We start from the raw sequence: 57,671 nt of genomic DNA, 5'->3' as shown, positions 1-57,671 counted from the left end.
CGGCCGCCGACGACGCTGCCGGCGACGCGCGGCTGCAGCAGTGGCTGGCGCTGGCGCAGAAGCACGGCTTGAAGCTGCTGGTCGACCTGCGCATCGACGAGATCGGCGGCGGCAGCCGCCTGCTGCAGGAGCATCCGCACTGGTTCCGCGCGCGCACCTCGGCGCTGCCCGATCCGCGCGCCCAGCGCGGCACGCCGGAGATCGCCCAGGGCCGCTTCGCCTATGCCGAAGAAGGCGCGGGCCTGGCGCAGTGGTGGAGCGTGCGCCTGCGCGATTGGCTGCGCGGCGGCCTGGCCGGGTTCCGGGTGCTGCAGCCGCAGCGCGTGCCGGCCACGCTGTGGCGCAGCCTGATCGAGGACGTGCACGCGCAGCTGCCGGCGACGACGTTCCTGGCCTGGACCCCGGGCCTGGGCCTGGAGGCCCTGCGTGGGTTGCACGGCGCAGGCTTCGATGCGGCGTTCTCGTCGCTGGCCTGGTGGGACGGACGCGGCAGCTGGTTCTTCGACGAGGACGTGGCACTGCGCAGCCTGGCGCGCCGGGTCGTCGCTACCATCGATCCCGATGCGCCGTCCGACGCGCCGCCGCCGCTGCAGCGCGCGCAACGCGCCAAGCTGGCCGCCGCGTTTGGCGATGCCTGGGCGATCGCCGCGCCGACTGAACTCCCGGTGCCGGCCGACGCCGACGATGCCGCCGATGCCACCCCGGTGGCGCCGACCGAGGCCATGGCCGATCTGCATCTGCGCCCGCTGCTGCGCGATGGCGCGCTGACCGCCGTGGCGGTGGAACCGCGCGGCGCCGCGCCGTGGCTGGTGCTGCTCAACAGCGACCGCGACCACCTGCTGCCGGTGCCCGGCTCGGCGCTGCTGCGCCTGCTCGGCGACAGCGAGGCGCTGCTCAGCGACCAGGGCGAGCCGATCCAGGGCGACCAGGGGGGCACCCTGGAAGCGGGCGAAGTGCGGGTCTACCGCAGCGTGCCGGCGCGCCCGGTGCTGGCCGCCGCGCGCGCCCGCACGCCAGCCGATGTCGCCGCCGGCGCGGCGCGTGTGTGTATCGAGGCGGTGACGCCCTCGGTGGACGACGGCCGCTTTCCGATCAAGCGCACCGTCGGCGACCGCATCTGCGTGGAGGCCGACGCGTTCTGCGACGGCCACGACCGCATCGCGGTGGCGCTGCTGTGGCGCGCCGCCGATGCGCGCACCTGGTCCAGCGCGCCGATGCGCGCGCTGGGCAACGACCGCTGGCGCGGCGAGTTTCCGCTGGAGCGGCTGGGCCGCTACGAGTTCCGCATCGAGGCCTGGCGCGACGTGTTCGCCACCACCCACGCCGACCTGGAAAAGAAGCGCGCCGCCGGCACGCTGCTGCCGGTGGACGTGCAGGAAGCGCTGGCCCAGGTCGAGGCGGCGCGCGCGCGCAGCCGTGGCGCGCTGGCGGCACGGCTGAAGGCAATCGTTGCGCGCATCACCCGCAGCGACGATCCGGCCGCACGCGCGGAGATCCTGCTGGAGCCCGGCACCGCCGAGGCGATGGCGCGCGCCGACGACAAGCCGTTCCGCACCGAATACCCGATGACCTTCCGCGTCGAGGCCGAGCGCCGCGGCGCGCACTTCTCCAGCTGGTACGAACTGTTCCCGCGTTCGCAGAGCGGCGACCTGGCGCGCCACGGAACTTTCGACGACGTGATCGCGCGCCTGCCGCATATCCGCGCGATGGGCTTCGACGTGCTGTACATGCCGCCGATCCACCCGATCGGCGAGAAGAACCGCAAGGGCCGCAACAACGCGGTCACCGCGCAACCTGGCGAGCCCGGCAGTCCGTACGCGATCGGCTCGGCCGAAGGCGGGCACACCGCGGTCCACGCCGAACTGGGCGGGCTGGAAGGCTTCCGCCGGCTGCGCGCTGCCGCCGCCTCGCAAGGCCTGGAACTGGCGCTGGATTTCGCGATCCAGTGCGCGCCGGACCACCCGTGGCTGCGCGAGCATCCGGACTGGTTCACCTGGCGCGCCGACGGCTCGATCCCGTACGCGGAGAATCCGCCGAAGAAGTACCAGGACATCGTCAACGTCGATTTCTACGCCAGCGGCGCGGTGCCGGAGCTGTGGAACGCGCTGCGCGACGCGGTGCTGTTCTGGGTCAACGAAGGCGTCAACCTGTTCCGCGTCGACAACCCGCACACCAAGCCGTTCCCATTCTGGGAATGGCTGATCGCCGAAGTGCGCGGCCGCCACCCGCAGGTGGTGTTCCTGTCCGAAGCCTTCACCCGGCCCAAGCCGATGTATCGGCTGGCCAAGGTCGGTTTCTCGCAGTCGTACACCTACTTCACCTGGCGCCAGCACAAGGCCGAGCTGCAGGCCTACATCGAAGAGCTCAACGCCGGCATTCCGCGCGAATGCTTCCGCCCGCATTTCTTCGTCAACACGCCGGACATCAACCCGGTGTTCCTGCAGCGAAGCGGCCGCGGCGGCCACCTGATCCGCGCCGCGCTGGCGACCACGCTGTCGGGCCTGTGGGGCATGTACCAGGGCTTCGAACTTTGCGAGGCCACGCCGCTGGCGCCGGGCAAGGAGGAATACCTGGATTCGGAGAAGTACCAACTGCGCGTGTGGCCCGAGCGTGCGCCCGGCGACATCGTCGACGAGATCACCCGCCTGAACCTGCTGCGGCGCCAGCACCCGGAACTGCAGTCGCACCTGGGCACGCGTTTCTACGTGGCGCACAACGACCAGGTGCTGTACTTCGGCAAGTTCCTCGACGAAGCGCATCTGGCGCGCAGCCGCAGCCTGGTGCTGGTGGCGATCAGCCTGGACCCGCACGCGGCGCAGGAGGCGCAGATCGAAGTGCCGCTGTGGGAACTGGGCCTGCCCGACCACGCCAGCGTCGCCATGCAGGACCTGTGGGACGGCCACGCCTTCGCCTGGCACGGCAAGCAGCAAACCATTCGCCTCGATCCGTCGCGGCCGTTTTCCCTATGGCGTATCCGCGCCGGAGCCACTTCATGAATGCTGCAGTTCCCTTGTCCGCCGATAGCGAGGCGAGCCCGCTCGCGCACGATGCACTCTGGTACAAGGACGCGATCATCTACCAGGTGCACGTGAAGTCGTTCTTCGATTCCAACGACGACGGCATCGGCGATTTCCCCGGCCTGATCTCCAAGCTCGACTACATCGCCGATCTCGGCGTGGACACCATCTGGCTGCTGCCGTTCTATCCCAGCCCGCGCCGCGACGACGGCTACGACATCGCCGAATACATGGCCGTGCACCCGGACTACGGCAGCATCGCCGACTTCGAACGGCTGGTGGCGCAGGCGCATGCGCGCGGCATCCGCATCGTCACCGAGCTGGTGATCAACCACACCTCCGATCAGCATCCGTGGTTCCAGCGCGCGCGCAACGCGCCGGCCGGCTCGCCGGAGCGCGACTTCTACGTGTGGTCCGACAGCGACCAGGACTATGCCGGCACCCGCATCATCTTCTGCGACACCGAAAACTCCAACTGGACCTGGGATCCGGTCGCCGGGCAATACTTCTGGCACCGCTTCTACTCGCACCAACCGGACCTGAACTTCGACAACCCGGCGGTGCTGGAAGCGGTGCTGGAAGTGATGCGCTTCTGGCTCGACCTGGGCGTGGACGGGCTGCGCCTGGACGCGGTGCCGTACCTGATCGAGCGCGACGGCACCTCCAACGAGAACCTGCCCGAGACCCACGCCATCCTGCGCCGCATCCGCGCCACGCTGGATGCCGAATACCCCGACCGCATGCTGCTGGCCGAGGCCAACATGTGGCCGGAAGACACCCAGCAATACTTCGGCGAGAACGCCGACGAATGCCACATGGCGTTCCACTTCCCGCTGATGCCGCGCATGTACATGGCCATCGCGCGCGAGGACCGCTTCCCGATCACCGACATCATGCGCCAGACCCCGGAAATCCCGGAGACCTGCCAGTGGGCGATCTTCCTGCGCAACCACGACGAGCTGACCCTGGAAATGGTCACCGATTCGGAGCGCGACTACCTGTGGCAGACCTACGCCGCCGACCGTCGCGCGCGCATCAACCTGGGGATTCGCCGGCGCCTGGCGCCACTGCTGGAGCGCGACCGCCGCCGCATCGAACTGATGACCTCGCTGCTGCTGACCATGCCCGGCACCCCGGTGCTGTACTACGGCGACGAGATCGGCATGGGCGACAACATCCACCTCGGCGACCGCGACGGCGTGCGCACGCCGATGCAGTGGTCGATCGACCGCAACGGCGGCTTCTCGCGCGCCGACCCGGCCGCGTTGGTGCTGCCGCCGATCATGGATCCGTTGTACGGCTTCCAGGCGGTCAACGTCGAAGCGCAGCAGCGCGACCAGCATTCGCTGCTGACCTGGACCCGGCGCATCCTGTCGGTGCGCAAGCGCTACCGCGCTTTCGGCCGCGGCCAGCTGCGCTTCCTGTACCCGGGCAACCGCCGCCTGCTCGCCTACCTGCGCTGCCACGAGGACGAGACCGTGCTGTGCGTGGCCAACCTGTCGCACACGCTGCAGGCGGTGGAACTGGACCTGTCCGAATTCGAAGGCCGCGTGCCGGTGGACATCATCGGCGGCGGCAGCTTCCCGCCGATCGGACGGCTGACCTACCTGCTCACCGTGCCGGCGTTCGGCTTCTATGCGTTCCAGTTGGTCGGCAACGCCACGCTGCCGGACTGGCACGTGCCCGCGCCGATGCCACTGCCCGACTACCAGACCCTGGTGCTGCGCGGCGCGGTCGACGCCAATGCGCTGCTGCCGCACCTGGGCACGCTCGAACGCGACGTCCTGCCGACCTGGCTGTCCACGCGGCGCTGGTTCGCGGCCAAGGACCGCGCGCTGCGCGGCGTGCGCATCGCGCGGCGCACGCCGCTGCCCGGTCCCGACGGGCTGACCCTGCTGGAGATCGAGGCGGAGCTGGAGCACGGCGAACACGAGCGCTACATCCTGCCGCTGGGCATCGTCTGGGACCGCGAACAGCCAAGCGTGCTGGCCGAGCAATTGGCGCTGGCGCGGGTGCGCCACGGTCGCGAAGTCGGTTATCTCACCGACGGCTTCGCGCTGAAGTCGCTGACCCGCACCATGCTCGGCGCCTTGCGCGAGCGCACCGTGCTGTCGATCGACGGCGAGAGCCATGCCGGCGCCGATGCCGCGCCCGAGCAGATCCGCTTCTGCGCCACGCAGGCGCTGGCCGCCGTCGCGATTGCGGACGATGCCGAGATCCGCTGGCTGTCGGCCGAGCAGAGCAACAGCTCGCTGATCGTCGGCGACAAGGCGGTGTTCAAGCTGCTGCGCCGCGTCTCCGCCGGCATCAATCCGGAGATCGAGATTGGCGAGCGCCTGACCAGCATCGGTTATGCCAACGCCGCCCCGCTGCTCGGCCACGTCACCCGCGTTGACGTGCAGGGCGGGGAGACCACGCTGGCGCTGCTGCAGGGCTTCGTGCGCAACCAGGGCGATGCCTGGCGCTGGACCCTGGATCACCTGGCGCGCGGCGCCGAAGAGTACGCCGCCGCGCAGGACGATGCCGCGCGGCACGAAAGCGTGGCCGGCTACGACGCCTTCGCCGAGGTGGTCGGCCGGCGCCTGGCGGAATTGCACGACGTGCTGGCCCAGCCCACCGACGCCGCTGCGTTCGCGCCGCAGGCGGTGGACGTCGCCGCGGCGCAGCGGGTGGTTGCGGGCGTGGCGCACGAGGTGCAGGCGATGTGGGACACGCTGGTCGCGCATCGCGACGTCAGCGACGACGGCGAGCGCGCCGCCGTGGACGCGCTGCTGGCGGAACGGCCGCGCCTGGACGCGTGGCTGCAACAGGCCCCGGCCTTGCTCGACGGTGCGTTGCTGACCCGCGTGCACGGCGATTTCCACCTCGGCCAGATCCTGGTCGCGTTCGACGACGTGGTGCTGATCGACTTCGAAGGCGAGCCAGCCAAGTCGCTGGACGAACGCCGCGCCAAGGCCAGCCCGCTGCACGACGTGGCCGGCTTCCTGCGCTCGCTGGATTACGCCAGCGAAGTCTCCGCCCGCGGCGAAGAAGGCACCGCCGCGCGCGCCGGCGTCGGCCTGGACAGCGCGCTGGATGCGTTCCTGTCGGCATTCCGCAGCCGCGCCAGCGCCACCTTCCTGTCCGCCTACCGCAAGGTGCTCGACGCCAGCCCGCACCCGTGGGTGGCACCGGCCGCCTTCGAGGCCACCACCTTGTTGTTCCTGATCGAGAAAGCCAGCTATGAAATTCGCTACGAGGCTGCTAACCGCCCGGCCTGGATCATGGTGCCGATACAGGGACTGTTGCGCATACTCGAACGCTTTCCTGCGCCTGAGGAGGCGATTCGATGAGTGATGTCGGCCACACCTGGGACGAAGCAACGCTGCGTGCGTTCGCCAACGCCCGCCACGGCGATCCGTTCGCCGTGCTCGGTGCGCACCGCATCGGCGACGCGCGCGTGCTGCGCAGCCACCTGCCCGGCGCCGAAGCGGTGACCGCGGTGCTCGAAGACGGCCGCGAGGTGCCGCTGCAGGAAGGCCCCAGCCCCGGCTTCTTCGCCGCCACGCTGCCCGACGACGGCCGCTATCGGCTGCGCATCCGCTGGCCCGGCGGCGAACAGGAGACCGAGGACGCCTACGCGTTCGGCCCGCAGCTGAGCGATTTCGACCTGCACCTGATTTCCGAAGGCCATCACCTGCACCTGGCCGACGCGCTGGGCGCCAACGTGGTCGAGGTCGACGGCGTGCGCGGCACCCGCTTCGCGGTGTGGGCGCCCAACGCCACCCGCGTGGCGGTGATCGGCGATTTCAACAGCTGGGACGCGCGCCGCCACCCGATGCGCCTGCGTCACCAGGCCGGCGTATGGGAGCTGTTCGTGCCTGGCGTCGAGGCCGGCGCGCACTACAAGTACGCCTTGCGCGGCCCGCGCGGCGAAGACCTGCCGGCCAAGGCCGACCCGGTCGCGCGCCGCGCCGAACTGGCGCCGGGCACCGCCTCGATCGTGCCCGATCCCACCCCGTTCCAGTGGCGCGACGACGCCTGGATGGCCTCGCGCGCGCGCCGCCACGGCCCGAACGCACCGCTGAGCGTGTACGAGATCCACGCCGGCTCGTGGATGCACGCCGATGACGGCAGCATGCTCGACTGGGACGCGCTGGCCGAGCGCCTGATTCCCTACGTCGCCGACATGGGCTTCACCCACATCGAACTGATGCCGGTCACCGAGCATCCGTTCGGCGGCTCCTGGGGTTACCAGCCGCTGGGCCTGTTCGCGCCCACCGCGCGTTTCGGCTCGCCCGACGGCTTCGCCCGCTTCGTCGACCGTTGCCACCGCGAGGACATCGGCGTCATCGTCGACTGGGTGCCGGCACATTTCCCCACCGACGCCCACGGCCTGGCCCATTTCGACGGCACCTCGCTGTACGAACACGCCGACCCGCGCGAAGGCTTCCACCGCGACTGGAACACGCTGATCTACAACCACGGGCGCCGCGAAGTCTCCGGCTTCCTGATCGCCAGCGCACTGGAATTCCTGCAGCGCTACCACGTCGACGGCCTGCGCGTGGACGCGGTCGCCTCGATGCTGTATCGCGACTACAGCCGCAATGCCGGCGAATGGGTGCCCAACATCCACGGCGGCCGCGAGAACTACGAGACCATCGCCTTCCTGCGCCGGCTCAACCAGGTCGTCGCCGAACACGCGCCGGGCGCCATCACCATCGCCGAGGAATCCACCGCCTGGCCCGGCGTCACCGCCGACCTGGCGCATGGCGGGCTGGGTTTCAACTACAAGTGGAACATGGGCTGGATGCACGACAGCCTGCACTACATCGAACTGGACCCGATCTACCGCCGCTACCACCACGGCGAACTGACCTTCAGCATGGTCTACGCGTATTCCGAGCGCTTCATGCTGCCGATCTCGCACGACGAAGTGGTGCACGGCAAGCGCTCGCTGCTCGGGCGCATGCCCGGCGACGACTGGCAGCGCTTCGCCAACCTGCGCGCTTACTTGGGCTACATGTACACCCACCCAGGGCGCAAACTGCTGTTCATGGGCTGCGAAATCGCCCAGCCCACCGAGTGGAACCACGACGCCGCGCTGCCCTGGCACCTGCTCGACGATCCGCGCCACCGCGGCATCCAGCGCCTGGTCCGCGACCTCAACCGCCTGTACGCCGAACACCCCGCGCTGCACGCGCGCGACGACACCCCAGACGGCTTCGCCTGGGTCATCGGCGACGACGCCGGCAACAGCCTGTTCGCCTACCTGCGCACCGCCCAGGGCAGCGACACCCCGCTGCTGGTGCTGGCCAACCTCACCCCGCTGGTGCACCACGGCTACCGCATCGGGGTTCCCCGAGGCGGCCGCTGGCGCGAACTGCTGAACTCCGACGCCGAGATCTACGGCGGCAGCAACACCGGCAACGGCGGCAGCGTGCGCACCGAAAACATCGGCGCCCATGGGCATCCGGCCTCGCTGTCGCTGACCATCCCGCCGTTGGGGGTGTTGGTGTTGGGGTTGGAAGACTGAGGATGGATTGAGGGCGGGGAAGGGGAGCCAGGTCCGGACGACAAGTGACGGCGCGGCGCCGTCCGACCCTTCGTCGCCGTCCCATCAGCAAAGGCGTCGCCCGCCGCGTCTACCGCGGCGGGCAGACAGCGCGCCACCGCGGACGTTAAACTCACGCCCGCCTCGGCGCCTTCCTCTGCATGCACGCCAGAGGCGCCAAGCCGGCGGCCGACGCATCGCCCGCCCGCTCCGGACGCTTCCGGGCCTATAGCTCAACGGTTAGAGCAGAGGACTCATAATCCTTTGGTTCCAGGTTCGAATCCTGGTGGGCCCACCAATAAGCCGTGGCGCGCGCAACGCCATCCAGGGTGCTCGCGTCATGCGGAGGGGCCACTGGCGCAATGCGCTTGCTGTGCAGCGGCAGCCGGCAGCGTGATCGCATGAACGGCTACGCGTCGCTGCCGGCATGCGTTGCCCGTGCCGCGCCGCCGCTGCCGGGCGAACGGCGGCTCAAGCGGCTCGGGCTTGATCTAGATCAACGCATCGCCTGAGCCGGCAGCCTATAAAGATTCTCAGCAAGAGTCCGGCAGCGTCGGGCATGCGGATCCCCGCAACATGGCGAGGATCCGCCATCCGGACGCCGGCTCTTCCGAACTCCATTCCCAAGGAATCGCTCATGGGCATCGCGCTCGCTCCAGAACAATTGCTGTCTTCCCTCGAGAAGGTGATGGTGATCTCCACCACCGACCTGCAGGGCACCATCACCTATGCCAACGACCTGTTTTGCCAGCTGACCGGCTTCGCGCGCGAAGAGTTGATCGGGCAGCCGCACAGCATCGTGCGTCACCCGGACGTGCCCAAGGCGGTCTACAAGGACATGTGGGACACGATCAAGGCCGGCAAGGTCTGGACCGGCATCGTGCCGAATCTGGGCAAGGGCGGCGTGCTCTACGTGGTCGATACCACCGTGCAGCCGTTGTACGACGAGCAGGGAAATATCAACGCTTACATCAGCATCCGCCGCGTGGTCAACGATCTGATGACGAACTTCGAGGCGGTGGAAGCGGCGAAGGAATACTTCGACGACTACTACGCCGGCAAGTGATCGCTGCGCCCCCCATCGCGCGCGTGCTGGTCGGCTACGGCTCCGAATCGGGCAATGCGCGCGCACTCGCGCAACGCCTGGGCACGCAAGCGTTCCTGCAGCCGCACGGTCCCGTGGTGTTGGCGCTGGACGAGATCGATCTCGCCAGCCTGGGGCCGCACGATGCCCTGCTGATCGTCTGCAGTTCGTTCGGCGACGGTGAGCCGCCGGGCAACGCCGAACGCTTCCTGGACGCGCTCAGGCAGACACGGACGTTGCCGGACCTGCGCTATGCGGTCTTCGGCCTGGGCGACACCGCCTATCCGCGCTTTTGCGGCTTCAGCAAGACGCTCGACGCGCTGCTCGCCGAGCGGCTGGCGACCGCCCTGGTCAACAGGGTCGATGCCGATGCCAACTACGCTGCCTTCTTCGAGCGCTGGCTGCCCGTGCTCGAGCGGGTGTTGCATGGCGACCTGCAGGCAGGCCGCGACCTGCACCTTCAGGTCAAGGCCTATGGCGAGGCCAACGCGTTCGCGGCCACGGTGATGGAGCGACGCAGGCTCAGCGCCAGCGATCCGGCGGCCTGGCATGTGCGCCTGGATATCGCCGGCAGCGGCATCGTCTACCGGGCCGGTGACACGTTGCATGTGGTGCCGGAGAACGACGAGGACCTGCTCGGACGTCTGGCGTCCTGGTACGGGCAACCCGAGGCAGTACCGACTCTGCGCGGCAAGGAGTTGCGCCAGATCGGCAAGCCGCTGTTGCGCGAGCTGGCGCGGCTGGGCGGGAGCGAGATCCTCAAGGGCCTGACCAAGATCAGCCAGCGCGCCGCGCTGGAAGCGTATCTGTACGGGGCGGACCTGCTCGACGTGCTCGAGGATCACTGCACGCCCGACACGGTTCCGCTGGCGAGCCTGGCCGACCTGTTGCCTGGATGCCTGCCGCGCGCCTATTCGATCGCGTCGCGGGCAGATCCGGACAGCCTGGACCTGTGCGTGCGCGAAGTGCGCTATACGCGCGGCGGCCGTGTTCGCAGTGGCGTCTGCACCGGCTGGCTGTTGAGCGATCGCGCCGAACGGGTACGTATCTTCAGCCGGGCCAATCCGGGCTTCCACCTGCCGCCCGATCCGGGTTGCCCGCTGATCCTGATCGGCACCGGGACCGGCGTCGCGCCGCTGATGGGTTTGATGCGCGAAGCCGCCGCCAGCGACGGGCGCCGCGAGATCTGCCTGATCTTCGGCGAGAAGCGCCGCGAGCAGGATTTCCTCTATCGCGACGAACTCGAGGCGCTGCGCGACGGCAAGGTGCTGGACCGTCTGATCACCGCCTTCTCGCGCGACACCGACGCGAAGTACTACGTGCAGGACGCCATGGCCGAACACGGCGACTATCTCGCCGGGCTGCTGCGGCGCGACGCGCACATCTATCTGTGCGGAAACAAGCGACACCTTGAGGGCGTGGTGGAGCAGGCCGTAGGTGGGCTGATAGATGCGGACGCATCGCAGCAGGCTCCCTGGCATGCGCTGTCAGGGCAAGGGCGGCTGCACCGCGAGCTGTATTAGTCTTCGCACGCGGCCGGCAGGGCGGCCGCCGCATGGCGCGGCGTCAGCCGAAGCGGACCGGCACGCCCTGGCGGTCGAATGCGGCGAAACGGTCGATGCGGCCTTCGTTGATCGCATTGACCATGAAGCGCAGCGGCTGCATGGCCTCGTCGGCCGAGGGCGTCACGCCTGCGCGTCCAGCCAGGCCGCCGACGAACAGCAGATCCCACGCGATGCCGGTCCGTTCCGATTCGGCGAGCAATGCCTGGAACGACGCGATCTCCGCAGGCAGTTTGTCCACGCACAGCACGGGTGCAAGAGTGCCGCCCTGCCCCGATCGGTGTTGCTGCCGCTGCACCTCGGTCGCCGAGGCAGGCAGGTCGGTGCGAACGAAGACCAACAACAGGCGTTGCGGCTCCTGCTGAGCGCCGGCGGCCCGCAACAGGTCGGAAAAACTGGTCAGCATGGTGTGCTCGTGGGTGATGGCGGTCGCCTACAGCATGCACGCGGCAACCACAGGGTTTCTTGATCAAGATCATGGTGCACGCCGGTCGCATGCCCAAAGCTATGCGCAGTGGGAACAGGGGCGGAAGGCGGAGGGATCTCGTCGCCGCGCGGCCAGCCAGTGAATCAGACGAGCGAGCACAGATGATGGGCAGCCTCACCGACGGCTACGGGCGCAGCTTTCCCTATCTGCGCCTGTCGCTGACCGAAGCCTGCAACTACCGCTGCAGCTACTGCCTGCCGGACGGCTACCGCGCCGACGGCGCATCCCGCTTTCTCGGGATCGCGGAAATCCGGCGGCTGGTAGGCGGTTTTGCCGCGCTGGGAATGCACAAGATCCGCCTGACCGGCGGCGAACCCAGCCTGCGCAAGGACCTGCCGGCGGTGATCGCTGCGGTGTCGGCGGTGCGCGGTGTCCGCAAGATCGCCTTGACCACGAATGGTTGCCTGCTGCCGCGGCACGTGCGCACATGGCGCGAGGCCGGGCTGACCGCGCTCAACGTCAGCATGGACAGCCTGGATGCTGGACGCTTCCACGCCATCACCGGCCACGATCGCTTTGCCGAGGTCTACGAAGGCATCGAACAGGCGCTGACGCTGGGATTGGAGTCGGTCAAGGTCAACGCGGTGCTGCTGCGCGGCTGCAACGACGATGAGCTGCCGTGTTGGCTGGATTATCTGCGCGAGCGCGCGCTGAGCGTGCGCTTCATCGAACTGATGCGCACCGGCGACAATCTGGCGTATTTCGAGCGTCACCATCTGCGTGCGGAGGAGCTCGAGCTGCGCTTGCAGGCGGCGGGGTGGCGCCTGCGCGTGCGCGCCGCCGACGCCGGGCCGGCGCGGGAGTACGCGCATCCCCAGTTCCGCGGCACCATCGGCGTGATCGCACCGTACTCGAGGGATTTCTGCACCGGTTGCAACCGCTTGCGGGTCACTGCGCGCGGCGATCTGCGGCTGTGCCTGTTCGGCGACTTCGGCATCGCGCTGCGGCCGTTGCTGCAGTCCGATGCGGACCACGATGCGCTGGTGATGCGTATCGCCACGCAGTTGGGGCTCAAGGCGGCCGGACACGGCCTGCACCAGGGACATACGGGCCTGACCCCGCACCTGGCATCGATCGGAGGTTGAAACCATGAACGGCGATTCCGCAGCGGCCTTCCACATGGCCGACATCCGCGACAAGCGTCCGACCGCGCGCCGTGCGGTGGCGGTCGGCGAGCTGATGGCCGGGCCACTGGCGTACCCGATGATCGTCGCACGGCGCCTGCCCAAGGGCGACGCACTGGCGTTGGCGGAAGTCGCCGGCCTGCAGGGCGCCAAGTCGGCTTCGACGCTGATGCCGCTGTGCCATCCGTTGCCGCTGGAGCTGGTACGCACGTTGTGCGTGCCGGTACCGGAGCGGTATGCGATCCGCGTGTACTGCGAGTGCGCCAGCCAGGCGCGTACCGGCGTGGAAATGGAGGCGCTGGCCGGCGTCAGCGCGGCGTTGCTGACGCTGTACGACCTGAGCAAGCCGGTCGAACCGGCGCTGACCTTTGGCGGCGTCCGCCTGTTGTTCAAGGAGGGCGGCAAGCGCGGACTGTGGCGGCATCCGGATGGCATGAGCGAGTCCGAGCAGGCGCGCTTCCGGCCGCGCGCGCCGCTGGCGCTGGACGGCGTGCCGTGCGCAGTGCTCACGCTCAGCGACCGTGCCGCCGGCGGCCTCTATGCGGATGCGTCCGGCCCGGTACTGGTGGATGGGCTGCGGCATCTGGGCGCGCAGGTGTCCGCGAGCGAGGTGCTGCCCGACGGCATCGAGCCGCTGGCCACGCGCCTGCGCGCATTGGCGGACGCGGGCGTGCGGCTGTGCCTTTGCACCGGCGGTACCGGGCTGGGTCCGCGCGATCTGACCCCGGAGGCCTTCGCATGCGTCGCCGACCGCCGTGTCGAGGCGCTGGCGCAGATGCTGCGCACGCTCGGCGCGCAACATACGCCGCTGGCCTGGCTCAGCCGTGCCGAGGTCGTGCAGGTAGGCCGGATGCTGGCGTTCGCGTTGCCCGGAAGCCCGCGCGCGGCGGCGCAATGCATGGACATCCTTGCGCCGGTGCTCGGCCACGCGCTGCGCATGCTCGATGGAGGGCGGCATCCATGATCGGCTATGCGCAGGCGCTGTCGATGGTGCGCGAGGCGGTTCCGTTGCTGGGGATGGAGGCCGTGCCGGCGATTGCGGCCGAAGACCGGGTGCTGGCCGAGCCGCTGGTCAGCGCCGCTGCGCTGCCGCCGTTCGACAACTCGGCGATGGACGGGTTCGGCGTGCATGCCAGTAGCGCGGGACTGGCTGCCGGTGTGGAACTCGCCGTGCGCGGCTGGCAGGCGGCCGGCGATACGCAATGCCGCGCCGGCGATGGCGCCTGGGAAATGATGACCGGCGCGCCCGTGCCTGCCGGGCTGGATGCGGTGATTCCGGTGGAGCAGGTGGAGGTGCTTGCACGGGCCGAGGGCCGGCCGCTGGCGATCCGCCTGCTGGCCGCGGTGCAGCCGGGCCAGCACGTGCGCCGCAGTGGCGAGGACGTCTGCGTGGGCGAACCGGTGCTGCCCGCCGGCGAGCGCCTGGGTGCGCCGCAGACCACCATGCTGGCAGCGCTGGGCGTGGCGCAGGTGCTGGTGCGGCGGCGTCCACGGGTGGCGGTGATCGCCACCGGGCGCGAACTGGTGGGCGATCCGGCACAGCCGTTGGCCTCGGGCCAGATCCGCGACAGCAACCGTCCATTCCTGGCCGCGCAACTGCGCGCGGCGGGTGCCGAGGTGGTCTGGCAGGGCATCGTCGGCGACGAACCTGCGCAGTTCCATGCCGCCCTCGACGCTGCGCTGGCAGCGGGCGCCGATGCGGTACTCAGCAGCGGCGCGGTGTCGCAGGGACGCTACGACTTCGTGCCCGAGGCGCTGCGCCAGCGCGGCGCGCGGATCGGGTTCCACAAGGTGGCGATCCGCCCAGGGAAGCCACTGCTGTTCGCCACCCTGGCGGAGGGGCCGCTGTACTTCGGCCTTCCCGGCAATCCAGTGTCCAGCGCGGTAGGCCTGCGCTTCTTCGTCGAACCGGCGCTGCGCGCGATGCTTGGCCTGGCTGCGGAAAAGCCGCTGTGGTTGCCGGCGGGCATGCCGATCGCCAAGCCGGCAGCGCTGCGCTTCCATGGCAGCGGCGTGGTGGCGTGCGATCGCAGCGGGCAATTGCGCGCTGCGATCCTGCCGCAGCAGCACTCGTTCCGGCTGCGGCCGCTGCTGGCGGCCAATGCGTGGCTGGTGGTGCCGGAAGGCGTGGCCGACGTGGCCGCGGACGAACCGGTGCAAGTGTATGGCCTGGGCCATTGGCAGCCCGTGCAACTATCCTGGGAGAAACAGTCATGAAGATTTCGGTGCGCCTGTTCGGCGCGCTTTCCGATTACGCCGCCGGCCAGCCGCTGGAATTCGAACTTGCGGCCGGGCAATGCATGGCCGATCTGCGCGCGGTGCTGCAAGAGCGCCTGGAGGCCACGGTTCCGGGCTTCCGCCCGGCGCTGCTGCGCTGTTCGGCGTTCGCCGACAGCCGGCAGATCCTGCACGAGCGCGATCCGCTGCCAGCCGATGGCGAAGTGGCGGTGCTGCCGCCGGTGAGCGGAGGTTGAGCGGGATGAACGCACATGCAGGCATCCTTCATGCGCAGGTCGTCGATCGCGCGCTGGCGGCGCTGGATCCGGCCGCAGCGATCGATTTCGTATCCGACCCCGGCTTCGGCGGGCTGGCCGTCTTCATCGGCCGCGTGCGCGACTTCAATCATGGCCGCGTCGTGACCGGCATCAGCTACGACATGTTCGATGCGCTGGCGCTCAATGGCTTCGAGCGCATCATGCAGCAGGCGCTGGCCGACATCGGGCCAAAGCTGAAACTGTACGTGGCGCACGCCAGGGGGCGGCTGGCCATCGGCGAACTGGCGGTGGTGGTGGCGGCCGGCTCGCCGCATCGCGACGAAGCGTTCCGCGCGTGCCGGCGGGTGATCGAGGCGGTCAAGCACACCAGCCCGATCTGGAAGCGGGAACACTACCAGGACGGCAGCAGCGAGTGGAGCGAAGGCTGCACCTTGTGCGAATCGGCGCTGGTTCCCGCCTCAACGGCGGACACCGAGCGCGAGTCCGTGCATGCGCATCGCCACGACCGGGATGTCGCCGCGGACGGCATGGCGTTGACCGATGTCTGACGGCGCCATGTGCTGCGGCGCGCGATGCAGTGAGCGTCGATTGTGGGGCCATCCCTTCGCAACCGCTGAGCCGATGCGCCCGGCTGCGCTATCACTGACGTGGAGAAGCGATCCATGAAGCTGCAACACCAGGCACAGACCTTGCGGTTCCGGGTGGACGAGGCGGAGCTGGCCGTGCTGCTGGGGGGCGGAGAAGTGGCGAACCGGTTGTGCATCCCCGGCGGGCCTTCGTTGTGCCAGACGCTGGTATTGGCCGAACTGGAAACGGCGGCGATGGGTGGCACGCCGACCCACTGGCGGGTGGCGCTGCCACGCGCGGCGGTGGAGGCCTACTGCGGGCGATTGCCGTGCCGCGACGGGCTCCAGTTCCAGGCGGCGGCGCAGCAAAACGGCCAAAGCGCGCTGCGGATGGTGTTCGAAGTGGATGTGCGCGACAGCGCGCGGACGCGGACCGGCACCGCACGCGGACGCAATGCCGAAGCGCAGGCCGTGACCGGCATCCAGATCGACTTTTCCGGCGACGGCGCCGTTTGACATTTGTCATGGATATCCGATTGGAGGCGGCGGGATTGATTTCGATCAACGGCCTGGTGCCGCGGTGATGGCTCAATGGCCGTGGGGCGATGGGAGCTGTATCTCCGCATCTGCCGCAAGTCCAATTCATCAGGTGACGGCCATGACTGTTCAAGCAGATGTCGCAACTCACAATCCCGGCGGCGGCCGCGGCCGCATCATCCAGGACTGGCGTCCCGAGGACCCGGCCTATTGGGCAAGCACCGGCCGGCGCATCGCCACGCGCAACCTGGCGATCTCCGTCCCTTCGCTGCTGCTGGCGTTCTCGATCTGGATGCTGTTCTCGGTGGTGAGCGTGAACCTGCCGCGCGCGGGCTTCGCCTTCGACACCAACCAGCTGTTCCTGCTGGTGGCGCTGCCGAGCCTGTCGGGGGCGACGCTGCGGATCTTCTATTCGTTCGTGATTCCGTTGTTCGGCGGGCGCCGCTGGACAGCGCTGTCCACCGCCCTGTTGCTGATCCCAGCGCTGTGGCTGGGCTTCGCGGTGCAGAATCCGAACACGCCGTACTGGGTGTTCGTGGCCATCGCCATCTGCTGCGGCCTGGGTGGCGCGAACTTCTCGTCCTCGATGTCCAACATCTCGTTCTTCTATCCGAAGGCGCGACAGGGCTTCGCGCTGGGCATGAACGCCGGGCTGGGCAACCTGGGCGTGTCGGTGACGCAGTTCGTGGTGCCGCAGGTGATTGCCTTCGGCATCTTCGGCGCGTTGTCTGGCGCGCCGCAACAGGTCAAGGACGGCACGGCACTGTTCCTGCAGAACGCCGGCTTCCTGTGGGTGCCGCTGTTGCTGGCCTGCGTCGTCGCGGCGTGGTTCGGCATGAACGACATCGCCAGCGTGCGCTCGTCCTTCGCTCAGCAGGCGCTGATCTTCCGGCGCAAGCACAACTGGCTGATGTGCTGGCTGTACGTCGGCACCTTCGGTTCGTTCATCGGCTTCTCGGCCGGGTTCCCGATGCTGATGAAGACCCAGTTCCCCGAGGTCAACGCGCTGGCCTATGCGTTCCTCGGCCCGCTGGTCGGCGCACTGACGCGTCCGCTGGGCGGCATGCTGGCCGACCGCCTGGGCGGGGCGCGGATCACCTTCTGGGTGTTCGCGCTGATGGCTGCGGCGGTGTTCGCGGTACTGCACTTCCTGCCCGGCGCGCACGGCGCAGGCAACTTCTTCGGTTTCCTGGCCTCGTTCCTGGCGCTGTTCGTGCTCACCGGCATCGGCAACGGCAGCACGTTCCGGATGATCCCGGTGATCTTCCGCACGCTGCACGAGCGCTGGTCGTCGCGCGCCGATGCGCAGGGCAAGGCCGCGGCGACACGGCAGGCGGGCATCGAATCGGCCGCGGTGGTCGGGTTCTCCGGCGCGATCGGCGCCTATGGCGGATTCTTCATTCCCAAGAGCTATGGCTCGTCGATCGCCCTGACCGGCGGTCCGGAGGCGGCGCTGTACGTGTTCGTCGCCTTCTATTGCACCTGCCTGGCGGTGACTTGGTGGTGGTACTACCGGCGCGGTGCCGAGGTTCCGTGCTGATCCGGCCGCCTGGCCGCGCAACGATTGGAAACACCCAAGCCACGATGCACACATTAGCGATGGGAGAGGCACGATGAGTTATTTCCTGGACCGGCTGCAGTTCTTCAAGCGAGCGCCAGAGCGCTTCGCCGACGGACACGGGGTCACCAAGAGCGAGAGCCGCGAGTGGGAGAACGGTTACCGCGCCCGTTGGCAGTACGACAAGATCGTGCGGTCCACCCACGGCGTGAACTGCACCGGCTCGTGCAGCTGGAAGATCTACGTCAAGAATGGGCTGGTGACCTGGGAGACGCAGCAGACTGACTACCCGCGCACGCGCCCGGACCTGCCCAACCACGAGCCGCGCGGCTGCCCGCGCGGCGCCAGCTACTCCTGGTACCTGTACAGCGCCAACCGGCTGAAGTACCCGCTGGTGCGCGGCGCGTTGCTGCGCATGTGGCGGCAGGCGCGCAAGACGCTCTCGCCCGTGGACGCGTGGGCCAGCATCGTCGAGGATCCGGCCAAGGCCATCGCGTACAAGTCGCGGCGCGGCATGGGCGGCTTCGTGCGCGTGCAGTGGGACGAGGCCAACGAGATCATCGCCGCGTCCAATCTGTACACGGTCAAGGAGTACGGCCCGGACCGGGTGATCGGCTTCTCGCCGATCCCGGCGATGTCGATGGTGTCCTATGCCGCCGGCGCGCGTTACCTGTCGCTGCTGGGCGGCGCCTGCCTGTCGTTCTACGACTGGTACTGCGACCTGCCGCCGGCCTCGCCGCAGGTCTGGGGCGAGCAGACCGACGTGCCGGAATCGGCCGATTGGTACAACAGCCGCTACATCATCGCCTGGGGTTCGAACGTGCCGCAGACGCGCACCCCGGACGCGCACTTCTTCACCGAGGCGCGCTACAACGGCACCAAGACCGTGGCAGTCACGCCCGATTACTCGGAAGTGGCCAAGCTCACCGACCACTGGCTGCACCCCAAGCAGGGCACCGACGCGGCGCTGGCGATGGCGTTCGGCCATGTGATTCTGCGCGAGTTCCACGTCGACAGCCCCTCGCAGTACTTCACCGACTATTGCCGGCAGTATTCGGACATGCCGCTGCTGGTGCGGCTGGAGCGTCGCGCGGATGGACGCCTGGTGGCGGGGCGCTACCTGCGCGCCAGCGACCTGGGCGGCCTGGGCGAGGACAACAACCCGGAATGGAAGACGCTGGCGTGGGACGAAGCCAGCGGCCGCATCGTGGTGCCGAAAGGCTCGATCGGCTTCCGCTGGGGCGAGCAGGGCAAGTGGAACATCGAACAGCAGGACAGCGCCGGCGCTGCGACCCGCTTGCGGCTGAGCCTGAAGGACGATCACGAGGCGATCGAGGCGGTCAGCTTTCCGTATTTCGGCGGCATCGAGAGTGCACCGTGGACAGCGTCCACGTTCCAGGACGTGCTCGAACGCAATGTGCCGGTGCGCCGCCTGCAAGGCGCCGACGGCACGATCGAGGTGACCACGGTGTACGACCTGCTGCTGGCGCAGTACGGCGTGGATCGCGGCTTCGGCGGCGGCAACGTGGCCACCAGCTTTGACGAGGACGTGCCCGGTACGCCGGCCTGGCAGGAACGCATCACCGGGGTGCCGCGTGCCGACGTGATCGAGATCGCGCGCGAATTCGCGCGTACCGCCGACAAGACCCGCGGGCGCAGCATGATCATCGTCGGTGCGGCGGTGAACCACTGGTACCACAACGACATGAACTATCGCGGCCTGATCAACATGCTGGTCATGTGCGGCTGCATCGGCCAGACCGGCGGCGGCTGGTCGCATTACGTCGGTCAGGAGAAGCTGCGCCCGCAGACCGGCTGGCAGCCGCTGGCGTTCGGACTGGACTGGAGTCGTCCGCCGCGGCACATGAACGGGACCTCGTTCTTCTATTTCAATTCGGACCAGTGGCGCTACGAGAAGCTGGAGGTGAAGGAAATCCTGTCGCCGCTGGCGGACCCGAGCAAGTTCACCGGCACCATCGCCGACCTCAACCTGCGCGCGATCCGCATGGGTTGGTTGCCGAGCGCGCCGCAGCTGGACCGCAATCCGTTGCAGCTGACCCGCGAGGCCGAGCGCGCCGGCGTGGCGCCGGCCGAGTACGCGCTGACGAAGCTGAAGGATGGCACGTTGGATTTCGCCTACGCCGATCCGGATTCGCCGCAGAACTTCCCGCGGGTGATGTTCATCTGGCGCTCCAACCTGCTCGGTTCCTCCGGCAAGGGCCACGAGTACATGCTCCGTCACTTCCTGGGCACCCGCCACGGCGTGCAGGGCAAGGACCTTGGCGAGGAGGGCGCGCGCAAGCCGGACGAGGTGAAGTGGCACGACGCGCCGGCCGAGGGCAAGCTCGACCTGCTGGTGACGCTGGACTTCCGCATGTGCACGACCGCGCTGTACTCGGACATCGTGCTGCCCACCGCCACCTGGTACGAGAAGGACGATCTCAATACCTCGGACATGCACCCGTTCATCCACCCGCTGTCCAAGGCGGTGGACCCGGCCTGGGAATCGCGCAGCGACTGGGACATCTTCAAGGGCGTGGCCAGGACGCTGAGCGCGATGGCGCCCGGCGTGCTGGGCGTGGAGCAGGACCTGGTGCTGGTGCCGATCCTGCACGACACCCCCAACGAACTGGCGATGCCGATGGGCGTGACCGACTGGACCAGGGGCGAGTGCGAGGCGGTGCCGGGCAGAACCATGCCGTCGATGACGGTGGTCGAGCGTGACTATCCGAACCTGTACAAGAAGTTCGCCTCGCTCGGCCCGCTGCTGGACAAGCACGGCAACGGCGGCAAGGGCATGAACTGGGATACCCGCGACGAGGTGGCCTTCCTCGGCAAGCTCAACCATACCGTGCTGGAGGACGGCGTCAGCCACGGACGTCCGGCGATCGAGTCGGCGATCGACGCCTGCGAGGTGATCCTGCACCTGGCGCCGGAAACCAATGGCCACGTCGCGGTGAAGGCATGGGAATCGCTGGGCAAGTTCACCGGCCGCGAGCACACCCATCTTGCGGTGGGCAAGGAGCACGAGGCGATCCGCTTCCGCGACATCCAGGCGCAGCCGCGCAAGATCATCTCCTCGCCGATCTGGTCGGGGCTGGAGGACGACCACGTCAGCTACAACGCCGGCTACACCAACGTCCACGAGCTGATCCCGTGGCGCACCCTGACCGGGCGCCAGCAGTTCTACCAGGATCACGAGTGGATGATCGCCTTTGGCGAAGGCTTCATGGGCTATCGCCCGCCTGTGGACACCAAGGCCGCCGCGCCGATGCTCGGGCGCAAGCCGAACGGCAACAAGGAGATCGTGCTGAACTGGATCACCCCGCACCAGAAGTGGGGCATCCACAGCACCTACAGCGACAACCTGATCATGCAGACGCTCTCGCGCGGCGGCCCGATCGTGTGGCTCAGCGAGGACGACGCGCGCAGCGCCGGCATCGTCGACAACGACTGGATCGAGCTGTTCAACGTCAACGGCGCGATCGCCGCGCGCGCGGTGGTCAGCCAACGGGTGATGTCCGGCATGGCGATGATGTACCACGCGCAGGAACGCATCATCAACACGCCCGGGTCGGAGGTCACCGGCACCCGCGGCGGCATCCACAACTCGGTCACACGAGTGGTACTCAAGCCCACCCACATGATCGGCGGCTACGCGCAGCTGTCCTACGGCTTCAACTACTACGGCACCTGTGGCACCAACCGCGACGAGTTCGTGGTGGTGCGCAAGATGGACAAGGTCGATTGGCTGGATGGCGAATCCGCGAAGGTCGCGGCAGGGGAGGTGGCGTGATGAAAGTTCGTGCGCAAATCGCGATGGTGTTGAACCTGGACAAGTGCATCGGCTGCCATACCTGCTCGATCACCTGCAAGAACGTATGGACCTCGCGCGAGGGCGTGGAATACGCCTGGTTCAACAACGTCGAAACCAAGCCCGGCGTGGGCTATCCCAAGGAATGGGAGAACCAGGACAAGTGGAACGGCGGCTGGGTGCGGACCGCCGCCGGCAAGCTGATCCCACGCGCCGGCGGACGTTTCCGGATGCTGGCGAAGATCTTCGCCAACCCCGACCTTCCGCAGATCGACGACTACTACGAGCCGTTCGAGTTCGACTACCAGCACCTGCATACCGCCCCGGACGTCAAGCACCAGCCCACCGCGCGCCCGCGCTCGCTGATCAGCGGCCAGCGCATGGAGAAGATCGAGTGGGGGCCGAACTGGGAGGAAATCCTCGGCACCGAGTTCGCCAAGCGATCCAAGGACCGCAATTTCGACAACGTACAGAAGGAGATCTACGGCGCGTTCGAGAAGACCTTCATGATGTACCTGCCGAGGCTGTGCGAACACTGCCTGAATCCTGCCTGCGTGTCGGCGTGTCCATCGGGCGCGATCTACAAGCGCGAGGAGGACGGCATCGTGCTGATCGACCAGGACAAGTGCCGCGGCTGGCGCATGTGCGTGTCGGCCTGCCCATACAAGAAGATCTACTACAACTGGAAGAGCGGCAAGTCGGAGAAGTGCATCTTCTGCTACCCACGCATCGAGATGGGCGAACCGACCGTGTGTTCGGAAACCTGCGTCGGCCGCATCCGCTACCTGGGGGTGATGCTGTACGACGCCGACCGCATCCAGAGCGCCGCCGCGGTGCCGGCCGAAAAGGATCTGTACCAGGCGCACCTGGACATCTTCCTGGACCCGGAAGACCCGCAGGTGATCGCCGCCGCACGCGCCGAGGGCATCCCGGATAGCTGGCTGCAGGCGGCCAAGGCCTCGCCGGTGTACAAACTGGCGATCGACTGGAAGCTGGCGCTGCCGCTGCATCCGGAATACCGCACGCTGCCGATGGTGTGGTACGTGCCGCCGCTGTCGCCGATCCAGTCGGCGGCCGAGCGCGGCCACATCGGCATGAACGGCGAGCTGCCGGACATCGCATCGCTGCGCATTCCGGTGCGCTATCTGGCCAACCTGCTGTCGGCCGGCGACGAGGCGCCGGTGGTGCGCGCGCTGGAGCGGTTGATGGCGATGCGCGCGTGGCGCCGCGCCAAGAACGTGGACGGCGTGGAAGACCTCGCGGTGCTGCAGCAGGCCGGACTCAGCGTGGCGCAGGCCGAGTCGATGTACCGGTACCTGGCGATCGCCAACTACGAGGACCGCTTCGTGATCCCCACCGCACATCGCGAGTACGCCAACGACGCCTTCGGCGAGCGCGGCGGTTGCGGCTTCACCTTCGGCAATGGCTGCAATGGCGACAGCGCGGCGGACCTGTTCGGCAACCGCAAGCCCACCGGCCACACGGTGCCGTCGCCCAATCGGCGCGGAACCGAGGAGGTGGTGCGATGAGCCTGCTCAAGCTGATCGGCGTGCTGATGGATTATCCGCAGGACGCTCTCTGGCAACACGGCGAGGAACTGCTGCAGGCGGCCGACGATCCGGCCTTGTCGGCGCCGCGCCGCGCCGCGCTGTGCGGCTTCGTGCAGGAGCTGCTGGCCGAGGACCCGCTCGCGGTCCAGGACCGCTGGCTGTCCATGTTCGACCGCGGCCGGGCGATGAGCCTGCTGCTGTTCGAGCACATCCACGGCGAGTCCCGCGATCGCGGCCAGGCGATGGTCGACCTGATCGAAGCCTACCGCAGCAACGGTTTCGAGCTGTCCGCGCGGGAGCTGCCGGACTACCTGCCGCTGCTGCTGGAATACTTGGACCAGCGGCCCGACGCGGAGGCGCGCGACTGGCTGGGCCATGTCGGCCATATCGTCGGCCTGCTGGCGGCGCGCGCCGCCGAGCGCGAGAGCGGCTACGCGCTGCTGTTCGAGCTGCTGCTGGAATACGCCGATGGCGAAGTGAACCTGGCGCTGCTGCGCAAACGTGCCAGCGGCGAGGCGCGCGACGACTCGCCCGAGGCGATGGACCGGTTGTGGGAAGAAGAAGCGGTGCGCTTCGGCGCGCAGGCGCCGGGCGAAGACTGCAAGCCGGTCCCGCGGCCCGTCGCAGGCATCCAGGCCATCAACGAGGTGAAGCCATGAACCACTTGCATCAGTTCGCATTCCAGATCTATCCGTACATCGCGCTGGCGGTGTTCTTCGTCGGCAGCTGGGTGCGCTTCGACAAGTCCATGTACACCTGGCGCACCGGCTCCAGCCAACTGCTGTCCGACCGCGGCATGCGCATCGGCAGCAACTGCTTCCATGTCGGCGTGCTGGCGATCCTGGGCGGACACCTGGTCGGATTGTTGACGCCACACGCGCTGTACGAGCACTTCATCACTGCTCCGCAGAAGCAATTGCTGGCGATGGTCGTTGGCGGCGTGTTCGGCGCGCTCTGCTTCGTCGGCATCGCCATCTTGCTGGTGCGCCGGCTGACCAATCCGCGCGTGCGCGCCACCGGTACCTTCGGCGATACGCTGGTACTGGTGCTGCTGTTCGCACAGTTGGTGCTGGGCATGATCAGTATCGGCTACTCGACGCAACACATGGACGGCGCAGTGATGATCCGGCTCGGCGAATGGGCGCAGCACATCGTCACTTTCCGCTGGGGCGCGGCCGACTACATCAGCGACGTTTCCTGGGTGTACAAGACCCACGTGTTTCTGGGGATGACCCTGTTCCTGATCGCCCCGTTCACCCGCCTGGTGCACGTCTGGAGCATTCCGCTGAGCTACCTGTGGCGTCCGTACCAGGTGGTGCGGCGGCGTCAGGCGCCGCTGAACTACGACAGGAGGCGCTGAACATGGCCGCCACCTTGTCCGTGCCGCGGCGCCTGCCGCTCACCGTGATCGATTCGCAGCAGCCGGTGGCGGAGGAGGCGCACGCGCACCACGACGATGCGGATGCTGGCCCGCGCACGCTGGGCGCGCCGGCGCCGTGCCTGCTGTTCGTCGGCGACACGCCGATCAGCGAGGCGGATATCGCGCAGGAGATGCAGTTCCACCGCGCGATGCGGCCGCAGGTGTCGCGCGCGGCCGCGGCGCGCGCGCTGGTGGTGCGCGAACTGCTGCGCCGCGAGTGCGAGCGCCTGGGATTGGCGGCGCAACTGCCTGCCGACGGGCGCGAATCAGCCGAGGAGGCCACGATACGCATGCTGCTCGAGGGCGAGATCGAGCAGCGGGTGCCGGACGAGCAGGCCTGCGCGCGGTACTACGCGCAGAACGCCGAGCGCTTCCGCTCGCCGGACCGGGTCAAGGCCAGACATATCCTGTTCGCGGCGCCGGCCGACGATGTGGGCGGGCGCCACGAGGCGCGCCGCCGCGGCGAGAGCCTGATTGTCGAACTGCAGCAGCGCCCGGAGTTGTTCGCCGATTTCGCCATGCGCCATTCCGACTGCCCATCGCGCGAGCAGGGCGGCGAGCTGGGCTGGCTGCAGCGCGGGCAGACCACGCCGGAGTTCGACCGCCAACTGTTCCGCCTGCGCCAGGGCCTGGCCGGGTTCCCGATGGAATCGCGCTGGGGCTATCACGTCGTCGTCGTCGACGACATCGAGCCGGGCCTGCCGCAGACCTTCGAGCAGGTGCATCGGCGGATCGCCGACTACCTCGAACTGCAGTCGCGGCAACGCGATCTGCAACGCTACCTGCAGCTGTTGCAGGAACACTACGGGGTGAGCGGCCTGGATGCCATCGAGGCGGAAGCGGAGGCCTGAGCCGGCATGGCCTCCCGCCATCCCTCCAACCGCCCAAGATGCAGGCAGGCGCGCCTGTGCCTTTCACTACGAATGCAGACCATGCGATGAACGCCGTCCTTCCCTCCGCTGCCCAGCAGCGCGCCTTGTGGCTCAGTACCTTCGCCTTCACCACGTGCTTCGCGGTATGGATGATCTTCTCGATCGTCGGCATCCAGATCAAGCAGCAACTGGGACTCAACGACACCCAGTTCGGCCTGCTCATCGCCACGCCGGTACTGAGCGGTTCGCTGATCCGGGTGAACCTGGGCGTGCTGACCGACCAGATCGGCGGCCGACGCCTGCTGACCGCGGTGATGTTGTGCGCGGCGGCGTCCACCTGGCTGCTGACCTATGCGCGCAGCTACCCGCAGTTCCTGTTGGCGGCGCTGTTCGTCGGCATCGCCGGCGGCGCGTTCTCGGTCGGCGTCGCCTACGTCTCCAAGTGGTTCCCGGCGGCGAAGCAGGGCACCGCGCTGGGCGTATTCGGCGCCGGCAACATCGGTGCGGCCGTGACCAAGCTTCTGGCGCCAATGCTGATGGTGGCGGCCGGCTGGACCACGGTGGCGAAGGTATGGGCCGTGGCGCTGGCGGTGATGGCGGTGATCTTCTACCTGTGCACCCAGGAAGATCCCTCGCAGGCCGAACGCAAGCGCTCGGGCGTCAAGCCGATGTCGTTCCGCGAGCAGATGCGGCCGCTGGCGAAGCTGCAGGTGTGGCGCTTCTCGCTCTACTACTTCTTCGTGTTCGGCGCGTTCGTGGCGTTGGCGTTGTGGTTGCCGCGCTACCTGATCGGCGCCTACGGCATGGACATCCGCCAGGCCGGCCTGGTCGCGGCCTGCTATTCGATCCCGGCGAGCCTGTTCCGCATCGCTGGCGGCCTGCTGTCGGACCGCTATGGCGCGCGCCGGGTGATGTACTGGACGCTGAGCGTATCGGTAGTGTGCACCTTCCTGCTGGCGTACCCGGATACCCGTTACGTGATCAAGGGCATCGACGGCGACATCGCCTTCCACCTGGCGGTTGGCGTGGTCCCATTCACCGTGCTGGTGTTCGTGCTCGGCTTCTTCATGTCGCTGGGCAAGGCCGCGGTGTTCAAGCACATTCCGGCCTACTACCCGCAGCACGTCGGCGCGGTCGGCGGCGTGGTCGGCATGATCGGCGGGTTGGGGGGCTTCGTGCTGCCAATCGCCTTCGGTGCGATGAACGACCTGATCGGGGTGTGGACCAGCTGTTTCATGCTGTTGTTCGTGCTGGTGAGCATCGCCCTGGCGTGGATGCACTTCGCGGTCCGGCGCATGGAGCATCGCCAGCATCCCGGCCTGCGCGCGCAGACCGACCTGCCGGAGATCGCCGAGGCCGCCGCCGCAGCGAACGCACCTCTGGCCTGAACCGCCTGCAGCGACGCCTGAGACAGGACGGCGCCCACGGTTGCGGGGCGAGCCGCTCGGTCTGCTGCGCATCCGAGACGTCGGCGCAGCCATTCGCAACACCGCTCGCCCCGGCGCACGGTCGCCACCCGATCGCGATCGTCGCGTTCGAGCGCCGACTTGATCTTGATCAGGGCCTGGCTGGCAAGTGGCCGCTAACGTGTCCGGCATGGAATGCTCCCCGTTCGCGATCGACCGGGCTGCTCTGGCACGCTACCTGCCTGCAGCACCGCACTGGCCGTTGCATCCGCCTTGCGCGCACTACGTCTGCGGCTTCGGCGATGCCGATTTCGCCAAGACGGTGCGGGTCGGCAACGACCACCTGATCCCGCGCTCGCTGACGTTGTGCTTCGGCGCTCCGCGGGGCGGGTCGCCGATCGCGCCGGGCGAGTACCTGCACTGCCTGTTGCGCGCGCTGGCGCGGAGCGCGGCGCTGTTCGACGAGGATCGCGAAGTGCTGTACATCGTGCTGGGCGAAGGCTTGCCCGAGCTGATCGGCTGCGGCGGCGTGGCGCGCTTGCTCAATGCGATCCCGCAGTCGCTGCGCACGGTCGCACGCGCGGACGTGGCCGTGCTGTTGCGGCCAGGCAATTCGGTGGCGGCGCGTTCGCTGGTGGCCGCGGGCTGTACCCGCGGGGTACTGCTCGACGACGGCACCGCGTCCGCGGCGTCGCGGCTGGCCGCGCGCGAGGCAATCGCCGGCGCCGGCTTTGCCGCCACCGGTCACGTGCTGGCCGGATACCCGGATGCCTTGCGGCTGGAGGAGGTATTGTCGTGGCGACCGGATCGGGTGGGACTGGCCTGGCTGGCGGCGGTCGGTCCCACGCTGCCGCGCCTGCTGGCCGATGCGGTGCAACGGCTCGGCGAGGCCGGCTATGCGCCTGCCGGGGCGGACACCTTCGCCGTGGCGTCCAGCCCGCCCTGGCGCCGCGGCAGCCGTGCGCAGTATTGCGACCTGACCGGAACGGTGCGCGCCGAGCGCACCGACCTGATCGGCATCGGTGCGGGGGCGGAGAGCCAGCTGGGCGAGGTGTTCTGCCAGGCGATCGGCGATCCGGCGCGCTGGTGCGCGGCCGTCGCCGCCGGGCGGCTGGGCATCGAGCGCGGGCTGGTGCAGTCGCAGGACGAGGCCATGCGCGCGGAGATCATGCAGTCGCTGGCCTGCGACTACCGGCTGGATGCGCGGGCGACGCAACGCACCGATGCCATGCCGTTCCACGACGAATTCGCGCTGGCGCTGGCGCGGCTGCGACCGCTGGAGGAGCAGGGGCTGGTCAGCTGGAACGACCAGGTGCTGTCGCTGTCATTCACCGGCGCGCTGCTATGGCGTATCGTTGCCGCATGTTTTCAGCATCCAGCGTCGGCTCCCTAGCCGGTAACCCGTCGCCGCATTGCGGCAGCCCCGTTCGCGTGTCCAGGTGCGGCCGATGACGTCGTCCGCTCCCCCGCTCAATCCGGCCGCGTCGAGCGATGGCGACGAGCTGCGCTTCTGCTCGACCTGCGCGTTCTCCGATGCCTGCATCTCGCAGGGCTACGACAAGTCGATGCTTTCCGAACTGCATGTGCTGGTGGATCATGTCGGCCCGTTCCATGCCGGCGACTACATCTTCCGCACCGGCGAGGAATTCCGCGCCATCGCCGCGGTCCGGGCCGGCATGGTCAAGACCTTCGTCAACGACAGCAACGGCAACGAGCAGGTACTGGGCTTCAGCCTGCCGGGCGAAGTGATCGGGCTCAACGCGATCCATTCCTCGCGCTTTCCCTGCAACGCTGTGGCGCTGGACACGGTGCTGCTGTGCCAGTTCTCCTTTCCCAAGATGACCCTGCTGGCCTCGCGCATGCCCGGCCTGCAGGCCAAGCTGTTCAGCCTGCTCAGCGCGGAGATCGGCAAGGCGTCGATGCTGGCCGCCGACTACCGCACCGAAGAGCGCATGGCCGCATTCCTGCTCGACCTGTCGCGGCGCTACGCGCAGCGGGGCTTCTCGGCCACGCGTTTCAACCTGACCATGGCGCGCACCGAGATCGCCAACTACCTGCGCATGGCGCCGGAAACGGTCAGCCGCGTGCTGCGCCGGCTCGGCGACGACGGCATCATCGCGATCAAGCAGCGCGAAGTGGTGTTGCGCGATCCGGCGCGGCTGGAGGCGTTCGCATCCGGCGGGGGGAGCCCGTAGCCGGATGCTCCTAGATCGCGTCGCTCGCGGCGCGGCCAGCGACACGTGCCGCATGCGCTGTCCTGTGCGCTCCTGCAATGCACGAATGTGAGCCCCGGTCCGCTTGACTGCGGTCAAGGCGGTGCCGCGTACCGCGGCCTACAGTGTCGGTGTCCCGGATGCGACCGCAGTTGCGCGGCGCGACGGTGCATGCACGAGAGACCGCCATGTCCATCCATTCCGAAACGCCGCTGACGGCGGAACGTATCGCACTGATGCAGGCCGCGTTGCGAACCACCGATCCTGGCGCCGAACTCAGCATCGATCGGGCCAGCGGCCAGCTCGACATCGTGACCTCGCTGCCGGCGCACGAGGTGCTGGCGGTGCTCGGCAGCTTCGGCGCGAAGCCCGAACTGGTCGCCGATGGCGATGCGCCAGCGGACGGTGGCGGCTGCTGCGGGTGCTGTGGCGGATGAACGCGCGGCGGCACGCTGCATCCGCGCGCGCCACCGCCACGTCGGTTGCGTCACCACCTAGGCACACGAGCGCACTCCACCCGCCGGTACCGCGCCGGCTGCCGATCTGTCCCAACCGCAACGGCAGCGCCATGCGGCAATGCCTGATCTGCGATGTCGGCGCGCTCTGCCTGGCGCGTGGTCACGAGCAGCGTGTGCACGACATGCACCTGCACGTCGTGCACAGCGGCCCGTACCCGGCGGGCGCGTGCCTGTTCCACGAAGGCGATCCGATGTTGGCGTTGCTGGTGGTGCGCAGCGGCACGGTCAAGCTGGTCGTCGGCGCGCCGTCGAGCGAGGAACAGATCCTCGGTTTCGCGATGCCCGGAGACGTGATCGGGCTGGACGCCATCCACGCCGAACGCCACGGCTGCAGCGCGCGCGTGCTCGAGGCCACATCGCTGTGCCGCCTGCCGCTGGCCACGGTCACGCGGTTGACCGAGACCGTTCCCGGCCTGCAGCGCAACCTGTTGGACCTGCTCAGCCGCCGCCTCGATCGGAGTACCCGCCTGCTGATCGGGCGCTACGAGGCAGACCAGCGCCTGGCCGCCTTCCTCATGCTGCTGTCGCAGCATGCGCAACGGCGCGGGCTGTCCGCGCAGCGGCTGCACCTGGGAATGCCGCGCACGGACATCGCCAACTACCTGCGGCTCACTCCGGAAACCGTGAGCCGCACATTCCGGCGCTTGCAGTTGCGGCGGCTGATCGAGGTGAGCAGGCGCGAGCTGCAACTGCTCGACCTGGCGGCGTTGCATCAGATGGGTGGCGCACTGCTGCCGGCCTGACGCGCCATAGTGTGCCATGGAGCGCCGGTTGGCCTTTGGCGACGTGGGATTTGCGAAGCATGCCAGTGGCGCGTCCCGCCCGCGATGGTGCGCTCAGCCGCCCTTGCCGTCGGGGCGCGGACTCAGGTAGATGCGGCCGATCCGGGCTACCCAGGGAGCCAGCGCCAGCAGCCAGCCGACGGCGGCCGCCACCTGCCAGCGCAACGGGTCCGGTGTCAGTTCGGCGACGACCCGCATCGTGGCCACACCCTGGATCGCGGCGAACGCGAACCAGGCCACCGGCGGCATCGTCAGCGGGCGGCCGGAATGGCCCTGCGTCACCCGCGTCACCATCGCCACCAGCAGGCTGCCGAACAGGCCGATGGACAAGGCGTGGATCGGCCCACGGCCCAGCAACAACTGCCCGGTGAGCAGACAGCCCACGCTCTGGACCACGTATAGCGCGTAGGTGACCGGCAACCAGGCCATGCCGATGAACAGCGCGGCCAGCAGACCGGGCATGCAGCCGCGCGGCCACCAGCGCCATAGCGCGTACGCGGCGAGCGCGAGCGCAGGCGCGTCGGCCAGCCATAGCCAGGCGTCGGCGCCGGCCAGGGCCAGCGCCAGGTGCGCGAGCAGCGTTGCCCACATCGCAGCCAGCCACCACAGTGGGCGCCACGCCACGTAACCCGGCACCGCGTTGCCGGCGAAGAACGGGAACATGCGATGGGCGACGCTCAGGTACAGCGGCAGCAGCAGGCCGAAGCTGCCCAACGCGATGTTGGCGGCCATCAGCCTGCTCTCGCCGGCGGCCACGCCCGCGAACGCCAGCAGGCCCAGCCAGCCCAGCAGCAACGCCGCGTAGCACGAGTATGCGTGCCAGGTGCGGCCGCGCTCGGCCTTCAGCAGCCCGCCCAGCACGACCAGCGCACCGCTCCAGCCGGCGATGGCCAGCGCCAGTCCCAACCACAGGCCCGGCGCCCAGCCCAGCATCGCCAGCAGCAGCGCCGCCTGTCCGCCGAACAGCCCGGCGCCGATCGGCACATAGTGTCGGCGCGGCAGTTCCGGCAGTCCCATCCAGCGCGGGAACACGGTCAGCAGGAAGCCGAAAACGAAACTGGGCAGCACCAGGTACTGCATCGCCAATGCATGCAGCCAACCGGCCGGCAACGGCGGTTGCGGCAGCGCCCAGCCGCCGTGCAGGCCGGCCAGCCATAGGGCCCACCAAGCCATCAGCAGCAACAGGTTGCCTGCGCCGACGAAGAACAGCAGTCGATGCGGCGCGCGCGCCAGCATGGCCGGAGAAGGATGCTCATGGGACGCGGGTAGGTTAGGCATGGCCGCTAGTTTCCGGTCGCGACCCGTGCGTGTCCTTGACCTTGGTCAGGCGCCGCCGCGATACCTGGCGGCGTCCGGTAGGAGGCGCTCGCGACTGCGTCGTTAGTGAGTCAAATTGCGAGTCAAAGTGGTGGGCCGTCCTGATGAATTTTTAATTCTTACAATGGCTTGTAGGGTTAATTCGGTTGCTGGTGGGCCACCAACAAGCGGTCCCACGGACGCCTGGTTACGGTGCTGCACGATCTCCTGCCGAGCCTGCCAGCCGATCACGCAAATCTGCTTGGCGGCCGGGGCGCACGAAGAACACTGGAGCAGACGTGAGGGCTGCGTTTGACGTGGCCCGACTTCGTTGCGCGGCTCTGTCTCAGCCTTCCAGCGCCAGCGGCACCACGCGCTGCAGCAGAGCTTCGACCAGGGCCGGGTCGAAGTCCGGTTCGCGCGCAGCCATCAGGGCCAGGCCGTCGGAAAAGCACTGGATCATGGCCGCGGCCAGTTCCAGTTGGTCCGCAGCACGGCTTCGTCCTTGCTTGGCGTCGCGCTGCTGCAGCCAGCCCACGACCATCTGGCGCATGTCTCGGCCGTTGCGCTGCAGGTCGCGCGCGACGTGGACATCGCGCATGCCCAGCGCGGTGATCTCGCTCTGCAGGCCGACATGGAACGCGCTGACCTTGCGGCTGCGCCACAGTTCGAAGGCCGATTGCAGCGTGTCGGCCAGGTCGTCCGCGGCCTGGATCCGCGCCAGGCCCTGGCGACTTTCCTCCAGGTGCTGCTCGATCAACGCCAATACGATCGCGCGTTTGTTCTGGAAGTAGTGGTAGGGCAGGCCGGTACTCAGGCCCGCGCGCGCTGCGATCTTGGCCATCGACGCGGCCTCGAAACCGTCTTCGATGAAGCACTCGCGCGCGGCGTCGAGGATGCGCTGGCGCTTCTGCCTGGCGTAGTCGTTTTCCGAAGCGGCGTCGCTGCTGGCGAATGAAGGCATGGATTCGCTCGCACGTGGGAGTGACGCCGATGGTAGCCCAGGGAAGTGCGTTGAACGGTCATTCAACTGTCAACGGCGGCTCGCAAGATTGCCGGCTATTCCCACCCCCTTCAGGAACCACCACGATGCGTCATCCTCTTTCCCGCGCCGTCGCCCTGGCGCTGGCCGCGTTGGTCGCCGGGCCGGTGTTCGCGCAGGAAGCCCCGCAGGAAGCCGCGACCCGGCAGGCGTCCGATCCGGTCACGCTCGACCAGGTCGTGGTGAGCGCGCAGAAGCGCGTGACCAACCTGCAGGAAACGCCGATCTCGGTATCGGTGCTCAACGACGAGGAACTGAAGGATCGCAGCGCGATTTCCCTCGGCAGCCTGGCCGACGGTTCGATTCCCTCGCTGCGTATCGCGCCGTTCGCCACCCGCAGCTCGGCGCTGAACATCGGCATCCGCGGCATCGGCGCCAGTGGCGATGCCAACCAGCCGGCGCGCGACCAGGGCGTGGGCGTGTACGTCGACGGCGTGTTCCTCGGCCGCGCCCAGGGGTTGGGGACCGCGCTGTACGACGTGGAACGCATCGAGGTGCTGAAGGGGCCGCAAGGCACGCTGTTCGGCCGCAATACCGAAGGCGGCGCCATCAGCATCGTGACCAAGGCGCCGACCGGCGAGTTCGGGCTGAGGACCAACGTCGGCGTCTCCAATTACGATGGCTACAGCAGCGGCATGCACCTGGATCTGCCGCGCGTGGGTGACGTCAGCTTCAAGATCGACGCGGTGCAGGCGCATCGCGGCGGCACCACCGACAATCCGATGCGCGGCCAGGAGGACTTCAACGGCTACGACAAGCGCGGCGCGCGCCTCAGTGCGCTGTGGCAGCCGAGCGACAGCTTCGAGGCCCTGTACGCGCTCGACCATTCCTATGACGCGACCACGCCCTACCATGCCCAGTACCTGGGCGGCGGCAGCGCGCGGCGCGGCCCGCTGCTAAGCGCCGGTGCGCAGCGCGACCGGCGCGACTCGGCCATCATCGGCGTGCCGCAGGAAGAGAACGTCGGCAAGACCGATGGCCACCTGTTGAACCTGACCTGGACGCTGTCGGACGATCTGCAGCTGAAGTCGATCAGCTCGTACCGACAGCTTGAGCAGGGCCAGTTCGACAACGGCCTGAACGATGCGATCTCCTCGTTCGCGCCGAACGGCGAGTTCGGCCGCTACAGCCTGGCCAAGTTCTACCAGCACCAGTACAGCCAGGAGTTCCAGCTGATCGGCAACACCGCGCAGGTGGAATACGTTGCCGGTGCGTTCTACTACCACGAGACCGTGGGCGACAACGCGCAGACCCCGAACACCTTGCGTTGGAACGCCGACGGCAGCGCCTACACCACGATCAACCAGCCGCTGGACCTGAGCAAGGTGCGCATCGACCGCGCCAGCAAGGCCAAGGCCGACAGCCTCGGTGTCTTCGGCCAGGCCACCTGGACGCCGGCCTCGATCGAGGACCTGCACCTGACCGCCGGCGGGCGCTGGACCAAGGACGACAAGGAAGGGCGGCTGCACACCTTGAACGGCGCGGCGTCCAACCTGGCGTTCGAAGGTTCGTGGAGCCGCTTCGACCCGATGCTCAACGTGGCCTACGACCTGGGCGATGACACGATGGTCTACGCCAAGTGGAGCACCGGCTTCAAGGCCGGCGGCGCCAATTCGCGTTCGATCAGCTATCGCGCGTTCGCGCCGGAAGAAGTCGAAGCGATCGAACTCGGCGCCAAGACCCAGTTCTGGGACGACCGCGCGCGGCTGAACCTGGCGCTGTTCTCCGCCACGGTCAAGGACCGGCAGATGGACTTCTTCCTGCCGCTGGCGCCGGGCCAGACCCGTACCGTGTCCGATACCACCAATGCCAGCACCGACGGCAAGTCCAAGGGCGCGGAACTGGAGTTCAGCATCATGCCGCTGGACGGCCTGACCCTGAGCGTGGACTACGCCTACACCAAGGCCGACCCGCTGAGCGCGCCCAATCCGTACGTGGCCGGCAATCCGCTGGTCACCGTGCTGCCGCTGTACGCGCCGGAAAACGCCGGCAGCATCGGTATCGACTACCTGGTGCCGCTGGGCGCTTCGGCGCTGAAGTTCCACCTCGACGGCAACTGGTCCGACGGCTACTACACCAGCGAGGTCGAGCAGACCCTCACCGACAGCTCCTTCGTGGTCAACGCGCGCGTGGCCCTGATCGACGTGCCGCTGGGCAGCAGCGGGGCCACGGCGGAATTCTCGCTGTGGTCGCGCAACCTGCTGGACGAGGAGCACCTGTTCTACACCAGCAATACCGCCAGCCTGGGCACCTACGGCATCTTCAACGACCCGCGCACCTTCGGGCTCGACGTCGCCATCCGCTTCTGAGGAACCATCACATGAAGAACAGCAAGCCACTGTTGGCCCTCGCCATTGCCGCCCTCGCGTTCGACGCGCAGGCGCAGCTGCCGACCGACATCGCCGTCGAGCGCGTGTCGCCGACCAGGATCGCCGTGGTCTGGACCGGCGCGCTGGCCGCCGGCGAAAAACTCGACCTCGTGCTCAGCGATGCCCAGGGCAAGGTCCCCGCCAACGCCAAGCGGATCGACGATGCGCCCGGCGCCACCGGCCGCGTGGAGCTCGAACATGCCGCCGGCACGCGCCCCTACGTGCTGGTCGACGACAACGAAGGCCACAAGGAAGTCGTCGCCGAACGCGTGCTGCCGCTGGAAGGCGGAGTCAATTTCCGCGACCTCGGCGGCTACCGCACCACCGATGGCCGCAGCGTCAAGTGGGGCAGGCTCTACCGTTCCGGCGTGATGAGCGACCTGACCGATGCCGACTACGCCTACCTGCAGAAGCTCGGCATCAAGACCATCTGCGACCTGCGTTCGCAGGAAGAGCGAAAGGTCGAGCCGACCGATGCGCAGCGCATCACCCAAGGTGGCGACTACTACAGCCTGGATTACAAGCTGGATTTCGACCCGGGCGCCTTCGCCAAGGCGTTCTCCACGCCGTCGGCCAACCCGGAAATGGCCGCGCTGCGCGTGTTCGGCAGTTTCTACCGGACGATGCCCAAGATGTACGCGGCGCAGTTCAAGCAGGCCTTCGCCGACCTGCAGGAAGGCAATGGCCTGCTGTTCAACTGCAGCGCCGGCAAGGACCGCACCGGCGTGCTGGGCGCGCTGGTGCTCACCGCGCTGGGCGTGGCCCCGGATACGGTCAGCGCCGACTACGCGCTGAGCGCGCTGGTCTATCCGAAGCAGGAAGCCGCACGCAAGGCCAAGCATGCCGCGTCCAAGGCCAAGGGCGCGCCCAAGGCCGACGGGCCGCACAGCGCGACGATGGAAGCGATGGGCAAGCTGCCGCCGGAAGCGCTGAAGGTGTTGTCGGGAACCGACGCCTCGCTGATCGCGGCCGCGTTCGACCAGATCCGCAACGACTACGGCTCGCTCGACGCCTACTTCGAGAAGGAACTGGAGGTGAGCCGCGAAGACCGCAAGCGCCTGCAGGCGATCTACCTGGAGCCTGCGCCGCTGGTGGCCGCAAGCGAACGGCGCGCCGCCCGCTAGCGGACGCGGCATCCTGGGCGTCATCGCCACCGCCGCGATTCCGATCATCGTGGTGGCGGTAGCGTTCGGCAGCGCAAGGGCGCGGCGCAGTCGGCCGCTTCGCCGCGCCCACGCTTGCGCACGGCACCACGGGCGAAACTTTGCAAGGACGGAAGAGATGCAACACGACAAGACGGGACGCCGGCGATCCGGCTGGCGGTATCGCTTGCGCACGCTATCGCTGGCAAAAACGTTCTGCTTCGCCTTGGGCGGCGCGATGCTGGCCGCTGGCGCCGGGGCGACGGCAACGTCGGTGCCGGCACCAGTGCCCACGCACTGGGCGCGCTATGCCGCGCTCGCCAGCGGCGAATTGCAGCACCGCCTCAGCGACGCAGGCGGCGAACTGGTGACGCGATTGCATGCGTGGCTGGAGCAGCCGCAGGTGGCGGCCGCACAGGCCGAGCCGTGGGTGGTGCGCATCTGGATCTCGGCGCAGGGCGGCATCGAACGCGCCGAGTTCCAGACGCTCGGCAGCCCCCAGGCCGACGCCGACCTGCGCGCGCTGTTGGCCGCCAAGCCGCTGTCGGCGCCGCCGCCGGCCGATATGCGGCAACCGCTGGTGCTGGGACTGTCGCTGCGCGCGAATCCGGATGACGCGCCGCCTGGCTCGCAGCACTGAGGCGCCGGCCGCGCGAGGTTCCATTTTCGTGCAGCCGCTCCTTCGCCGCTTCAACGGTTGGGGACGACCGGGCGCGGCGCGGGCGGTGGCGGCCGTTGCGGGGTGGTGGACTTGCCGAAGGCATTGCCCATCCGCTGGCTGGTGGCGGCGCGATCCGCCAATCCCAGTGCGGCCGGCGGGCGCCGGGCGATGCGCTCGGATGCGGTCATGGCGGCGGGCCGGCCGTCGGCAGCTATGCGTTGGCCGGCGAGCATCTGGCTGAAGCAGTCGTAGTCCGGAATGCGTTCGCCGTTCACTTCGACTTCGATGCAATGCAGCGCTGCGTCGTCGGCATCCGGCGGTTGCGGATCGGTCGCGTGCGCATCGGCCGCAAACAGCGCCAGGGCGATCGACAGGATGGACAGACGGGGACGCGACGTTCGAGGTCGGGGCATGGCTGTCACTGGATTGAAATCGAGCCCGATTAGTGTGATGGATTCCGCGTTGCGATGGTGGCGCGTCTTGCATGCAGTTTGATGACATCTGGACGCGACGCCATCGGTAGCCATACGCCGCGGCATGCGTCCGGATCATCCAGGGGCAGGTGGTATGCGCTCGCCGTGTTGGCGCTCGCCTGGCTGCATCCGGCGCCAGCGTTCGCGGACACACCTCGATCGGGCGACAGCGCGCAGGCGCGGGTGGAGGCGGTGCGCGCGTTCGACATCCCTTCGCAACCCTTGGCCGATGCATTGCAGGCGTTCGGGGAGACGACCGGATTGGCCGTGCTGATCGATTCGCGCCTGCTGGTCGGGCTGGAGTCCTCGCCGGTCGCGGGACGCTATCGGCAAAGGGAGGCTCTGCAGTTGATGTTGGTCGGCACAGGGCTTGCGCCCAGGTACGTGGAGGACGGGGCGTTCACCCTGGTGGCGGCAGAAACCGTCGCGTCCGGCATCGAAAACGCGCATGCGGCGCTCGCCACGACGGCGGGAAGCGCGGCTGCGCGCGCGAGCAGCGCGCGCGTCATCCAGCGCTCGCTGGAGCAGGCCTTGTGCGCGTCGACGCTGGCGCGCCCGGGGCGTTATCGCGCCGGGGTGCGCTTCTGGCTGGACGAACGCGATCGGATCCGGCAGCCGGAGCTGTTCGAATCCAGCGGCGATGCGCAACGCGATGCGGAGATCGTGCGGCGCCTGGCCGGCTTGCCGCTGCGCGGCCTGCCGAGCGAGGTGCCGCAACCGGTGATGCTGTTGTTGCTGCCGGAATCGGACACGTCCACACCACCGTGCAAGCACTCGCGATGAGTGCCGGCCTACGCAGCCTGTTCCTCGACAACTACGAGGCCTTCCGCAAGCGCTTGAGGCGGCGGTTGGGCTCGGACGATCTGGCGCTGGACGCGTTGCAGGAAACCTGGCTGCGGGTGGAGCGCATGGGCGCTGCGACCCACCCGCAGCGCAATCCGGTCGCCTACCTGTTCCGGATGGCGGTGAACGTCGCCTCGGACCAGCGTGCCAGCCAGGCGCGGGTGCTGACCGGCGAAGAAATCGAGGCGCTGATGGACGAGGACACTGGCGGCATCGATCCGGCGGTGGTTGCCTTCGGCCAGTCGGAACTGCTGTTGCTCGCGCAGGCGCTGCAGGAACTCAGCCCGCGGCAGCGCGCGATCCTGGTGGCGGCGCGGATCGAACAGCGGCCGTTGGACCTCATCGCCCAGCAACATGGCGTGTCGCTGCGGATGATCGGCAAGGAATTGAAGAAGGCGCTGCAGCACTGCGCGATGCGGCTGGACCGGCAAGTCGTGCAGCGGTTCGGTCCGGGGGCGGGAAAACCGTCCTGATGAATATGAAGACCACAGAACCGATGCCCATCGGTGCGTCCGTCAGGGAGCAGGCGCAGCACTGGCTGCTGCGGCTGACGTCCGGTCGCGTCACCGCGGACGATGCGGAGGCGTTCCGCCGCTGGCGCCAGGCCGATCCACTGCATGCGCGCGCCTTTGCCGAAGCCCGGCAGGTGTGGCGGGCGCTGGAGCCGGCGCACCGGTTGGCGGTGGCTGCCGAGCGCGAGCGGGTCGATGCCGCTGCCGCGCCCAGCACTGCCGCCATGCCGCTTGCGCCACGTCCGGGCGCCAGCGCCGGGCGCGGGCATGGGCGCGAGCGGCGCATGGGACGTCGCGCGTTCCTCGGCGGCGCGGTGGCGGCCGCCACGGGCTGGATGGTCGCCAAGTCGCCGTTGGGCCTGTGGCCGGACTGGCAGGAAATGTCGGCCGACTACCGCACCGCCACCGGCGAAAGCCTCCAATTCGACGTGCAGGGATTGACCATCGCGATGGCCACCCGGACCGCGCTGAAGCGCCAGTCCGCCGGCGCCGGTCGGCCGGTCGCCATGGAACTGCTGGAAGGCGAAGCGCAGTTCGAATTGCCCCGCGCCGCGGCGGCAGGCGTCTCGATCCTGGTCGCAGGCGCCGAGGTCGTCGCCGCGCCCGGCTCGCGCATCAACGTGCGTTGCGTGGACGAGGACATCCGGGTGACCTGCCTGCAGGGCCAGGCGCGGGTCGGCCGCAATGGACGCAACGTGGTGCTGCAGCCGGCCTGGCAGGCGCGGTTGGCGCCGGATCGGATCGCATCGGTGGCGCAGGTCGATGCCGAGCGCATCGACGGTTGGCGGCACGGCCTGCTGATCTTCAACAACGAGCCGCTGGCGGCGGTCGTGGACGAAATCAATCGCCACCGCAGCGGACGGATCGTGGTGACCAACGACGCGTTGGCCGAGCGGCTGGTGCAGGCGCGGATCCCGCTCGATCGCCTGGACACCTTCGTCGACCTGGTGCGCGATGCCTACGGCGCAAGGATCCTGTCGATGCCGGGCGGCGTGATCGTGATGAGCTGAGGCGGTCTTCAGGCGGTGCCGGACGATCGCAGGGGAGCGGTCGCCGCGTGCCGCGGATGCCGCAGGCGCGTCGGGCGCGCGCGGTATAGCGCGTCCACATGACATCGGCATGAAACGCGCCAGGCGATTTGCGGCTGTTTCGCGGCGCTCATGAAATTTTTGTTGCAGCGGTTCAGTCCGCGCCGCAAGCGCCGGTCTTATCCCTCGTAACGAGCGCAACGCGGTGCATTGCGACGATCGTGGCCCGCATGCGCGGCCGTGATCGGCATGGAGCGAAGGCGCTCGTCCATATCAGCGAACGATATTCCGACGGGTGGATGCAATGGTGAAACAGGCGAACCAGGCTGGCCGCAACTCCGCGAACCGCGGCCTGCGGATCAAGCCGCTGGCACATGCGATCACCGTGCTGCTGGTGGCCAGCGGCATGGCCGGCAGCGTGCATGCGCAGCAGGCATTCAGCGCCGGCTGGTTCGCCGCCAAGGGCGCGCAGCAGCAGGCCGCGGCGCAGACCGGCCAGCTGCCCAATGGCATGCCGGCCAACCTGCCGCGTCCCCAGCAGCAGACCCAGGAGGCGCGCGACAAGCTCAAGACGTCGCTGGAGAACCTGGGCACGGCGGCGCAGGCCATCGCCGTGCAGCAGCGCATGCAGCAGGCCGCGCGCGACGCGGCGCGGGTGCGCCCGGCCAGCGTGCCCGACGGACTGGGTGAGGGCGGCCTGAAGATCGACGACAACGCGCTGACCAGCGGTTGGCACAACGCGAAGGACCCCACCCAGGCGGTCGCCGGCGGCAAGACCACCGTCACCATCGAGCAGACCGGCGACAAGGCCGTGCTCAACTGGGAGACGTTCAACGTCGGCCGCGACACCCTGGTGGATTTCCGCCAGGACGCGAGCTGGTCGGTGCTCAACCGCATCAACGATCCGCTGGCGCGGCCATCGCAGATCCAGGGCCAGATCAACGCGCCCGGCACGGTGTTCCTGGTCAACCGCAACGGCGTGGTGTTCGGCGGCGGCAGCCAGGTCAACGTCAAGAACCTGGCCGCCTCGGCCGTGGACATCAGCGACCAGCAGTTCGCCAAGGGGCTCTACAGCGAGGCCAAGGGCAGCGGATTCGTTCCCACCTTCGCCAACGATCTCGCCAGCGCCACGAACGGCTTCGGCCAGGCCAGCGGGAGCGTCGTCGTCGAGCGCGGCGCCCAGATCACTACGCACACCCCGTCGACGGTCACCGAAGGCGGCGGCTACGTGATGCTGCTCGGCGCCGAGGTCCATAACCATGGCCAGATAAGCGCGGCCAACGGCCAGGCCACGCTGGCCGCCGGCGATGCCTTCGTGATCCGCAAGGGCATGGGCACCGAGCAGAACCAGACCTCGACCACGCGCGGCAATGTGGTGACCGCGTTGCGTTCCGGACCCGGCGCGAGCCAGGCCGCAGACGCGGCGCCGCGTGCCGGCGGCGTAGTGAGCAATACCGGCCTGATCCAGGCCAGCACCGGCGACATCACCTTGGCCGGACGCGACGTGCGCCAGCAGGGAACGCTGCTGTCGACCACGTCGGTGCATACCCGCGGCACCATCCACCTGAGCAACGACGCAGGCGACGCGGACGGCCAGGTTCGCCTGGGCGAAGGCAGCCTGACCGCGATCGTGCTCGACGACAGCGCGACCACCGCGCTGGACGTGCAGCGCGAGACCCTGGTCAAGGACGCGGACAAGCCGGGCGACGGCGTCCAGCATCGCCGCGACCAGTCGCTGGTGCAGATCGCCAGCGGCGGCGACGTGACCTTCGACGGCGGCAGCCTGACGCTGGCCACCAGCGGCCAGATGCTGGTCGACGCCGCCGGCACCAGCCGGGTGCAGGAAGGCGCGCGCATCGACGTGTCCGGCCACGTGGGCGTGAAGATCGCGATGGAAGCGAACAACGTCCAGATCAACGTGCAGGGCAACGAGCAGCGCGACGCACCGGTGAACCGCGACGGCAAGGCGCTCAACAACAACAACATCTGGCTGGACCGGCGCGACCTGGTGCTGGTCCCGGCGGGCACCAACGGCTACGAAGCCGATCGCTGGTACACCGCCGGCGGGCTGCTGGAAGTGGGCGGCTACCTGGGCATCACCGGCCATGGCATCGGCGAGTGGTCGGCGCAGGGCGGCACCGTGCAGTTCGGCGGTGGCGAGCTGGTCAGCCAACGCGGTTCCAGCATCAACCTGTCCGGCGGCACCCTCGACGTGCAGACCGGCTATGTCAACCAGACCCACCTCAAGGGCGCCGACGGCAAGCTCTACAACGCGTCGACCGCGCCGGGCGACCTGCTGTACATCGGCCTGTACCGTGGTTTCGAGGATACCCACGAACGCTGGGGCGGTGCCGCCACCGCGTACTACTACAGTCCCTTGATCGGCAGGCAGAAGCGGCTGGAGAACGGCTACACCGTCGGCCGCGACGCCGGCCGGCTGGTCGTGGCCACCCGCGCCGCCACGCTGGAAGGCGACATCGAGACCGCCACGTTCCAGGGCGACCGGCAGACCCAGGCGCGCGAGCAGGACCTCGACGGGTATCGCCAAAGCCAGACCGCCGCGGCGCGCAACGGCGAGCTGATCGTCGGCAGCTACGCCACGGTGTACGACAAGGACGCGCAAGACCTGCGCTACAGCGCCGGCGCGGTCACGAAGGAGATCGTCATCGGACAGGCTGCCGACGAGGAAACGGGGCAGACCGGCACCGATGCGCAGGGGAGCGACATCGATGCGCAACGCATCGTGCTGGACGCGGGCTGGCTCAACCGTCAGGAACTGGGTTCGCTGGAGGCCTACGCGACCGCTGGCGTGGAGGTGAACGAGGCGGTCGCGGTGGCGGCCGGTGGGCAGATCGCTTTGCACGCCACGCAGGTGGACGTTGGCGCCGATCTCACCGCGCGCGGTGGCCGCATTGCCCTGGGCAACGTGGTCGAGAAATGGACCGGCAACCTGGGATGGATCGAAACGGCGGTGGCGCCCGTGCCGGACGGCATGTCCGCGCGCACGGCGATCGATGAAGGTGTGGTGCTCGATACGCGCGGCCTGTGGACCAACCTGGCGTGGGACGGCGGCGACATCGGCGGCATGCCCTATGCGGGCGGCGGCGACATCGACGTGCGCAGCAGCGGCAGCGTGAGCGTGGGCAAAGGCGCGCTGCTGGACGCCTCGGCAGGCGCGGTGCTGATGGCCGACGACACCCTGCGCGGCGGACGCGGCGGCGACATCGCGCTGATGGCCAGCGATCTGTTGACCAGCGAGACCGTCGACGACGCCAAGCCGGGACGGTTGACGCTGGCAGGCGAAGTGCGCAGCCAGGGCGTCAAGGGCGGCGGCCGGCTGACCTTGCAGTCCGGCGGTTCGGTGGTGATCGGCGGTCAGGTGTCGGGCAGCGATGGCGTGCTGAGGCAAGGCGAGGCCTCGCTGATCGATCTGATCACCGAATCAGATTTCAGCGTGGCCGAGGGCGCCGTGTTGCCGTCGGACTATCGCTACACGCGCAGCCACGCCAAACCGGGCGAGGCGGTGGGTTCGGCCCCGGTGGTCGCGATGAACCGGCCGGAAACCCACCTGACGCTCGCTGCCGCCTGGACGCTGCCGTTGCCCGATTCCGGCGCCAGCTATTGGGTCAACACGTCCGCCGGCGAGCAGATCTTCGTGTACTCGTACAACCCGCCGCCGCAGTTGCCGGCCGGCACCGTCATCACCAACATCGATGGCACGTTTCCCACCGGCTATGTGGTACAGGGCAAGGTGTTCCCCAGTGGCCTGGCGGTCAAGCCGGCGACGGCGGTGGTGAAGGCCGGCGATCGGGCACCGGTTGCGGTGGTGTTCGAGGCGGGAACCCGCATCGCCGCGGGCAGGGTGCTCCAGCAGGACGTCGCGGTGGCCGCGCCGCTGCATCTGGATGCGGACCTGTTCGCGCAGGGTTTTTCTTCCTACGAGATCCACGGGCAGCAGAGCCTGGCGGTCGCCGAGGGCGCCACGATCGACGTGCGCATGCCGGTGCTGCAATGGGACCGGTCCAGCGCGCGGTTGGTCGAGACCGGGGCCGATCCGAGCGCGGCATTGACGCTGTGGCAGCCGCCGCAGTTCCAGGAAGACGTGACCGCGGCGCGGCTATCCCTCCGCGATGGCGCCGACCTGCAACTGCACGCGGGCAGCCGTTTCGGCGCGCCGTCGACCCTGTCGATCGGAGAGGGCGCGCGCGTCGGCGTCGATCCCGGGCGCAGCATCGGCTTGACCGGCAACGGGCAAATCACCGTGGAAGGCACGTTGCGCGCTGCAGGCGGCCACATCGATCTGCACATCGACGACTTCGATCCCGCGCTGAACACGGGCCAGTCGCATGACCGCTCGCTGTGGATCGGCGAAACCGCGCTGCTGGATGTCGCCGGTCTCGCGCATGTCGCGCTGGACGCGCAGGGCCGCCGCTATGGACAGGTGACCGATGGCGGCCGCATCCAGATCGGCGGCACGTACCAGGCCGATGCCACCGAGGTCGGCGCAGCCGACGCGTTCGTGGTGGTGCGTCCCGGTGCGCGGCTGGAGGCGTCCGGCGCGGCGGCCACGCTCGACGTCCCGCAAGGGCAGGCGGCCCCGATCGCCTCCGATGGCGGGCTGATCCATCTGGCCAGCTCCAATGGCCTGTTCGTCGATGGCGACCTGCGCGCGGCGGCAGGCGGCGCCGGCGCGGCGGGCGGCACCCTGGCGCTGGCGCTGGAAACGCCGAACTATCCGCTCGCCGACAGGCCGGATCCGCGCGTGCGCAGCGTGCGTGAAATGCACCTGGTGGCCGAGCAGGAGCGCGAAGCGCTGCCGGAACAGCTGCAACCGGGGTACGCGGGGACCGGGTTGGACTACGGCCATGCGCGCATCGGCGTGGACCGGATCCAGGCCGGCGGCTTCGACAATCTCTCGCTGCTGGTCAACGGCGTTCTCGGCATCGGCGATGGCGTGGACCTGCAGCTGGGCCAGAGCCTGCGCCTGACCGCCGGCAGCATCAGTCTTGCGCCGGGTTCACAAGGCGCCGACATCGCGCTGGCGGCCCCCTACGTACGGCTAGCCGGCGCCACCCGCTCGCAGAAAGACCACCACGCCATGCCCTACCCGGTGCCTTCGGGCTTGCCGGACGTTCTCGAAGGCTCGCGCCTGACGATCGACAGCAGCCTGCTGGATGTCATCGAAGACGTGGCCTTCGGCACCGCCGGCATCGCGGCCCAGGCCAGCGGCACGCCGCTGGACGTGCAACGCGCCGGCTTCGAAACCGTGGAGCTGCGCAGCCAGGGCGATCTGCGCTTCCTCAAGGCCACCGCCAAGGATCGGACGTCGCTGGACACCGGCGGCGACCTGGTGCTTGCGGCCAGCCAGATCTATCCGGCGACCGGCGCGCTGGCCGAGGTGAACGTCGGCCGCTATCCCTACTTGAACCAGTGGGGCGGCGAAGCCGTGGCGTTCGACGGCGAGCGCAGCCTGCGCATCGAGCGCATCGAGCGCATCGAGCGCACCGGCAGCGCCGAGCCGCGCGTGCCGTTCTCCGTCTTCGGCAGCCTGTATCTGCGCTCCGGCGCGATCGACCAGGGCGGCGTGCTGCGCGCGCCGCTGGGCACAATCGTCATGGGCAGTGGCAACACGTTGGTGGATCCGGACGAACACGACGTCGGCCAGCCGAGCAACGTGGTCCTTCGTCCCGGCAGCATCACCTCGGCCAGCGCCGCCGGATTGACCATGCCCTACGGCGGCACCGTCGACGGCCTGACCTACACCTACGATGGCCGCGACGTGACCTATCAGGGCCTCGGCAGCCTGATGGGTTCGGTGCAGTTGGACGGCGGCAGGATCGAGGTGCAGGACGGCGCATCGATCGATCTGTCCGGTGGCGGAAAACTGGCCGGTGCGGCGTTCCTGTCCGGGCGCGGCGGCTCCACCGATGCGCGCCTGAATCCGCTGGTGCAGATGGCGGCCGATGGCGGTGGCTTCGTGCTGCCGGGCCTGTCGACCAATCCGGTCTATGCGATCGTCCCGGGCACGCAGCCGGGCTACGCGCCGGTAGCGCAGGAACACGGCGCCGGCGATCCCGCGATCGGTCGGCAGATCACCCTGGGCGAAGGCGTGCCCGGCCTGCCCGCCGGCACCTACACGCTGCTGCCGCCCTCGTACGCCTTGCTGCCCGGCGCGTTCCGCGTCGAGCTCAACGGCCTGGCCAACAGCGTGGCGGCCGCCGGCGCGGTCAGCCCGATGCGCAACGGCTCCTACGGCGCATCCGCGCGGCTGAGCGTCGCCGGTACCGATATCGCGGACGCCTTGCCGACCCAGGCGATCCTCACCTCGGCCGACACGCTGCGCGCCTATTCGCAGTACAACGAAACCAGCTTTGCCGAGTTCGGCCTGGCCTGGGCCGAGCGCGACGGCGTGCCGCGGCCGCTGCTCGAGCGCGACGCCAAGACCCTGCACCTGGCGCCGGGCAATGGCCTGGACGATCGCCACGGCCTGCAGATGGCCGACGGCACGGTGCGCTTCGCGGCGGCCGAAGGCGGTTACGGCGGCACCTTGGTGGTGCGTGGCCGGGACATCGAGATCCTGGGCGAAGGCGCTGCCGCGACCGAAGGATTCGACGGCGTCTCGCTGCATGCCGACGTGCTCAACGGAATGGGTGCTTCGACCCTCAGCATCGGCAACGAGTTGATATCGCAGTTCACAGACGTGCAGCGCAGGACGCAGAACGCGCACCTGGTCAGTCTCGGCAGCGTCTACACCAGCGCGCGTTCGATCACGCTGCGCGAAGGCGCCGTGCTGTCCGCAGCCCAGGTGTTCCTGATCAGCGGGCAGCCCGCGGGCGGCATCACCGTGGAGCAGGGCGCCTCCATCGACACGTTGGGCCGCGGCGCGGCGGCCTGGGACTCGAAGCTGGGCTACGTGTTCGAACCGGGCCTCAATGGCGTGCTGGCGCTGTCCAATGGTTGGCTGGACATGCTGGCACCGCAAGCCAGCGACGGCCTCTACGGTTCCGGCAAGATCGATATCGGCGCCTGCGCCGAGGGCGCCAGCTGCACCGGCAGCACGCGGCTCTACGCCGAGGGTACGATCACCGCTGCCACCGAGAAGGCGTTCCTGCTGGACGACTCGGTGCGCTACGGCACGCGCAACCTGGTACTGGCGGTGGGCGGCATCAACATCGGCAGCGAACAGGCGCTGGCCGATGCCGCCGCGCGCGGCGTCCTGCCCAATGGCCTGACCCTGAACCAGCAGGTGCTCGACCGGTTGTTGGCGGGCGACACCAGCACCGGCACGCCGGCGTTGGAGAACCTGGTGCTCACCGCGCGCGATTCGGTGAACTTCTTCGACTCGGTGGAGTTGTCCACGTTCGACGCGCTCACCGGCAAGTCGTCGTTGAAGCAGTTGGTGTTGGGCACCCCCGCGCTCTACGGCCATGGCGATGCGGCGGACGTGGCGCGCATCGAAACCGAAACGCTGGTCTGGAACGGCGCCAAGGGCGCCGCCGGCAGCCTGGTCGCCGGCGGCCCGGGTTCCGGCAGCGGCCAACTGGTCGTCGATGCGCGCCAGATCGAGTTCGGCTACGGGCCGCGCAGCCAAGCGGACACGCTGGCCACGCACGACCGCCTGGCCCTGGGATTCGCCAGCGTCGCGCTCAATGCCAGCGAACGGATCACCGCCAACCACAAGGGCAGCCTGTCGGTTTACCAGTCCCGCGATGGCTGGGACGACGCCAGCAAGTCGTTCCGCTACAGCGGTGGCGATCTCAGCATCTCCACGCCCTTGCTGACCGGCCATGCCGGTTCGGTGAACACGATCAAGGCCGGCGGCAACATCACCGCCACGGCACCCGCGGGCACCGGTCGGCCCTCGCCGGACAGCGCCGCGCTGGCCGATGCGCTGGGTGCCGAACTGGTCCTGGACGCGCGCGGCGCGCTGACGCTCGACACCGCCGTCCTGCTGCCCAGCGGCAGGCTGACACTGACGGCGGACGGCGACGTGGCGCTGGCCGATGGCGCATGGCTGGATCTGGCCGGCAGGAAGATCGATTTCTACGATGTCAGCAAATACAGCTGGGGCGGCGACGTCGTCCTCGACAGCCGCCAGGGCGATGTCCTCCAGTCGGCGGCGTCGCGCATCGATATCTCCGCCGACTTCAACCGCGCCGGCAAGCTGACGGCGATGGCGCTGGAAGGCGGCGTCGATCTGGCCGGCGCGATAGCCGCCGGCAGCAGCGGGCACTACGACGCCGGCGGCACCGCGGTGCCGTTCGCTTCCGGCTACATCGACGTGCGCGGCCAGCGCATCGCCGACTTCGGCGGCCTCAACGCCAGGCTGACCGCAGGCGAAGCGTTCGGCGGCCGCAGCTTCCAGCTCGGGCAGGGCGACCTGGCCGTCGGCGACGAACTCAAGGCGCGCGAGATCAACGTCTCCGTCGACAACGGCAGCCTGACCGTCAACGGCACGGTCGATGCCAGCGGCGAGCAGGTGGGCAGCATCCGCCTGGCGGCGAACACGGGCGTCACCCTGGCTGGCAGCGCGGTGCTCGACGCCAGCGGCAGCGTGGTGCGCACGGACAGCTACGGCAAGGCGATCGAGGCGCCGAACCGCGCGACGATCGAAATAGATTCCGGCGATGGCCGCCTGACCATCGGCAGCGGGGCGCGCATGGATCTGGGCGTGGCCGGCGCGAGCGCCGACTACGGCACCGTCACGCTCAACGCGCCACGCCTGGGTGGCGCCACCGGCAACGACGTGGACATCGACGCGTCGGGCACGGTGCGGATCGCCGGCGCCCGTGCGGTCACCGTCAATGCCTTCCACCGCTACGACGACGCCGCTGCCGGGACGGATATCGGCGTGGACGGCCGCGACTACCAGACCATCGACCAGGCCTACTTGGACCGCAAGCATGCCGACAGCCAGCAGTTCGTCGCCAACGCGCTGGCGAACGGCGGCCTGATGAACGGCAAGCTGGGCGGACTGCGCGCCTACGGCAACCAGTTCCATCTCCGCCCGGGTATCGAGATCGTCAGCAGCACGGCCGATGGCGATCTGCACATCGATGGCGACATCGATCTGTCCGGCCATCGCTACGCCAGCGTCAATCCGCATGCGCAGCTGACCGGCGCGTACGGCTCGGGCGAAGCGGGCGCACTGCTGATCCGCGCGGGCGGCGACCTGGAAATCTTCGGCAGCCTGAGCGACGGCTTCGACGGATCGAAACTGCCGGTCTCGCCGGACGACAAGGGCTGGGTGCTGCCGGCCGGGCGCATGCCCTGGGGCGGGGACCTGATCATTCCGCATGGCGGCCTGGTCACCCTGGCCGAAGGCACGCAGTTCGCGGCCGGGCGCACGCTCAACTACGACCTGCCCACCCAGGCCATGACGCTGCCGACAGGCACGGTGCTGCCCGTCGCGATGCCGCTGGAGCAGGCGCTCACGCTGCCGGCAGGCAGCGTGCTCGGCGCGGCGGTGCGCGATGTCGGCGGCAACGTCGTCCATGCGGCGGGCACGGTGCTGCAGCAGCCGGTCGAACTGCAGCCGGGCATGCAACTAGGCGCCGGGTTCCGCTTGCCATCGGAAACGCAGATGGCGGCCTTCGTGTGGCCGGCCGGCGTGCCGCTGCCGGCGAACATGACCCTGGAGCGGCCGCTGGCATTGGCCAAGGGCGCGATCGTGCCCGGCGAGACCGACGTCAAGCTTCCCGGCGACGCGGTCATGGTCAACCTGCGTCCGGCGGTCGATGCCGACGGCAACCAGGGCAGGACCTGGGCGTTGGCGCCGATGTTGCCGCAAGGGTCGCAATCGTGGGATCTGCGCCTGGTCGCCGCTGCGGACACGGCGGCGGCGGACACCCGGCTGGTCCGGCACGGCAGCGATGCCCGCCTGCACTTGGCAGATACGCATTTCGGCCTGGGCTTCATGGAAGTGGAGATTCCCGGCAGCGGCAGGCCAGCGACCTATCACTGGGCGCCGGATGTCGACGTGGCGACGTGGGAATCGATTGGTGTTGTCGGCATCGTGCCTGGCGAAGAGATTTCGGCGGACATGATGCAGATGCTGCGCAACATGGGCTTGATCTCCGAAACGCCATTGGAACTCAACGACTGGGGGCTTGGCGCGGTGGCCGGGGTCCTGGATCCAGGCAAGCCCGCCGAAACACGCGTGGAAGGCCGGCCGGCACGCCAGCAACTGTTCAGCGTGCTGCGCACCGGCACCGGCGATCTGGACCTGATCTCCGGTGGCGATTTCCAGATGAGTTCGCCCTATGGCATCTACACCGCAGGCACCGCGTCGGCATCGCTGGGCTTGGCGTACGACCAGCGCCGGGGCCGACTGGCCAATGGCAGCGTGCTCGGCAGCGAAGGCACGGAGTACGAGGCCTGGGTCGACGGGGGCAACGGCAGCCTGTACCAGGCGTGGTACCCGGAGCATGGCGGCAACGTGCTGCTGCGCGCGCAGGGCGACGTCATCGGCGATCTCATCGGACAGAACGCGGGGCTTTACCGGTACAACGTGACGCTGGGCAACGTCCGCGAACATGTCGGTACCACCGCCGTGGGCAGCTGGCTCTGGCGCCAGGGCACCGGCAGCGTGGACACCGGCGCGGACGCCGTGCCGGCGGCCTGGTGGATCAACTTCGGCACGTATGTGGCCGGGCCGGCCAATGGCCAGCGGGACGAGACCGGCCAGTCGTTGTTCGCCAATACGCCGTTCCTCACCGGATTCACCGGGATCGGCACGCTGGGCGGCGGCAACCTCAGGCTGGAAACGAATGGCGACGCCGGTATGATCGGCGCGCGCGGCGATGCCGCGCTCGCCGGACAGACCGGAAATGCCACCTCGTATGCGCCGCGCAGCCAGGGTCTGCACTTGGCGGTCGCCAGCACAGGGCGGATGACCGCGGCCGGCGAGCTGGTACAGACTGGCGGTGGCGATCTGGACATCCGCCTCGGCGGCGCGCTCAATCCCAACCCGGGCCTGCAGCGCAACGAGCACGATCTCAACAGCACCTTCGTCAACCTGCGTGGCGCGCTGAACCTGCAGGCCGGCGCCGTCGGCGGCGTGCAGCTGCGGTATGGCGTGCTCGACCACCTGGACTCGCGCGGCGGCGATCCCTTCGCCGCCGGACGTTCGCTGTCGGGCGGCGGACCGGTGCTGGTGATCGGCGATGCGACCGCACGCCTGGACAGCCGGGGCGATCTGGTCCTGGGCGGCGTGGTCGATCCCGGCCGCAGCCTGCAGTACAACGCCACGCCGTTCTCCTACCAAGGCGTCGCACACGAGGGCGAGGGTTGGAGCTGGTTCTCGCTGTGGACGCCGGCCAGTGCGGTGGATCTGTTCAGCGCCGGCGGAAATCTGACCCCGACCACCGCGTGGGCCGAGAGCGGCGTGACGGAAGACATGGTCAATCCTTCCCACGGCCGCAACCAGTCGGCCAGCCTGGACGGCCACTTCTATCCTTCGATCCTGCGCGCGGTCGCGGCCAACGGCAGCATGTACTACGGCGTGGGCACCACCCCGCTGCGCAACAACGTGGGGCAGACGCCGTTGCGGGTGTCGATGGGCTTGACCCTGGCGCCGTCGCCACACGGCGAGCAGTTCGTCAACGTCACCGGCAAGGGCGAACTGCAATTGCTGGCGATGGACTCGATCTACGCCAGCGGCTATCCGATCACCGCCTCGACCGCCGACCCGCTGGCGCTGACCAGTCCGTTCCGTCCCGGCTTCTCCGGCCTGCTGTCCTACACCGGCGGCGGCCAGTGGGGCTTCGATCCGGTGCGCGTGCACAACGTGGCCCCGGAAGCGGCGGCCTATAGCGACTGGGCGCTGGAGGGCGGACGCTACAACGGCGCCGCGCTGTTCACCTTCGCCAGTGCGGCTACGTCCGCCTACGCGCCGCAGGCGCAGCAGCCGGCGCAGTACTACGCGGTGCAGGGCGACATCGTGGGGCTGCGTACCGGCAACATCGCCTCGCTGGGCTACCAGGGCCGCGACGGCGTGCGCTACGAAGGCTCCATTCCGGTGGCCATCCGCGCCGGCCGCGACATCACCGATTCCGGCACGCCCCTGGGCAAGAACGACACCGTCGTCGCCGGCAAGGGCAACCTGATCTCGCACACGCATGCGGACGACATCTCGGTGGTGGAAGCGGGCCGCGATATCCGCCACAGCAGCTTCTACATCACCGGGCCGGGCTTGCTGGAAGTCACCGCCGGGCGCCACCTCTACTTCGCGGACAAGGGCGAATTGAAGAGCCTAGGGGCGGTCGTGAACGTCTCCCCGGACGATCGCAGCAGCGGCGCGAGCATCGCCGTTGCCGCCGGCATGGGCGATGGCGCGAACTGGTCCGGCTTTGCGGAGCGTTACCTGGATCCCGGCAACCAGGCCGATTCCGAACGGCCGTTCGCCGATCAGCCCGGCAAGGCCTTGACCATCTACAGCGGCGAGCTGACCTTGGCGCGCTGGTTGCAGCGCGAGTTCGGCTACAGCGGCGATGACGCCGGCGCCGCGGCGTTCCTGGCCGGCAAACAGACCGAGCTGGACCAGCGGCGCAACGACGCCGTGGCGCAGGGGCAGGCCGCCAGCAATCGCTCGCTTTCCCGCGAATACAAGGTCGAGAGCCGACTGCACCTGGTGAACTGGCTGAGCGAGCGCTTCGGCAACGGCAGCGGCAATGGCCTGGGCCTGCATTTCGACGCGGCGACGATGGATGCGCGTGCGTTCTTCGGCGGCCTGCCGCCGGAACAGCAGCGCGCCTTCCTGCGCAACGTGTACTACGCCGAACTCAAGATCGCAGGACGCGAATACAACGACCAGGACGGCCAACGCTTCGGCAGCTACCTGCGCGGCCGCGAGGCTATCGCCACGCTGTTGCCGGAGCAGGACGCCGCCGGCCACAAGCGCGTCTACGAAGGGGATCTGACCCTGTTCAGCAGCGCGCTCTATTACAACGACTGGGTGACCTCGAACGGCATCGGCAAGGACCGCCCGACCCCCGGCAAGACCTACATCACCAAGGCCGAATGGGAGGCGTTGGGCAGCCCGGGCTACGACGTGGCGTTCTACGACGTGCTCGATGCCGGCATCCACACCAACTTCGGCGGCGACATCAGCATCATGACGCCGGGCGGACGCACGTTGGTGGGCGTGGACGGCGGATTCGTTCCGGGTGCCGGATCGGGCGTGATGACCCAGGGCGAGGGCGACATCAACCTGTACGCGCTCGACGACATCCTCATGGGCCAGAGCCGCATCTTCACCACCTTCGGCGGCAACATCCTGGCGTGGTCCGCGCAGGGCGACATCAACGCCGGCCGCGGCAGCAAGACCACGGTGGTGTACACCCCGCAACGCCGCGCCTACGACGACGTCGGCAACGTCAGCCTGTCGCCGAGCGCGCCGAACACCGGTGCGGGCATCGCCACGCTCAATCCCGTACCCGAAGTGCCGCCGGGCGACATCGACCTGATCGCGCCGCTGGGCACCATCGATGCGGGCGAGGCCGGCATCCGCGTGTCGGGCAACGTGAACCTAGCCGCGCTGCAGGTACTCAATGCCGAGAACATCCAGACCCAGGGCGAAGCCACCGGCATCCCGGTGGTGGCGGCGGTGAACGTCAGTGCGTTGACCTCGGCCAGCGCGGCGGCCAACAGCGCGGTGCAGGCGGCGCAGGACATGGTGAAGCGGCAGACGCAGCAGTCGCGGCCCTCGGTGATCAGCGTGCAGGTGCTGGGGTTCGGCGAGGATTCCAGCAGCGCCGAACCGCCGCGCAAGGACGAGGGCTACGACAGCAACAGCGTGGTGCAGGTGGTCGGCATGGGAGAGCTGACGCCCGAGCAACGCGCGCGCTTGGCGCCGGACACGCAATGACGGCAATCGTCATGGCGCTCGTGGCGAAGGCGCCCAGCGAGCGCCTTCGCCACGAGACGGGACCGCAAGCGCGGCCCTTTGCAACGTCGGCGATACATGCGCGCGCCATGATGCGCGGGCCGCAGGAACCACGCAGGGGAAACCGTTTCCGCGCGCCCGGGCCGACACCTGCATGAAGCGCAGCCGCGACGGCTTCTTCACCCTTTTCCGTTTCGAGAATCCACCGATGTTCCAATCGAACAAGGCGCTTGCGTTCGCGCCATTGACCCTGTGCATCCTGGCCGGCCTGAACGTGGCCAGCGCGCAGTCGGCGCCGCCGGAAAACGCAGCGCCGCCGACAGTGCCGGACGCCGTGGCGGCGCAAGCCGCTGCGCCGACGCCGCCGGCGCAGCGCGTCAACATCAACGAGTACCTGGTGCGCGGCAATACGGTGCTGGCGGCCCGCGACATCGAAAAAGCGGTCTCGGCCTACCTGGGCCCGGGGCGGACCTTGCAGGACGTGGAAGCCGCGCGCACCGCGCTGCACGCGGCCTACCAGCGCAACGGTTACCAGTCGGTGTACGTGGACCTGCCGGAACAGCAGGTCAGCGGCGGCGTGGTGATCCTGCAGGTGACCGAAACGCGCATCGGCCAGGTCAGCGTGAGCGGCGCCGAGCACAACGACAGCGACGCGCTGCGCGAGCGCGTGCCTGCCTTGCGCGCAGGCAGCGTGCCCGATTTCGACCTGGCGCAGGAGCAGCTGGCGGCGTTGAACCGCACCGCCAAGCGCCAGGTGGTGCCGCTGGTCAAGCAAGGCAAGGCCGACGGCACCATGGACGTGGACCTGAAGGTGCAGGACAAGTCGCCGTGGCGTTTCGGCGCCACGCTCAACAACGACCACAGCGCCGATACCGAGCCGCTGCGCTCGATCCTCACCATCGGCCACGACAACCTGTGGCAGAAGGAGCATGTGGCGTCGCTGACGTTCTTCGCCGCGCCGCAGGACCTGGACCAGGCGAACGTGTGGTCCGGTTCCTACGCCATGCCATTGGGAAGCCCGGACTGGACGCTGGAGTTCTCCGGCTACACGTCCGACAGCAACGTCGTGTCCACCGGCCAGACCAATGTCACCGGCAAGGGCCACGCCCTGGGCGCCAAGCTGGTGCGCACGCTGCCGATGGCCGGCGCGTGGTGGCACCAGCTGTCGATCGGCGTGGAGTTCAAGGACCTGGACGAGTCGGTGGCGATGGTCGGCATGCCGTCGGACTTCGCCCCGCTGAAATACGCGCCGGTGACCTTCGCCTACAGCGGCTTCCGGCAGGGCGACAAGCACCATCTCAGCGTCGGCCTGCAGACCGTGTTCGGCACGCGCAGCCTGCTCGGCTACGGCAGCAGCGACGACGAGTTCGACTGGAAACGTGCGCATGCCGACGGCAGCTTCTTCGCGGTCAAGGCCGACATCAGCGACACCTACACGATGGAGAACGGCGCGCAATGGTTCGCCCGGATCTCCGCGCAGCTGACCGACCAGCCGCTGGTGTCGGGCGAACAGTTCGCCGCCGGCGGCATGTACACGACCCGCGGCTACCGTTCCGCCGAAGGCATCGGCGACTACGGCGGCCTGGCCACCATCGAGTGGCGCAGCCGTCCGCTTGCGCTGTGGAACCTGCAGGACTGGCGCGTCTACAGCTTCCTCGATGGCGCCTGGCTGGGGTTGCGCAGGCCGCTGGCCGAGCAGGACGACGCATCGTCGATGGCGGCGATCGGCGTGGGCACCAGCTTCCGCGTCACCGAGCACTTCAACGTCCGCCTCGACTACGGCCACACGCTGACCGACGGGCCGACCACGACCAAGGACGCCGACCGCCTGCATATCAGTGTCGGCGCCAACTACTGAACACGCCTTCCAACGCGACACCTCGGAGATTCCATCAAATGCAACGCCTCATCACCCTGTTGTTGTTCCTTCTGGGCATGTCGATGCTCGGCGCGGCCCATGCCGAAACCCCGTGGTGGCAGGCGGACTGGAAGTACCGCAAGCCGATCACCATCGACGCCGGCCCGCAGGGCGCGGCGCTGGGCGGCAACGTCGGCCGGGTGCCGGTGCTGATCCGCCTGCATAGCGGCAACTTCGCCTTCGACGGCCTGGCCGATGGCGGCAAGGACATCCGCTTCGTCGGCAGCGACGGCCGCACCATCCTCAACCACCAGATCGAGCAGTACGACGCCAACCTGGCCATGGCGCTGATCTGGGTGGACGTGCCCGCCGTCAACGGCACCGCCGCGCAGACGATCTGGATGTACTACGGCAATCCGAACGCGCCGGCCGCTGGCAACGGCCAGCTGGCGTTCGACCCGGACTACACCGCGGTCTACCACTTCGCCGAAGCGGGCGCCGAGCCGCGCGACACCACCGCCTACGCCAACCATGCGGCGGGCAAGCTGGCCGCTGCCGAAGGCGCGGTGATCGGGCGCGGCGCGCTGCTAGCCGGACAGCCGATGCGCCTGCCGGGATCGCCGTCGCTGGCGACCACCGCCGGCGGCGCGATGACCTTCTCCGCCTGGATCAAGCCGGAACAGCTGGGCGCCAACCAGGCGATCTATGCGCGGCGCGAAGCAGGCAATGCGCTGCTCGTCGGTCTCGACAACGGCGTGCCCTATGTCCAGATCGGGCAGAGCCGCAGCGCGGCCGTGCCGCCGTTGAAGGCGGGCCAATGGGCGCACGTCGCGCTGGTCGCCAGCGAAGGCGCGGCGATCCTGTACGTGGGCGGACGCGAGGCCGCACGCATCGACGCGGCGTTGCCGGCCTTCGGTGGCGAAGCGCTGGTCGGCGGCGACGCCGCGGCTGCCGCCCCGGTGCCGACCGATCCGGCCGCGCCCGCCGCGGCGATTCCGCCGGCCAACCCGTTCGCCGGCGCGATCGACGAAGTGCGCGTGTCCAAGGTCGCCCGTCCCGCCGCCGTGCTGCTGGCCGATGCCAGCGCGCAGGGCGCCGAGTCGCGCCTGACCGCGTTCGGCGAGGACGAACAGACCGCCGGCGTGAGCCACTTCGGCTTCATCCTCAAGGCGATGCCGGTCGATGCGTGGGTGGTGGTGATCGTGCTGGGCATCATGCTGTTGCTGTCGTGGGCGATCATGGTCGCCAAGAGCCGCTACTTCGGTACGGTGGCCAAGGCCAACGCCGCCTTCACCCAGCAGTACAAGAAGGTCGTGGGCGCGCCGGTGGCGACGCTGCAGGACCTGGAGAAGCAGGGCGCGATCGGCGCGCAGATCCGCGATACCTCCACGCTGTGGCGGCTCTACCGGATCGCGATGGACGAGCTGCAGGGCCGCCAGGCGCGCGGCGCGCACGGGCTGTCGGCGGCGGCCATCACCTCGATCCGCGCGTCGATGGATGCGGAGGTCACCCGCGAAGCCGAGCGCATGACCAAGCGCATGAACTGGTTGTCCACCACCATCGAGGGCGCGCCCTACATCGGGCTGTTCGGCACCGTCATCGGCATCATGCTGGTGTTCGCGGTCGCGGCGATGGCCGGTGCGGTCGACATCAACTCGGTGGCGCCCGGCATGGCCGCCGCGCTGCTGTGCACGGCCGCAGGCCTGGGCGTCGCGATCCCGGCGTTGTTCGGCTACAACTGGCTGGCGTCGCGCGCCGAATCCATCGCCGCCGACATGGCGGTGTTCGTCGACGAGTTCACCGCGCGCCTGGCCGAAGAGTTCGACCGTTCCGGATCGCCGGCGCCGCTTGCGTCCGTGCAGGCCTGAGGAGGCGCGTCATGGCCAGGCCCAAGAGATTCGGTATCAAGAAACGCGAGAAGGGGATCAATGTCACCCCGTTCGTCGATGTGCTGCTGGTGGTGCTGGTGATCTTCATCCTGACCAGCAACGCGACCATTCCCGGCATCCAGGTGAACCTGCCCA

The 57,671-nt window shown here is 68.8% G+C and carries 36 protein-coding genes and 1 tRNA gene (2 of these 37 cut by a window edge); 33 read left to right on the top strand and 4 right to left on the bottom strand.

The features are described from left to right. The 6 genes from VDQ83_RS00615 to VDQ83_RS00590 form a co-directional block, all read left to right on the top strand. Positions 1 to 2,996: the 3' portion of an alpha-1,4-glucan--maltose-1-phosphate maltosyltransferase gene (locus VDQ83_RS00615; protein WP_455433485.1), read on the top strand. 145 nt of this gene lie to the left of the window's left edge; the window shows 2,996 of its 3,141 coding nt (coding positions 146–3,141); its start codon lies beyond the left edge, outside the window; its stop codon occupies positions 2,994 to 2,996. Beyond that, complete coding sequence (gene treS, locus VDQ83_RS00610; RefSeq protein WP_263395931.1) at positions 2,993 to 6,349, top strand: maltose alpha-D-glucosyltransferase; 3,357 nt, start codon at positions 2,993 to 2,995, stop codon at positions 6,347 to 6,349. Before VDQ83_RS00615 ends, treS begins: the two co-directional genes overlap by 4 nt. Next, positions 6,346 to 8,532 (top strand): 1,4-alpha-glucan branching protein GlgB, encoded by a 2,187-nt coding sequence (gene glgB, locus VDQ83_RS00605; RefSeq protein ID WP_455433484.1) that lies wholly within the window; start codon positions 6,346 to 6,348, stop codon positions 8,530 to 8,532. Before treS ends, glgB begins: the two co-directional genes overlap by 4 nt. Before the next feature lie 240 nt (positions 8,533 to 8,772). Continuing rightward, a tRNA-Ile gene (locus VDQ83_RS00600) sits at positions 8,773 to 8,848 on the top strand. A gap of 339 nt (positions 8,849 to 9,187) precedes the next feature. Continuing rightward, positions 9,188 to 9,616 carry a PAS domain-containing protein gene (locus VDQ83_RS00595; RefSeq protein WP_179567650.1) on the top strand — a complete coding sequence of 143 codons (429 nt, stop codon included), beginning with the start codon at positions 9,188 to 9,190 and terminating at the stop codon, positions 9,614 to 9,616. Further along, the gene (locus tag VDQ83_RS00590; protein ID WP_455433483.1) at positions 9,613 to 11,157 is read left to right on the top strand and encodes a diflavin oxidoreductase; all 1,545 of its coding nucleotides are present in this window, start codon (positions 9,613 to 9,615) and stop codon (positions 11,155 to 11,157) included. The genes VDQ83_RS00595 and VDQ83_RS00590 overlap by 4 nt, the downstream gene beginning before the upstream one ends. A 43-nt stretch (positions 11,158 to 11,200) precedes the next feature. On the opposite strand, the gene VDQ83_RS00585 is transcribed toward VDQ83_RS00590, so the two are convergent. Next, on the bottom strand, positions 11,201 to 11,602 hold the full coding sequence (locus VDQ83_RS00585; protein ID WP_179567646.1) for a ribonucleotide reductase subunit alpha: 402 nt from the start codon (positions 11,600 to 11,602) through the stop codon (positions 11,201 to 11,203). Positions 11,603 to 11,787: 185 nt separating this feature from the next. Between VDQ83_RS00585 and moaA the strand changes: the two genes are divergently transcribed. The 17 genes from moaA to VDQ83_RS00500 all read left to right on the top strand — a co-directional run bounded on the left by moaA (position 11,788) and on the right by VDQ83_RS00500 (position 30,499). Then, a complete protein-coding gene (gene moaA / locus VDQ83_RS00580) occupies positions 11,788 to 12,768 on the top strand; it encodes a GTP 3',8-cyclase MoaA (RefSeq protein ID WP_179568085.1) in 981 nt (326 codons plus the stop codon). Between the two features lie 4 nt (positions 12,769 to 12,772). After that, entirely contained in the window at positions 12,773 to 13,771 is a 999-nt protein-coding gene (moaCB, locus tag VDQ83_RS00575; RefSeq protein ID WP_263395928.1) for a bifunctional molybdenum cofactor biosynthesis protein MoaC/MoaB, read from the top strand. Beyond that, on the top strand, positions 13,768 to 15,024 hold the full coding sequence (locus VDQ83_RS00570; protein WP_263395927.1) for a molybdopterin molybdotransferase MoeA: 1,257 nt from the start codon (positions 13,768 to 13,770) through the stop codon (positions 15,022 to 15,024). The genes moaCB and VDQ83_RS00570 overlap by 4 nt, the downstream gene beginning before the upstream one ends. Then, a complete protein-coding gene (locus VDQ83_RS00565; protein WP_218848162.1) occupies positions 15,021 to 15,281 on the top strand; it encodes a MoaD/ThiS family protein in 261 nt (86 codons plus the stop codon). Before VDQ83_RS00570 ends, VDQ83_RS00565 begins: the two co-directional genes overlap by 4 nt. A 5-nt stretch (positions 15,282 to 15,286) precedes the next feature. Beyond that, positions 15,287 to 15,850, top strand: coding sequence for a molybdenum cofactor biosynthesis protein MoaE (locus VDQ83_RS00560; protein WP_179567640.1), 564 nt, complete (start codon positions 15,287 to 15,289; stop codon positions 15,848 to 15,850). A 114-nt stretch (positions 15,851 to 15,964) separates the two neighbouring features. Next, positions 15,965 to 16,384 carry a hypothetical protein gene (locus VDQ83_RS00555; protein ID WP_455433482.1) on the top strand — a complete coding sequence of 140 codons (420 nt, stop codon included), beginning with the start codon at positions 15,965 to 15,967 and terminating at the stop codon, positions 16,382 to 16,384. Between the two features lie 142 nt (positions 16,385 to 16,526). After that, complete coding sequence (locus VDQ83_RS00550; RefSeq protein ID WP_263395925.1) at positions 16,527 to 17,945, top strand: NarK family nitrate/nitrite MFS transporter; 1,419 nt, start codon at positions 16,527 to 16,529, stop codon at positions 17,943 to 17,945. A gap of 73 nt (positions 17,946 to 18,018) precedes the next feature. Continuing rightward, positions 18,019 to 21,759, top strand: a complete 3,741-nt coding sequence (locus VDQ83_RS00545; protein ID WP_191825150.1) for a nitrate reductase subunit alpha — start codon at positions 18,019 to 18,021, stop codon at positions 21,757 to 21,759. Then, positions 21,759 to 23,306: a nitrate reductase subunit beta gene (narH, locus tag VDQ83_RS00540; RefSeq protein WP_191825151.1), complete on the top strand. Its 1,548-nt coding sequence runs from the start codon at positions 21,759 to 21,761 to the stop codon at positions 23,304 to 23,306. Before VDQ83_RS00545 ends, narH begins: the two co-directional genes overlap by 1 nt. After that, the gene (narJ, locus tag VDQ83_RS00535; protein WP_191825152.1) at positions 23,303 to 23,986 is read left to right on the top strand and encodes a nitrate reductase molybdenum cofactor assembly chaperone; all 684 of its coding nucleotides are present in this window, start codon (positions 23,303 to 23,305) and stop codon (positions 23,984 to 23,986) included. The genes narH and narJ overlap by 4 nt, the downstream gene beginning before the upstream one ends. Then, the gene (gene narI, locus VDQ83_RS00530; protein WP_191825153.1) at positions 23,983 to 24,687 is read left to right on the top strand and encodes a respiratory nitrate reductase subunit gamma; all 705 of its coding nucleotides are present in this window, start codon (positions 23,983 to 23,985) and stop codon (positions 24,685 to 24,687) included. The genes narJ and narI overlap by 4 nt, the downstream gene beginning before the upstream one ends. 2 nt (positions 24,688 to 24,689) lie before the next feature. Next, positions 24,690 to 25,598, top strand: a complete 909-nt coding sequence (locus VDQ83_RS00525) for a peptidylprolyl isomerase (RefSeq protein WP_191825154.1) — start codon at positions 24,690 to 24,692, stop codon at positions 25,596 to 25,598. 86 nt (positions 25,599 to 25,684) lie between these two features. Continuing rightward, positions 25,685 to 27,007 carry an MFS transporter gene (locus tag VDQ83_RS00520; RefSeq protein WP_191825155.1) on the top strand — a complete coding sequence of 441 codons (1,323 nt, stop codon included), beginning with the start codon at positions 25,685 to 25,687 and terminating at the stop codon, positions 27,005 to 27,007. 208 nt (positions 27,008 to 27,215) lie between these two features. Next, positions 27,216 to 28,418 carry a coproporphyrinogen III oxidase gene (locus VDQ83_RS00515; protein ID WP_191825156.1) on the top strand — a complete coding sequence of 401 codons (1,203 nt, stop codon included), beginning with the start codon at positions 27,216 to 27,218 and terminating at the stop codon, positions 28,416 to 28,418. A gap of 55 nt (positions 28,419 to 28,473) precedes the next feature. After that, positions 28,474 to 29,220: a helix-turn-helix domain-containing protein gene (locus tag VDQ83_RS00510; RefSeq protein WP_191825157.1), complete on the top strand. Its 747-nt coding sequence runs from the start codon at positions 28,474 to 28,476 to the stop codon at positions 29,218 to 29,220. Positions 29,221 to 29,426: 206 nt separating this feature from the next. Further along, positions 29,427 to 29,675 carry a hypothetical protein gene (locus tag VDQ83_RS00505; RefSeq protein ID WP_191825158.1) on the top strand — a complete coding sequence of 83 codons (249 nt, stop codon included), beginning with the start codon at positions 29,427 to 29,429 and terminating at the stop codon, positions 29,673 to 29,675. Next, complete coding sequence (locus tag VDQ83_RS00500) at positions 29,672 to 30,499, top strand: cyclic nucleotide-binding domain-containing protein (RefSeq protein WP_225209861.1); 828 nt, start codon at positions 29,672 to 29,674, stop codon at positions 30,497 to 30,499. The genes VDQ83_RS00505 and VDQ83_RS00500 overlap by 4 nt, the downstream gene beginning before the upstream one ends. A 93-nt stretch (positions 30,500 to 30,592) precedes the next feature. Here VDQ83_RS00500 and VDQ83_RS00495 read toward each other — a convergent pair whose 3' ends face one another. Beyond that, on the bottom strand, positions 30,593 to 31,816 hold the full coding sequence (locus VDQ83_RS00495; RefSeq protein ID WP_191825160.1) for an NnrS family protein: 1,224 nt from the start codon (positions 31,814 to 31,816) through the stop codon (positions 30,593 to 30,595). A gap of 364 nt (positions 31,817 to 32,180) precedes the next feature. Then, the gene (locus VDQ83_RS00490; protein ID WP_263395923.1) at positions 32,181 to 32,798 is read right to left on the bottom strand and encodes a TetR/AcrR family transcriptional regulator; all 618 of its coding nucleotides are present in this window, start codon (positions 32,796 to 32,798) and stop codon (positions 32,181 to 32,183) included. 125 nt (positions 32,799 to 32,923) lie between these two features. On the opposite strand from VDQ83_RS00490, the gene VDQ83_RS00485 reads away from it, so the two are divergent. The 3 genes from VDQ83_RS00485 to VDQ83_RS00475 all read left to right on the top strand — a co-directional run bounded on the left by VDQ83_RS00485 (position 32,924) and on the right by VDQ83_RS00475 (position 37,027). After that, positions 32,924 to 35,185: a TonB-dependent receptor gene (locus VDQ83_RS00485; protein WP_455433481.1), complete on the top strand. Its 2,262-nt coding sequence runs from the start codon at positions 32,924 to 32,926 to the stop codon at positions 35,183 to 35,185. 11 nt (positions 35,186 to 35,196) lie between these two features. Continuing rightward, positions 35,197 to 36,369 carry a tyrosine-protein phosphatase gene (locus VDQ83_RS00480; protein WP_455433480.1) on the top strand — a complete coding sequence of 391 codons (1,173 nt, stop codon included), beginning with the start codon at positions 35,197 to 35,199 and terminating at the stop codon, positions 36,367 to 36,369. 304 nt (positions 36,370 to 36,673) lie between these two features. After that, the gene (locus tag VDQ83_RS00475; protein ID WP_455433479.1) at positions 36,674 to 37,027 is read left to right on the top strand and encodes a hypothetical protein; all 354 of its coding nucleotides are present in this window, start codon (positions 36,674 to 36,676) and stop codon (positions 37,025 to 37,027) included. A 50-nt stretch (positions 37,028 to 37,077) separates the two neighbouring features. Here VDQ83_RS00475 and VDQ83_RS00470 read toward each other — a convergent pair whose 3' ends face one another. Then, positions 37,078 to 37,575 carry a hypothetical protein gene (locus tag VDQ83_RS00470; protein WP_455433478.1) on the bottom strand — a complete coding sequence of 166 codons (498 nt, stop codon included), beginning with the start codon at positions 37,573 to 37,575 and terminating at the stop codon, positions 37,078 to 37,080. 51 nt (positions 37,576 to 37,626) lie between these two features. On the opposite strand from VDQ83_RS00470, the gene VDQ83_RS00465 reads away from it, so the two are divergent. From VDQ83_RS00465 to VDQ83_RS00435, 7 genes are all read left to right on the top strand, one after another. Beyond that, complete coding sequence (locus tag VDQ83_RS00465) at positions 37,627 to 38,304, top strand: STN domain-containing protein (protein ID WP_455433477.1); 678 nt, start codon at positions 37,627 to 37,629, stop codon at positions 38,302 to 38,304. Beyond that, positions 38,301 to 38,837 (top strand): RNA polymerase sigma factor, encoded by a 537-nt coding sequence (locus VDQ83_RS00460; RefSeq protein WP_309913550.1) that lies wholly within the window; start codon positions 38,301 to 38,303, stop codon positions 38,835 to 38,837. Before VDQ83_RS00465 ends, VDQ83_RS00460 begins: the two co-directional genes overlap by 4 nt. Continuing rightward, positions 38,837 to 39,886, top strand: a complete 1,050-nt coding sequence (locus VDQ83_RS00455; RefSeq protein ID WP_455433476.1) for a FecR family protein — start codon at positions 38,837 to 38,839, stop codon at positions 39,884 to 39,886. Before VDQ83_RS00460 ends, VDQ83_RS00455 begins: the two co-directional genes overlap by 1 nt. Before the next feature lie 325 nt (positions 39,887 to 40,211). Next, positions 40,212 to 53,771 (top strand): filamentous haemagglutinin family protein, encoded by a 13,560-nt coding sequence (locus VDQ83_RS00450; RefSeq protein WP_455433475.1) that lies wholly within the window; start codon positions 40,212 to 40,214, stop codon positions 53,769 to 53,771. A gap of 172 nt (positions 53,772 to 53,943) precedes the next feature. After that, the gene (locus VDQ83_RS00445; RefSeq protein WP_455433474.1) at positions 53,944 to 55,647 is read left to right on the top strand and encodes a ShlB/FhaC/HecB family hemolysin secretion/activation protein; all 1,704 of its coding nucleotides are present in this window, start codon (positions 53,944 to 53,946) and stop codon (positions 55,645 to 55,647) included. A 38-nt stretch (positions 55,648 to 55,685) separates the two neighbouring features. Next, the gene (locus VDQ83_RS00440; protein WP_455433473.1) at positions 55,686 to 57,515 is read left to right on the top strand and encodes a DUF2341 domain-containing protein; all 1,830 of its coding nucleotides are present in this window, start codon (positions 55,686 to 55,688) and stop codon (positions 57,513 to 57,515) included. An 11-nt stretch (positions 57,516 to 57,526) separates the two neighbouring features. Further along, positions 57,527 to 57,671, top strand: partial view of an ExbD/TolR family protein gene (locus tag VDQ83_RS00435; RefSeq protein ID WP_263395912.1) — the start only. Its footprint extends 269 nt past the window's final position; only the first 145 of its 414 coding nucleotides appear in the window; its start codon is at positions 57,527 to 57,529; its stop codon lies off the right edge, out of view.

This window comes from Xanthomonas sp. WHRI 7945 (genome assembly GCF_035026585.1).
The sequence above is the reverse complement of the archived record's forward strand: the minus strand, read 5'-3'. Positions and strand labels throughout refer to the sequence as shown.

Coding starts and splice junctions, on each gene's coding strand:
- VDQ83_RS00595 (WP_179567650.1), top strand. CDS start 9,188: ATGGGCATCGCGCTCGCTCCAGAACAATTGCTGTCTTCCCTCGAGAAG.
- treS (WP_263395931.1), top strand. CDS start 2,993: ATGAATGCTGCAGTTCCCTTGTCCGCCGATAGCGAGGCGAGCCCGCTC.
- VDQ83_RS00565 (WP_218848162.1), top strand. CDS start 15,021: ATGAAGATTTCGGTGCGCCTGTTCGGCGCGCTTTCCGATTACGCCGCC.
- narI (WP_191825153.1), top strand. CDS start 23,983: ATGAACCACTTGCATCAGTTCGCATTCCAGATCTATCCGTACATCGCG.
- VDQ83_RS00510 (WP_191825157.1), top strand. CDS start 28,474: ATGACGTCGTCCGCTCCCCCGCTCAATCCGGCCGCGTCGAGCGATGGC.
- VDQ83_RS00570 (WP_263395927.1), top strand. CDS start 13,768: ATGATCGGCTATGCGCAGGCGCTGTCGATGGTGCGCGAGGCGGTTCCG.
- VDQ83_RS00555 (WP_455433482.1), top strand. CDS start 15,965: ATGAAGCTGCAACACCAGGCACAGACCTTGCGGTTCCGGGTGGACGAG.
- VDQ83_RS00505 (WP_191825158.1), top strand. CDS start 29,427: ATGTCCATCCATTCCGAAACGCCGCTGACGGCGGAACGTATCGCACTG.
- moaA (WP_179568085.1), top strand. CDS start 11,788: ATGGGCAGCCTCACCGACGGCTACGGGCGCAGCTTTCCCTATCTGCGC.
- VDQ83_RS00460 (WP_309913550.1), top strand. CDS start 38,301: ATGAGTGCCGGCCTACGCAGCCTGTTCCTCGACAACTACGAGGCCTTC.
- VDQ83_RS00550 (WP_263395925.1), top strand. CDS start 16,527: ATGACTGTTCAAGCAGATGTCGCAACTCACAATCCCGGCGGCGGCCGC.
- VDQ83_RS00560 (WP_179567640.1), top strand. CDS start 15,287: ATGAACGCACATGCAGGCATCCTTCATGCGCAGGTCGTCGATCGCGCG.
- VDQ83_RS00445 (WP_455433474.1), top strand. CDS start 53,944: ATGAAGCGCAGCCGCGACGGCTTCTTCACCCTTTTCCGTTTCGAGAAT.
- VDQ83_RS00470 (WP_455433478.1), bottom strand. CDS start 37,575: ATGGCTACCGATGGCGTCGCGTCCAGATGTCATCAAACTGCATGCAAG.
- narH (WP_191825151.1), top strand. CDS start 21,759: ATGAAAGTTCGTGCGCAAATCGCGATGGTGTTGAACCTGGACAAGTGC.
- glgB (WP_455433484.1), top strand. CDS start 6,346: ATGAGTGATGTCGGCCACACCTGGGACGAAGCAACGCTGCGTGCGTTC.
- VDQ83_RS00455 (WP_455433476.1), top strand. CDS start 38,837: ATGAATATGAAGACCACAGAACCGATGCCCATCGGTGCGTCCGTCAGG.
- VDQ83_RS00490 (WP_263395923.1), bottom strand. CDS start 32,798: ATGCCTTCATTCGCCAGCAGCGACGCCGCTTCGGAAAACGACTACGCC.
- moaCB (WP_263395928.1), top strand. CDS start 12,773: ATGAACGGCGATTCCGCAGCGGCCTTCCACATGGCCGACATCCGCGAC.
- VDQ83_RS00485 (WP_455433481.1), top strand. CDS start 32,924: ATGCGTCATCCTCTTTCCCGCGCCGTCGCCCTGGCGCTGGCCGCGTTG.
- VDQ83_RS00515 (WP_191825156.1), top strand. CDS start 27,216: ATGGAATGCTCCCCGTTCGCGATCGACCGGGCTGCTCTGGCACGCTAC.
- VDQ83_RS00495 (WP_191825160.1), bottom strand. CDS start 31,816: ATGCCTAACCTACCCGCGTCCCATGAGCATCCTTCTCCGGCCATGCTG.
- VDQ83_RS00440 (WP_455433473.1), top strand. CDS start 55,686: ATGCAACGCCTCATCACCCTGTTGTTGTTCCTTCTGGGCATGTCGATG.
- narJ (WP_191825152.1), top strand. CDS start 23,303: ATGAGCCTGCTCAAGCTGATCGGCGTGCTGATGGATTATCCGCAGGAC.
- VDQ83_RS00480 (WP_455433480.1), top strand. CDS start 35,197: ATGAAGAACAGCAAGCCACTGTTGGCCCTCGCCATTGCCGCCCTCGCG.
- VDQ83_RS00500 (WP_225209861.1), top strand. CDS start 29,672: ATGAACGCGCGGCGGCACGCTGCATCCGCGCGCGCCACCGCCACGTCG.
- VDQ83_RS00545 (WP_191825150.1), top strand. CDS start 18,019: ATGAGTTATTTCCTGGACCGGCTGCAGTTCTTCAAGCGAGCGCCAGAG.
- VDQ83_RS00585 (WP_179567646.1), bottom strand. CDS start 11,602: ATGCTGACCAGTTTTTCCGACCTGTTGCGGGCCGCCGGCGCTCAGCAG.
- VDQ83_RS00520 (WP_191825155.1), top strand. CDS start 25,685: ATGAACGCCGTCCTTCCCTCCGCTGCCCAGCAGCGCGCCTTGTGGCTC.
- VDQ83_RS00525 (WP_191825154.1), top strand. CDS start 24,690: ATGGCCGCCACCTTGTCCGTGCCGCGGCGCCTGCCGCTCACCGTGATC.